The sequence below is a fragment of the Brucella pseudogrignonensis genome (assembly GCF_031454375.1).
GTDB lineage: Bacteria > Pseudomonadota > Alphaproteobacteria > Rhizobiales > Rhizobiaceae > Brucella > Brucella pseudogrignonensis_A.
On the sequence record NZ_JAVDQT010000003.1, the window covers coordinates 346,029 to 402,604 of the forward strand.

A 56,576-nucleotide genomic window follows, 5' to 3' on the forward strand; every position below is an offset into this window, starting at 1 on the left:
CGCTGGCTATCAGCTTATCGCCGTCCACATGCAGCAAAGTGCGGTCGTCAGAAACGAGTGAAGCCTGCTCCCCGCGAGCCGCCGCACGCTCAATCAGCATCAGTGCTGTCTCTGTTTTTCCTGCGCCCGATTTTCCCATCAGCATCACGCCACGACCGCGTATTTGCACCGTCGTTGCGTGAAGACCACTTTTCTGTTCTTCCGGCGTCATGTCACGTCACGCGATAGCTGGCAGATCAACGATAAAGCGTGCACCCTTCATCTGATCCGGTTCATCATCATTGACGATATTTTCAGCACTCAATGTACCACCATGCGCTTCGATGATCTGGCGGCTGATCGAAAGACCAAGGCCGGAATTCTGGCCAAAAGCCTCAGAAGCCGGGCGATCCGTGTAGAACCGCTCGAAAATCCGTTCGATATTCTCGATCGGAATGCCCGGGCCATTATCTTCAACAAGAACGCGCACCCGACTGCCTTCGCCGCTCAGCGTCACCACGATACGACCCGTATCTTCCGGCACAAAAGACCGCGCATTTTCGATCAGATTGCTGATCACCTGTCCAAGACGAAGATCATGTCCTGCAACGAAGAAGCCCTTCTTGCCGGAAGGTAGCTTGCCAGTATTAAAGACAATCTCGGTGCCGATCTTATTGCGTCGCACTTCGCGCGCTGCAAGAACCAGATTATTGAGCAGCGTCTTCATATCGACGCGGTCAGAATGTTCGCGTGCAAGTTCTGCATCAAGACGCGATGCATCCGAAATATCGGTGATCAGACGATCAAGGCGCCGCACATCATGCTGAATGACATCAAGCAGGCGATTGCGGGAATTATCGTTTTTTGCAAGCGGCAGCGTTTCGACAGCACTGCGCAACGAGGTGAGGGGATTTTTCAGCTCGTGGCTCACATCGGCTGCGAAGCTCTCAATCGCCTCAATACGCGTATAAAGCGCGTCAGTCATCGCGCGAATGGAAGTCGATAGATGTCCCACTTCATCCTGACGCTCAGAGAAATCTGGAATTTCCTCGCGGCTTTTTACGCCAAGGCGCACACGGTCGGCAGCAGCAGCAAGTTTGCGCAATGGACTTGCAATAGTCGAAGCCAAGAACAGCGACAAGATCACCATAACTGCCGCAACAACGCCAAACACACGGAAAACCGCCATGCGTTCGCCCTGAACGATTTTGTCGATGTCATCGCCTTCAGTTGAAAGCAGCAGCACACCCAAAATCGCACGCGATTGCTGAATAGGGACGGCAACCGAAACCACCAGTTCGCCCTGCTGGTTGCGGCGCTGCGCTGTCTGCGGCGAGCCGCTCAATGCGCGAACGATTTCCTGATAGGCAAGTCCATTGCCCCCCGGCTGCTCCTGATAAAGCGGTAAGCCACCACCGTAAAACAGACGCGAGAACCACATGGTAAAGCGCTCCCATGTGCTCGGTGCATCTTCTTCAATAGCGGGCAGATCATAACGGAATACAGGACCGCCAGAAGCAAATGCCGGTGCATAAAGCGAGCGGGAATCCAGCAGCAGATTAGCGTAATGATCGTAAATGCGGGCGCGTGTGCTGGTTGGCGAAATCAACTGACGCAGCAAGGGTGAAACTTTTTCCGGATTGATCGGAAATTCCCAATTGTCCGGAGAATCTGGCGAGGGGGTAATGCTTTGCCCGGCCTGAAGCTCCAGCAGCTTTTCAGGATCGATCATCAGTGAATTGGTATCGACCGTCGCCGATGCCGAAATCGCAGCGGCAATGATTTTGCCCTGCGTCAACAAACTTTCAATCTTGGCATCGATCAGCCCCTCGCGGAACTGGTTCATATAAAGAATGCCGGAAACCAGAACGCCAAGCGCCGCGATATTCAGAAACAGAATGCGGCGTGTCAGGCTAGAAAACAGGAACTGACCGAGAAACCGGCTGAAAGGCGCAAAAAGACGACGCAGAAACAGCGAGCGTTGCCGCCGTGCCCTGCGTTCTCTCATCGTCATCGCGCTGTCTTTACGGGTTTCGGCGACCATGTCGCTGCAATCTTGCCTTCTGAAACAATCGCCAGACTGAAAATGTCTGGCGATTTAATCTCTATATCATGCTTCGCGGAAACGATAACCGACGCCGTAAAGCGTTTCGATCATTTCAAAGTCATCATCCGTCGACTTGAACTTCTTGCGTAGGCGCTTGATGTGGCTGTCGATGGTACGATCATCAACATAGACCTGTTCATCATAAGCGGCATCCATCAGCGCATCACGGCTTTTCACAACGCCGGGACGTTGGGCAAGCGAATGCAGGATGAGGAATTCAGTCACAGTCAGCGTTACCGGCTCACCCTTCCATGTGCAGGTGTGGCGTTCCTGATCCATGACAAGCTGACCGCGCTCGAGCGACTTTGCCTGCTGTCCGGTTGGCTTTGCGGTGCCATCACGCGCTGCAACACGGCGCAGAACAGCTTTTACACGCTCGACCAGAAGACGCTGTGAGAACGGCTTGGTTATGAAATCGTCCGCGCCCATCTTAAGACCGAACAATTCATCAATCTCGTCATCCTTGGACGTCAGGAAGATGACCGGAAGGTCAGACTTCTGGCGCAGACGGCGCAGCAGTTCCATGCCATCCATACGCGGCATCTTGATATCGAAGATTGCGAGGTTCGGCGGGCGGGTCATCAGACCGTCCAAAGCAGAAGCCCCATCGGTATAGGTCTCGACGCGATAGCCTTCCGACTCCAGAGCAATGGAAACGGAGGTCAGAATATTGCGGTCATCGTCGACCAGCGCAATTGTCTGCGTTGCCGAAGCTTCCTTCATGCGAACCTTCTCCTTTGTTAACCGCCCCGTTACAGCAGCGGTTCAAATCACCAAACGCCGGTAAGCGCGTTGATCTTATTACAGTCCTGCCGCTTGTGCAGTACAAATTAGGTACAAAATGTGGCAACGGCTCAACTTACCGGCAAGACCACCGTTTGGTTTTTTTCGCGATGGTTAGCGGTGTGGTTAACACAGTCGAGAACAGTTCCAGACTGTGGATAGCCATCATAACGTATCAATTAAACGATTTAAAAAAATTTCAAGATTTTTAAATCGATTAAATATTTGATTTAATTTAATTAATCTGTTTCTGACTGCCATCCCGTTTAAAAAGACCGGGGCCAACCAAATTTTGAACCATATGGCGGAGAGACCATGAAAGAGATCGGCATCCATAATACTGCCGCTTCCATTTCCACTTCAGGATTGAAGGAACTGTCCGCAGTCTTTTATAATTTTGGACCGGCCCGGCTCTATGAAGAGACCATCCGTCGTGGTGAAGCGGAGCTTTCGGCACAGGGTGCGCTTGTTGCACGCACGGGCCAGCACACCGGTCGTTCGCCGAAAGACAAGTTCGTTGTACGCGATGCAAACACCGAAGATCAGGTCTGGTGGGACAACAACAAACCAATGACGCCGGAGGCTTTCGAGCTTCTCTATGCCGATTTCATTGACCATGCGAAGGGCAAGGAGCTTTTCGTACAGGATCTGATCGGCGGTGCTGACGAAGACAACAAGATCAATGCGCGTGTTGTGACTGAATATGCATGGCATTCGCTGTTCATCCGCAATCTGCTGATCCGCCCGGAAGAAGCAGCGCTTGCTTCTTACGTGCCTGAAATGACCATTATCGATCTGCCCTCTTTCAAGGCCGATCCTGCACGCTATGGCGTGCGCACCGAAACGGTGATCGCAGTCGATCTCACCCGCAAGATCGTGTTGATCGGCGGAACGTCCTATGCAGGTGAAATGAAGAAGTCTGTCTTCACCGCGCTCAACTATCTTCTGCCTGCCAAGGGCGTCATGCCAATGCATTGCTCGGCCAATGAAGGCCCGAACGGCGATACGGCTGTCTTCTTCGGTCTGTCCGGCACAGGCAAGACCACGCTTTCGGCTGACCCAACCCGCACGCTGATTGGCGATGATGAGCATGGCTGGGGCGAACATGGCGTCTTCAATTTCGAAGGCGGCTGCTATGCCAAGACCATCCGCCTTTCGGCAGAAGCCGAGCCGGAAATCTACGCAACCACGCAGCGCTTCGGCACTGTGCTGGAAAATGTCGTGCTGGATGCAAACCGCCAGCCGGATTTCGATGACGTCTCGCTGACTGAAAACACACGCTGCGCCTATCCGCTCGACTTCATCCCGAATGCATCTGCATCGGGCAAAGGCAGCCAGCCAAAGAACATCATCATGCTGACCGCTGATGCTTTCGGCGTCATGCCTCCGATTGCCAAGCTTACCCCTGCGCAGGCCATGTATCACTTCCTGTCCGGCTATACCGCAAAGGTTGCCGGCACTGAAAAGGGCGTGACCGAGCCGGAAGCAACGTTCTCAACCTGCTTTGGTGCGCCATTCATGCCGCGCCATCCATCGGAATACGGCAATCTGCTGCGTAAGCTGATCGCCGAACACAAGGTCGATTGCTGGCTGGTCAATACCGGCTGGACCGGCGGCGCTTATGGCACCGGCAAGCGTATGCCGATCAAGGCAACCCGCGCACTTCTTGCGGCAGCACTTGATGGTTCGCTTAACGATGCCGAATTCCGCACTGATCCGAATTTCGGCTTTGCTGTTCCGGTTGCAGTGCCAGGTGTGGATACCGCCATTCTCGATCCACGTTCGACATGGGCTGACAAGGCAGCTTACGACGCACAAGCACAAAAGCTGGTTGATATGTTCGTGACAAATTTCGAGAAATTCGAAAGTCATGTCGATCATGATGTACGCGATGCAGCGCCAGCGACGCAGATTGCGGCCGAGTAAACGAAAATGAAATCCTGAGGAGGAGGGGAAGCCCGGCCGAAAGGCCGGGTTTTTCTTTTTTGCAATGGATAGAGCGTGTCGCGCTTGATCGCATCCACCGCGCTCGCTCTATCCATTTGTTTTTGCGCATGTCTTTATCCCAAAACCGGTTCCCACTTTTGGGAGACATGCGTTAGAAAGCGGTGTATCACTCGTCCTTATGGAAGAAAGCCGCACCATCATCCGCATCACAAACCGCCTGACGATCCACGAGGATCATCTTGAGGAGAGCTTTATCCGCTCGTCCGGTCCCGGTGGTCAGAACGTCAACAAGGTTTCGACCGCCGTGCAGCTGCGTTTTCATGCAAGCCAGTCCGGTCTGCCGGAAGATGTGCTTTCCCGTCTTTTCAAACTTGCAGGTCAGCGCGGCACCAAGGATGGCGATGTACTGATTGAAGCCAACCGCTTTCGCACGCAGGAGCGCAATCGCGAAGATGCGCGCGAGCGAATGATTGCGCTGATCCAGGAGGCAGCAGTTCCACCGCCGCCGCCACGCAGAAAGACCAAGCCGACAAAAGGCTCGGTTGAACGCCGCCTCAAGGCCAAGTCAGGCCGCTCGGACATCAAGAAGGGCCGCGGCAAGGTTTCTTACGATTAGACCATTCGCATTTTGGGAACAGACAACATGACAATCAATTATCACGAGCTTGAAACCAGCCATGGCCGCATTGCAGTGCGTGAAAGTTCAGGCGAGGGCGCTCCTCTTCTAATGATCCATGGCAATTCAAGTTCGGGCGCAATTTTCGCACCACAACTCGAAGGTGCAATCGGCAAGAAATGGCGCGTGATAGCGCCTGATCTTCCGGGCCATGGCAAATCTTCCGATGCGATTGATCCCGATCGCAGCTATTCGATGGAAGGCTATGCGGATGCAATGACGGAAGTCATGCAGAAGCTCGGCATTGCCGATGCTGTCGTTTTCGGTTGGTCCCTTGGTGGCCATATCGGTATCGAGATGATTGAGCGCTATCCAGAAATGCGTGGTCTGATGATAACCGGAACGCCGCCTGTGGCGCGTGAGGAAGTGGGGCAGGGGTTCAAGAGCGGGCCAGACATGGCGCTTGCCGGACAGGAAGTCTTCTCTGAACGCGATGTGGATTCTTGCGCACGCAGCACCTGTGGCGAACCATTCGAGGCGTCACTTCTCGATATTGTTGCACGTACCGACGGCCGCGCCCGCCGCATCATGTTTGAAAAATTTGCCGCTGGCACCGGCGGCAACCAGCGCGACATCGTCGCTCAAGCAAAGCTTCCCATTGCAGTCGTCAATGGGCGCGATGAACCTTTCGTCGAACTCGACTTCGTCTCAAAGGTAAAATTCGGTAATCTTTGGGAAGGTAAAACCCACGTTATCGATAATGCGGGACATGCGCCATTCCGCGAAACACCAGCGGAATTTGATGCCTATCTTGCGCGTTTCATCGAGAGTTGCACAAAATAACTTTTCCAATTCAAACGGCATCGATTGATGCCGTTTGACGGCTTCCCACATCAGCCCCGCGCCCTAACTTGATCTTCAAGATTGTGAAAGGGCAAAATCATGGGCATGACTGTTGCGGATCTTCTGGCTCGAACTTTAGCCGAAGCAGGTGTTAAGCGTATCTGGGGTGTTACGGGCGATAGCCTCAACGGACTGAATGACAGCCTCAGACGGCTTGGCAAGATCGACTGGATGCATGTTCGCCATGAGGAAACCGCAGCCTTCGCTGCGGGTGCCGAAGCCGCCATTACCGGCGAACTGGCCGTATGTGCTGGCAGCTGTGGGCCCGGCAATCTGCACCTCATCAACGGGCTTTTTGATTGTCATCGCAACCGCGAACCTGTGCTGGCGATTGCTGCCCATATTCCTTCATCCGAAATCGGTCTCGACTATTTTCAGGAAACCCATCCGCAGGAACTGTTCCGCGAGTGCAGCCATTTTGTTGAGCTGGTTTCCAACCCTGCACAAATGCCCGAAGTGCTGAACCGCGCCATGCGTGCGGCCATCGGCAAGCGCGGCGTGGCCGTGATCGTCATTCCGGGTGACGTTGCGCTCAAGCAGGCACCTGAAGGTGCAAAGCAGACCTGGACGCAGATCTCGCTTCCACGCATGGTTCCGTCAGATCGGGATGTCGCAAAGCTCGCAGATATTCTCAACGGTTCTGAGAAGATCACCATTCTTGCAGGCAATGGCTGCGCGGGTGCGCATGATGCAGTCGTGTCTCTGGCCGAACAGCTTGAAGCACCTGTGGTTCATGCGCTGCGCGGCAAGGAACATGTCGAATGGGACAATCCCTTTGATGTCGGTATGACCGGCCTGATCGGCTTTTCATCCGGCTATCACGCCATGCTCAACTGCGACACGTTGCTGATGCTCGGCACCAGTTTCCCTTATCGCAACTTCTATCCCGACAAGGCAAAGATCATTCAGATCGACAATGATCCGTCTCAGATCGGTCGCCGTGCGCCGCTTACATTGGGTGTGACGGGCGATGTGTCGGAAACAATCGCAGCCCTTTTGCCGAAGCTCAAATCCGGTCGCAATACGAAATTCCTCGATGCTGCAAAGACGCATTACACGAAAGCGCGCGAGGCACTGGATGATCTAGCAGCGCCTTCAAAACCAGGCCAGCCGATCCACCCGCAATATCTCACGCGTCTCATCGATGAGATTGCGGATGAGAATGCAATCTTTACCGCCGATGTCGGAACCCCAACCGTCTGGGCTGCACGCTACCTCACTATGAATGGCAAGCGTCGCCTGCTCGGTTCTTTCAATCATGGCTCTATGGCCAATGCCATGCTTCAAGCGATCGGCGCAAAAGCTGCGGCACCGGAACGACAAGTCGTTTCGCTGTCCGGCGACGGCGGTTTCACCATGATGATGGGCGATTTCCTGTCGTTGAAGCAGCTCAATCTGCCCGCCAAGATCATTGTTTATAACAATGGCTCACTTGGCTTCGTGGCCATGGAAATGAAAGCTGGCGGCTATCTGACCTCCGGGACCGACCTCGAAAACCCGAACTTTGCAGCCATGGCGGAAGCCATCGGGATCAAAGGTTTTCGCGTAGAGGAATCCGCAGATCTGCCGGAAGCCTTAAAGCAGGCTTTTGCTCACGATGGTCCGGTTCTGGTCGATGTGGTGACAGCCAAGCAAGAACTGGTGATGCCGCCCAAAATCAAAGCCGAGCAGGCAAAGGGCTTCAGCCTTTATATGCTCAAAGCCATCATCAGCGGTCGCGGTGATGAAATCGTCGAACTGGCAAAGACCAATCTGGGCCGCTAGAGCTTATTAAGGTGCTAATTAAGTGCCCGTACTCATTGGATAATTCGGGATGAATTGGCACTTGACCAATTTGACGAGCGCTGTACCTTACAGGCTATTGACCGACCGGAAGCCCCGCTGGTTTCGATAACGGGTTTGATGCAACGACTGAGTAGCAACAACAGGGAGATTTGCCCATGGGAATTTTCGATTTCGTGAAGTCAGTTGGAACCAAGCTTGGTTTCGGCGAAAATGAACCCAAAGCCGATGATCTGAAGAAGGAACTCGACTCGCATAATCTCGGCACCGATGGCGTGCAGGTGAGCGTGCAGGGCGACAAGGCCGTCCTGACCGGCAATGTGAAGGATCAGTCTGCTTTTGAAAAAGCCATTATCGCTGTCGGCAACTCGCTCGGTGTTTCCAAGGTGGAAGCCTCGGAACTGAAAGTTGATGGTGCCGGGACAACGGGTGCCGAACCTGTCTTCTACACGGTCAAGAAGGGCGACAATCTCTGGAAAATTGCCGAGGCCCAATATGGCAAAGGCAAGGGCGCAAAGAACGACATCATCTTTGAAGCCAATAAGCCGATGCTGACGCATCCAGACAAAATCTATCCGGGTCAGGTGCTGCGTATTCCGCCACTTGCTTGATTGCAAAAACGATCCAAAGCGATCAGGGCGCCGAACTATTCGGCGCCCTTATTCTTTACGGGATATAAATCTCGGCTTTCATGAATGTTACGGCGTTGCCGGTGAGCAAGACACGGTCGCCTTTCAGCTCACATCCCAAATGTCCACCACGGGCCGAAGCCTGATAGGCGGACAGTTTGTTTTTCCCGATATTTTGAGCCCAATAAGGAACAAGCGTCGCATGGATAGATCCTGTAACCGGATCTTCCGGGATACCCGATCCCGCCGCAAAATAACGCGAAACGAAGTCGTGCGACGATCCTCGCGCGGTAATCACCAGGCCGACTGATCCCAGTTTTTCAATCTGGATATGATCAGGCACGAAAGCCCTGACCGCAGCCTCATCCTCAAGCTGCACATAGATATTCTCGAAATTTCTGAAGAACGTGGCTCCGCTCTCATTCTCAAACAGTGGTGCGATGAACGCAGGCAGCTCGGAAAGCTGGTCCGGGGCAATGGACGGAACATCCAGCACATAATCGTCGCCCGCGCGCGAAACACTGATCTTGCCTATGCGGGTGTAAAAATTCAGCTCACCATCAATCTTGTGGTGTGCAGCCAGAACATGCGCCGTTGCCAGAGTGGCATGGCCGCAGAAATCGACCTCTAGCGTTGGTGTAAACCATCTGAGTTTCCAGCCATCCTCTGCAGGGCATGCAAAAGCTGTTTCAGCGAGATTGTTTTCCGCAGCGATTGCCTGCATGGTCGCATCGCTCAGCCAGTCTTTCAGGATCAGAACTGCCGCAGGATTTCCGGCGAAGACACGTTTGGTGAACGCGTCCACCTGATACATTTCCAGCACTTGCGGCATTCTGGTTTCCTGAGATTTAAATCTTTCTGAGCGCCACTTCTTCGATCAGATGATCGCCACCTTTGCGCAGGATGATATCGGCGCGTGGGCGTGTGGGCAAAATATTCTCACGCAGGTTCTTCATGTTGATATTGTTCCAAAGGCCTTCGCCGATCGAACGGGCCGCATCTTCTGAAAGCTGCGAATAGCGATGGAAGAACGACTGCGGATTGACGAAGGCCGTCTCACGCAGCCGCATAAACCGATCAATATACCATTTGTGGATAAGCTCCGGCTCTGCATCGATATAGATCGAGAAGTCGAAGAAGTCGGACACGAAAGGCACCATCTTGCCGTCTTCCGGAAGATCACGCACCTGCAACACATTAATGCCTTCAAAGATCAGAATGTCGGGCTTATCGACAATCTGATATTCGCCAGGCAGCACGTCATAGCTTAAATGCGAATAGAGCGGTGCACGCACATGGCTCATGCCTGCTTTAATCGCTGACAGGAAACGCAAGACCGCGCCCACATCATAGCTTTCGGGAAAGCCCTTGCGCTCCATCAAGTTCTGCTCACGCAGAACTGCGTTGGGATAGAGGAAGCCGTCAGTCGTCACCAGATCAACCTTCGGGCTGGAAGGCCAGCGGGCGAGTAGCTCTTTTAGAATACGCGCAGTCGTGGATTTGCCCACCGCAACCGAGCCTGCAATGCCAATGATGAAAGGTGTCTTGAAACGCTCTTCCATATTGATGAATTGCTGGCGCTGGCGGAACAAAAGCTGGCTTGCTTCCACATGCGCATAGAGCAAACGCGAAAGCGACAGATAAATGCGCCGCACCTCATCCAGATCAATCGGATCGCCCAGCGAGCGCAGCCGTTTGACTTCTTCGTAAGTCAGGGTGAGGGGAGTGTCGGCGCGAAAGCCTGCCCATTCCTCGGCCGAAAAGAAACGGTAAGGCGAGTAACGCGACGGCGTTAGCTGGTCCACTTTTTCCCACATATTGTCGCTGCTCTCCCTCAACGCCAATTCTAAACTCACAACTTTTGGATTAGTTTGCATTTATGCTTTCGGACGACCGGCCTTTTCCTCAAGGCCAGTCTGCGCCGTGCGGCGCTGCAATTCTGCAAGAACTTCATTGAGTGGCACGTCTGCAATCTTGAGAACCACCAGTAGGTGATAAAGCAGATCGGCGCTTTCCGTGACCACTTCCGCACGATCGCCACTGACTGCCGCAATCACCGTTTCGACGGCTTCTTCACCAAGCTTTTTGGCGGCGCGTGTCTGACCCTTGGCAAAGAGACTAGCCGTATAGGACGATCCATCCGTCGAAGTGGCACGTTCCGCAACAATGCGTTCAAGATCGGAAAGTGAGAACTCAGCCATCGAACTTCCTTCGGATTTTATAATTAGCGGACCGGGTCGAGCCGCATCGGAATTCCAGCTTCGGCCATATAGCGCTTGGCTTCGCCAATCGTATAGGTGCCAAAGTGGAAGATCGACGCTGCGAGAACTGCCGTCGCATGACCTTCGCGGATACCGTCGACCATGTGATCAAGATTGCCAACGCCACCCGATGCGATCACGGGAACGCGCACGCTGTCCGCAACAGCGCGGGTCAGCGCCACATCGTAACCAGCCTTGGTTCCATCACGATCCATCGAGGTCAGCAGGATTTCACCCGCACCAAGGCTCACCACCTTCTGCGCAAATTCCACCGCATCAATGCCAGTCGTCTGGCGTCCACCATGGGTAAAAATTTCCCAGCGATCGCTCTCATCAGCTCCCGAAACCTTCTTGGCGTCGATGGCCACAACGATGCACTGATCGCCAAACTTATCGGCAGCTTCTGCAACAAATTCCGGGTTCTTGACCGCAGCCGTGTTGATCGAAACCTTGTCGGCCCCAGCCAGAAGTAGCTTGCGAATATCAGCGACCTGACGCACGCCGCCGCCAACAGTCAGCGGCATGAAGCACTGTTCTGCTGTTCGCGCAATCACGTCGAAAATTGTCTCGCGATTGTCCGAAGACGCCGTGATGTCGAGGAAGCACAATTCGTCTGCGCCTGCCGCATCATAGGCGCGCGCTGCTTCCACCGGATCACCGGCATCGATCAGATCAACGAAGTTTACGCCTTTAACGACGCGACCATCTTTAACATCCAAACAGGGAATGACGCGTGCTTTAAGTGTCATGCTGAAGTCCTCAGAAGAGCCAGCGCCTCTGCCGGATCAATGCGGCCATCATAAAGCGCGCGACCGGAAATCGCACCTTCAAGCTTACGCGCATCGGGTGCGGCAAGACGCTTAATATCATCCATCGAGGCGAGGCCGCCCGATGCGATCACCGGAATGGAAACGCTGTCTGCAAGACCGAGCGTTGAATCCCAGTTGATACCAGCCAGCACGCCGTCACGGTCAATGTCTGTGTAGATGATGGCGGCAACACCGGCACCTTCAAACTTCTTCGCGAGTTCCACCACACCAAGCTCAGACGCTTCGGCCCAGCCTTCAACAGCAACATAGCCGCCCTTGGCATCAATGCCGACTGCAACCTGTCCCGGAAACTCCTTGCAGGCTTCAATCACCAGCGCCGGATCGCGCACGGCAACGGTGCCTAAGATTACGCGGCGCAGTCCCTTTGAAAGCCAGCTTTCGATATGGGCAAGCGTGCGGATACCGCCGCCAAGCTGAACCGGATTTTTGGTCGCTTTCAAAATGGCTTCAACAGCTTTGCCGTTGACGCTTTCGCCAGCAAAAGCACCGTTGAGATCGACCACATGCAGCCATTCAAAGCCCTGATCCTCAAAAGCTTTGGCCTGTGCTGCAGGGTCTTCATTGTAAACGGTCGCCTGATCCATGTCGCCAAGCTTCAGGCGCACGCATTGACCGTCTTTCAAATCGATAGCGGGAAAAAGGATCATATCTTCAAGGCTTCCATTTCAGGAAATTGGCAATAAGCGAAAGGCCAAGCAGTTGGCTCTTTTCAGGATGAAACTGCGTGCCGATCATGTTGTCGCGACCAACCGTTGCGGTGACATCGCCACCATATTCGGTGACGGCCAAAACGTCGCCTTTGTTCTTCGCGTCGAACATATAGGAATGCACGAAATAGGCGTGCAAGCCGTTGTCGCCTGTAGCGATACCGTCAAAGACAGGATGCGAATGTTTCACGTGAATCCTGTTCCAGCCAATCTGCGGAATTTTGAGCGTCGGGTCGGACGGCGTCATTTCACGCACGTCGCCTGCGATCCAGCCGAGACCTTCGGTCACTTCTTTTTCAAGGCCGCGTTCCGACATCAACTGCATACCCACGCAGATGCCGAGGAAAGGATGGGCTTTTTTCAGAACCACATCTTCCAGTGCTTCCACCATGCCGGAAACCGCATGGAGGCCGCGACGGCAATCGGCATAAGCACCAACGCCCGGCAGAACGATGCGATCAGCGCTCGCCACGCGATCGGCATCCGCAGTCAGTTCGATTTCCGCTTTCACACCGCTCTCATGGGCGGCGCGCTCAAAGGCCTTGGTGGCCGAGCGAAGATTGCCGGAACCATAGTCGATAATTGCAACACGCATTTTCAGTTTTCTCCGCGATGACCGACAAATCCGATCGTCGAGCCAAATGAGGAATAAGTGGGGCGAGGGGCCTGCTCAGCCCATTCGGGTGCTGGCGCTTCAACAAGAGCGGCTGTTTCCTCAAAGCTGTAGAAATAGCGAACCTCTGCTTCTTCCAGATCGGAAGCATCGATGACAGCCTTTTCAACAAAACCATGACGTTTCAGCTTTGCGATTTTCCAATTGGCGCCTTCCAGCGCCACAAACAGCGAAAACAACAAAGTGATCAGCGGAACCGCATTGGAAATTTCCAATGCGCTACCAGCCACACCCAGCAGGATTGTCACGCCAAGAGCGGCAATCGCTTCAAACCACAGCCGCTGCGTCAACAGCCAGACAACCGGCAGGATCAGCGCCAATGTGTAGAATCCGTCGCGCACGAAGACAGAGTTTTCAGCACTGTTCGCGCCTTCTTTCTCCAACACGACGAATTGCGCCATTAGCTTATCCCTTCAGCGACCCCTTGGTCGATGGAATTGCATCCTTCTGGCGCGGATCGGTTTCGAGCGCTGTGCGCAGAACTCGGGCCACGGCTTTGAAGATCGACTCTGCAATATGGTGATTGTTGGCACCATAATGATTGTTGATATGCAGCGTGATGCCTGCATTCATTGCAAAAGCCTGGAAGAACTCGCGCACCAGTTCGGTATCGAATGTGCCAATCTTGGCGGTCGTGAAATTCACGTTCCAGACCAGAAATGCGCGGCCCGAAACATCGACCGCAGCACCTGTTAGCGTGTCATCCATGGCAAGATCCATCGATGCATAACGCACGATGCCGCGACGCTCGCCAAGCGCTTTCGCCACAGCCTGACCAAGCGCAATGCCGGTATCTTCTACTGTGTGGTGATCATCAATATGCAGATCGCCCTTGGCCATCACACGCATGTCGATGAGCGAATGTCGGGAAAGCTGCTCCAGCATATGATCGAAGAAGCCGACACCGGTTGTAATGTCGAACTTGCCGTTGCCGTCCAGATCGACAGAAACAGCAATGCTTGTTTCTTTTGTTGAACGTTCGATACTTGCTTTGCGGGCGCTTTCAGCCGTCATTGCATTTCCTCAGTTGAAATCTTTTCGCGTTCTAGAACAGCTGGCCGGTTTTGCCAATGCTTTTAGAACAGCTCCCAATAATCTGACTTTTATAACGCGCATTTTATCCAAAAACCGGCTCCCACTTTTTGGAATGCGTGTGAACCCATTTGCATTTTGCCAGACGGTTCTTAAATATTCACAACGAAACCCGATTCAGTTAGCTCTCGGAAGAGCAGAGTAAGGGCTTCGCCCATATCAGGGGCTTATGCGTTTGCCAGATGGAAACGTATTGGCCGCCAAAGGAGTGATCCATGATCGAACACAATCCCACAACAATTTACGGCACGACCATTGTCACCGTTCGCAAGGGTAACAAGGTCGTTATCGCCGGTGACGGGCAGGTCTCGCTCGGCAATACCGTCATGAAGGGCAATGCGCGCAAGGTGCGCCGCATCGGCAAGGGCAATGTGATTGCCGGATTTGCCGGTGCCACAGCCGATGCCTTCACGCTGCTTGAGCGCCTTGAAGCCAAGCTCGAACAATATCCTGACCAGCTGATGCGCGCTTCCGTCGAACTCGCCAAGGACTGGCGCACCGACCGCTATCTGCGCAAGCTCGAAGCCATGATGCTGGTTGCTGACAGCAAGGTTACGCTGGCGCTGACCGGCACAGGCGACGTGCTTGAACCTGAACATGGCGTTATGGCCATCGGATCGGGCGGTAATTATGCTCTCGCCGCAGCGCGTGCTCTCGTCGATACAGATTTAGATGCTGAGGAAATCGCCCGCAAAGCGATGGGCATTGCAGCAGACATCTGCATCTACACCAATCACAGCATTCTGGTGGAAAGCCTCAACGCAGAATGACGCAAAGCATGCAAGCCTCTAAAACACAGCGTTGGGGCTTAGGTGCTCTGATTGTTGTTGCCATTCTCGCGATACAGGCCTTCTGGCTTTATCTCGATGGGCGGATTCCCATGTGCGAATGTGGCACCATAAAATTATGGTCCGGTTCGCTGATGTCCGAAAACTCGCAGCATATATCCGACTGGTATACGCTCTCGCACATCATTCATGGCTTTCTGTTCTACTGGCTTCTGACAATCATTGCTCCAAAAGCGCCGCTGGGTCTGCGGCTTGCCATGGCAGTTGGCGTTGAAGCCGTCTGGGAACTGGTCGAAAACTCGAATTTCATTATCGAACGCTATCGCGCCAATACGTCCTCCGTGGACTATTTTGGCGACAGCATCGTCAATTCGGTTTCCGATACCATCGCTGCCCTGATCGGCTTTCTGCTGGCTGCAAAGCTACCGACAAAAATCACCGTCGCCATAGCGCTGTTCTTTGAAATTCTGGCGCTTATCATCATTCGCGACAATCTTACGCTCAACGTGATCATGCTGCTGCATCCGTTCGAGTTCATCAAGCAGTGGCAAACCGGGTTATAATCATGAGCAATTTTTCTCCCCGCGAGATCGTCTCCGAGCTTGACCGCTTCATCATCGGCCAGAACGACGCCAAGCGCGCCGTGGCTATCGCTTTGCGCAATCGCTGGCGCCGCCAGCAGCTGGAAGGCCAGATGCGCGAAGAGGTCATGCCAAAGAACATTCTGATGATCGGACCGACCGGCGTTGGTAAGACGGAAATCTCCCGTCGTCTCGCCAAGCTTGCCGTTGCGCCTTTCATCAAGGTTGAAGCCACCAAATTTACCGAAGTGGGCTATGTTGGGCGCGACGTTGAGCAGATCATCCGCGATCTGGTCGAAGCTGCAATCGGCCTTGTGCGGGAAAAAAAGCGCGAGGAAGTGAAGGCCAAAGCCCATATCAATGCCGAAGAGCGCGTGCTTGACGGTCTGGTTGGCAAGACTGCAAGCCCTGCCACACGCGATAGCTTCCGCAAGAAGCTGCGTGAAGGCGAGCTTGACGACAAGGAAATCGAAATCGAAGTTGCCGATACAGGCAATGGTCAGAATTTCGAAATTCCGGGCATGCCGGGTGCCAATATCGGCATGATCAATATCGGCGATATTTTCGGCAAGGCTATGGGCGGGCGTACCAAGACGCGCAAAACCACGGTCAAGGAATCCTATGCAATCCTGATCAATGATGAGTCCGACAAGCTGCTCGATCAGGATCAGCTCATTCAGGAAGCGCTGCGTTCGACCGAAAATGACGGTATCGTCTTCCTCGACGAAATCGACAAGATCGCTGCGCGTGAAGGTGGAATGGGAGCAGGCGTCTCGCGCGAAGGCGTGCAGCGTGATCTGCTGCCGCTCGTTGAAGGCACCACCGTTGCAACGAAATATGGCCCGGTGAAAACCGATCATATCCTATTCATCGCATCCGGCGCTTTTCACGTTTCAAAGCCGTCTGACCTTCTGCCGGAACTTCAGGGCCGTCTGCCGATCCGCGTGGAATTGAACGCTCTGACGCGTGAAGATTTCCGCCGGATTCTGACGGAAACCGAAGTGAGCCTCATCAAGCAATATATTGCCTTGATGGCGACGGAAGAAGTGAAGCTCGATATTACCGACGACGCGATTGACGCTTTGGCTGATATTGCGGTTGACCTCAATTCGACAGTCGAGAATATCGGCGCACGCCGCTTGCAGACGGTTATGGAGCGGGTTCTGGACGATATTTCCTACACCGCGCCTGACAAGGCTGGCTCGGAATTCAAGGTTGACGGCGATTATGTCCGCAAGACTGTCGGCGATCTTGCCCGAAACACGGATTTGTCGCGTTTCATTCTGTAAAATTAACGTGGCCAGAAAGTCACGCTTCAGTCCCATAATCCTGAAAAACAAAAATCCCCTCGACTTCATCGAGGGGGTTTTTTATTTTGCGCCAACTTTTACGTATGATTTACCATATTTGGGGCTTTTTCCGCGCAATGACCAGCCGACTGAACCGTATCGCAGGCATCTGCCTTGCCATCGCTTTCTCCTGCCAGAGCGCATTTGCAGCCGTTTCGGTGCCACCCGGTAACCGTAATGCAGAACAGCCGCCCATTCCCGGCGCTTCTGCCAAGCGTACCAAAGAACTAAGCACCACCTATGAAAAGAAATACCAGAAGATTTATAACCTTCTGAAAAAAGATGCATCGTTACGCTCGAAGATCAAATCGACAGCTTCGGCTTATGGCATTGATCCGATCCATATCGTCGGGGCGATTGTTGGCGAGCACACTTACAATGTCGATGTCTATGATCGTTTGCAGACCTATTACGTCAAGGCCATGTCCTATGTGAACCAGGGTGTGAGCTTCGGCTATAATGGCGAGAGCATTGGCCAGTTCGTGAAGCGTCCGGAATTTTCCGAATGCCTCAAGTTTAAGGACAGCTATTCGCTATGGGCTTGCCGCGAGAATATCTGGAACAAGCAGTTCCGCGGCAAATCAGTGAGCGGAAAATCCTATCCGAACAACCGTTTCAGCGCGGTTTTTTTCCAGCCGTTTTATGCTGGTCAGACCTTCGGTCTCGGTCAGATGAACCCGCTCACTGCATTGCAGATGTCGGATATGGTCAACCGCGTTTCCGGCCTGCCGAAGCTTGACGCCGAAAATGGCAATACGGTCTATAAGACAATCATGGACCCCGATCTAACGCTGCCATATATTGCAGCCACGCTAAAGCAGTCGATCACAGCGTATCGCCAGATTGCCGATTTCGATATTTCCAAAAACCCCGGCCTGACCGCAACGCTCTATAATACCGGTGGGGCAGATTCCCGTGCCCGTGCACTGGCTAACGAAAATGCTAAGCGCAAAGCATCTGGTCAGGCACCTTTGATGCCGCAGGAAAACTATTACGGCTGGTTGGTCAATTCCAAGCTCGATGAATTGAAGGCGTTATTTTAGGACAAGGGTTTCAGGCTAAAGGCTTCAAGCCACGGCGGCGCTTGCGCGCCGCTTCTATTTCATCGCTCAGATGCTTGATCGTCTCACGATCAATGATGCGGATGTTGCGCGCCAGCAGATTGGCAAGTTCTGTCGCCTGAGGGGACAGACCGGATGTATCGATCACCACACGCGGATGCGAGACCGAAGCGAGGTTTTGCAACTCTTCCGCCTCATCCCAGATGATGTTGAAATAAGTAATAATGCGTTGCAGCAGATCCCATGTCGGCTGGCCACGCCTTCCGTGTTCCAGTGCCGAGAGATAGGCTGGCGACACGCGCAAAGCCGCTGCCATTTCTTTCTGGGTAACATTACGTTCGTCACGCAATTCCCGCAAACGTTTGCCAAATGGGGTCATCGGAGAAGACCTCCGTTTTGCGTTTGCTTGCGCAGACGCACATAAAGCGCACCATGCCCGCCATGATGATGCGCTGCATCTTCATAGGCACTGACCAGAAGCCGGAAGAGCGGCGTCGAGAACCAGTGCGGAACTGCCTGTTTGAGCACGCCTTCGCTGCCAAATGAGCGGCCTTTGCCGGTAATCACCATGACATGCTTCAAGCCGCGTGCATGAGCGCCCAGCAGAAAACCGTAGAGCAGTTCATAAGCGTCGTTCTGCGTCAGGCCATGCAAATCAATCCGCGCTTCAATATCCACACGCCCCTTGGAAATCTTGCGGTGCGTTGGCTTGTCAAATGCGTGAATCGGCATTTCTTTAAGAGCGGTGATTTTCTTTTTAGGCTCAACGGTTTCGGCGACAGGCGAGGGTACCTGTTTCGCTGGCTTCTTCTCTGCCTTCTCCGCCATCAACTCGCTGAAAACTGAAAGCTCTTCAGACTGAAGCTTTTTGCCTGCCAAAGGCTTTGCAGTTTTGGCCACCGTTTCCCAGAGAATGCGGTCTTCAGGACGGAGATAATCTTTTTCGGAGTTTTCGTTCTTTGGTGTCATGGTTCAGACCACCAAAGAGCGCGGAACAAGCGCATAAAAATCGGCCTGGCTTTTAATACCGCCAGCAATTTCACCTGCTGCATCACCCGAACCTGCAAAAAGATCGCCGCGCGCCGGGCCGACAATCGCCGTGCCGGTATCCTGTGCGATCATAAGTCGGGAGAAGGGCGCATTGTCGAACTCGGTCACGCTTGGCGCATCCACATAAAAAGGTGTTCCGAATGTATGCAAAAGCCGGTCGACAGCAATGGAACGTCCCGCCGTCAGCGGAACCTTGGCAGCTGCGATCTGCCCAACATTCGGGTCATCAACCGGTGCTTCTCGGAAAAAAATGTAAGAACGGTTTTGCCAGATCAGATCATCGGCTTTTTCCGGATGATCCTTCAGCCATTGCCGAATGGTCTGCATGGAAATGCGGTCTGCCGGAATCTCACCTTCTGCCACCAGAATACGCCCAATGCCCGTAAAAGGATGACCGGCTTTAGCAGCGTAGGTGATCCGCATAAAACTACCATCGGTGAGCTTGAGCTTAGCTGCACCCTGCACATGCGCGAAAAATGCATCAACCCGGTCGGCGACATAAGCCAGCTCCAGCCTAAGTCCGTTCAGGCTGCCTTGCTCAATAGCCCGCCGATCATCATATTCTTCGACACCATTCGCTGTTTGCCGTGCGAAAGCATAAGACGCGTCCATGCCCGCAGGGCGGTTTTCATCGGTGACTTTTACAAGATCGTCCGGCTTTTTTAAAAAGGGCACGGTGAAATGCGCATCAGGCGTTCGTGATGCAGCAATTTCTGGCTCGTAAAAAGCTGTCACAAAGCCTTCCGCATCAATGCGGCAGGGAACGAAATGCTCTTCAAAAAACGCGCGCGCCTTTACAGTATCTGGATTTGTAAGCACGCGTGCTGCAGCAAAGGCCGGTTGTAGTGCTTCAAAGCTGATGCCGAGGCTACCGCTGTTGTAACTATTATGCTCCGCGTAATCGGCCGAACGACGAAAGGCCGAAAAGGCTAAAGCCTGATCGTCCTGATACCAGCCCGGACAGTCTGAATAGCTGACCGATCGTATGATGTTCGCCAGATTATGCACAAGCCGCATCCGTCAATATTAAAAGGGCCGCTAATTTAGCGGCCCTGATTCATAAATGCTCTTTTAGTCTTCCGCTTCTGTCGCGACAAGCTTCCAGTTTGGATCACGCGAGCGCGTGTCGCGGGCAAAGGTCCAGAGATCGCGGATTTCGACGACATTTTCCTGATCGCCTTCAACCACTTTGCCGTCCTTATCAAAGGTTGCAGAAATCATCTGGCTAACGATATTGAGCGTCACATGCGCTTCCGAGCCCTTCATTTCAGCATTGGCGATTTCTGCCTTATCAATGCCCACGAAGGTCGAACGCACGCTTTCGCCACGCGCTTCGCGCTCATCAATTGCTGATACAAAGCCCTCATAGACTTCCTTGGAAAGAAGATTTTTGAGAACCTTGCGATCACCATCGGCAAAAGACATGACGATCATTTCGTAAGCGATCTTCACACCATCGACAAAAGTGGCAGGATTGAAAGACGGGTCTGCTGCCTGAATAGCGCGAAGCCCATCATTGACCGGAGTCCCCGCAGGCGCAACTTTATCGACCGCTGTAAAGTCTTTTTCGCCAGTGCGCTGTGGTAGCGACACAACATTATCGGCGTCCGCGCCATTGGTCTGCGTGTCAGCATTGCGGTTAGAGGTATAAGGATCAAATGGCGGTTTTTCGTTCCCTGTGCGACGGCCAAGAACATTCCTCAGCTGAAGAAATATTACCACCGCTGCTATGAAGAAAAATATCGTGCCAAAATCAAAAAATTCCATACCGCCTGCCACCAGTTAACGGATAACGACCGCAAATTTTGCTCCCGCCACCAATTTCGTTACATATACATATAGATCGGCTTGATAGATCATTCAAATCCCGATCACGAATACCTATGTGATAATCTATGATAGACTGCTTCAATTCCGTTTCTTTTTTACAAACACCCATCAACATAAGGTCTTAATTGCCGTGTCACCTTCTTTCGCCCCTCTTCTCATGCTGGCCATGCCGTTCATCGAAATTGCTGGTTTTGTGATCGTCGGCAGTGAAATCGGTGTTCTGGCAACGCTGGGTCTTGTCGTTTTGAGTGCCGTGCTCGGCTTTTTCCTGCTGCGCGTGCAGGGCTTTGGACTGTTGCAGCGCATTCGCACTGAAAGTGCTGCAGGACGCGTGCCAGATCGCGAAATGATGCATGGAGCGATGATCGTCGTCGCAGCCATCATGCTCATTGTTCCGGGCTTCGTGACAAGCGCGATTGGCCTGCTGCTGTTTGTTCCGTTTATTCGCGATCTCGTCTGGAACCGATTTGTCCGTAATCGGCTGGTGGTCGCTACCGCATCCACACGCTACTCAGAGGCCTATAGCCCCTATCAGCGTCAAGATAACAACGTGATCGATCTCGATCCGGAAGATTATACAGCAAAGCCGGATGAAAACTCACCATGGAATCCGGACCGCAAAGATCGTTAATCGAGCAAATACTAACGTAAAAAGCGTTCCTTGCTTGATGTTCCGACACATGCTAGCCAAGCAGCACTGCTTTTTGGCAACAAGATAAATCATTAAAGAGAAGGCATACCGATAATGAGCGATAAGGCCGCTGCGGGCGAAGTAAAGAACGGCAATGGCGCGACCGCCCAGCCGTCCCTCAACATTTTGGCCCAGTACATCAAGGATCTTTCCTTTGAAAGCCCAGGCGCGCCTCTGTCGCTGCGCCCACGCGACAAGGCTCCTTCGATCAACATCAATGTGAATGTAAACGCCAATCCGCTTTCCGAAACGGATTTCGACGTTGTTCTGACGCTGGAAGCCAAGGCTGTCGACGGCAAGGACGTTCTGTTCAACACAGAACTGACTTATGGCGGCGTATTCCGCATTCAGGGTATCCCGCAGGAACATATGCTTCCGCTGTTGTTCATCGAATGCCCACGTCTGCTGTTCCCGTTTGCACGTCAGATCGTAGCCGATGCAACCCGCAATGGTGGCTACCCACCACTGATGATCGATCCAATCGATTTCGCGCAGATGTTCCAGAGCCGTATGGCCGAAGAAGAAGCCAAGAACGCTGTAAAGAGCTGATCTTAGGTTCTGATCAAAAGAAAACCCCGCTGAAGCGGGGTTTTTTTATGTTTGAATTAGTTCACGTATTTTTTCCAGATCGCCTTGTCGCCCATTTTTGCCACAAGCGCATCATGTGCCGCACGTTCCTTTTCGGAAATGCGTGAGGCAAGCGGAACCGGTCGTTGGCGCAAAACAATACCGCTATTGTTATCCGCACCATTATTACCACCTGAATTTCCAGACATGCTGAGGCCAAGGGCTGTCTGCTTGCCACCAATCAGCTCAATATAGACTTCCGCAAGAATTTCAGAATCGAGCAATGCGCCGTGCAATGTGCGGTGCGAATTGTCGATGCCATAGCGTTTGCAAAGCGCATCGAGTGAGTTCGGACCCATCGGATTTCTGCGACGTGCAAGCGCCAGCGTATCAACGATACGATCAACCGCAATGCCCGGCTTGCCCAGACGATCCAGTTCCGCATTAATGAAGCCAAGATCAAACATGGCATTATGCGCAACGAGTTGTGCACCATCGAAAAAATCCAGAAATTCGTCAACAATTTCCGCAAAGCTCGGCTCTTTAAGCAATTGCTCATCGGTAATGCCATGAACGGCGAGCGCATCGGGATGCACTTTGCGTCCCTGCGGGTTGATGAATTTGTGAAAAGTTTTGCCGGTAGGAAAGCGGTTGATCATTTCCACGCCACCGATTTCAATCACGCGATCCTCCAGCCGTTCAAGGCCGGTGGTTTCCGTATCGAAAACGATCTCACGCATGGAAAAACCTCTCAAATCATTTAATGTTTTATAGCACGGCCAAGCCGAAGCTCAGGATGGATTGGCAAGCTTTCCACGCAATTCAGCGATGATGGCTGTGATCTGCGTGCGCGTTTCCTCAAGTTCTCCCGAAGAATCGATGATAAAATCCGCACGCGCACGCTTTTCTGCGTCCGGCATTTGTCGAGCGAGGATTGACGCAAACTTCTCATCCGTCATACCGGGGCGCGCAAGAACGCGCTCCCGTTGAATATCGGCAGGGGCTGAAACAACAGCCACCTTGTCTACACGACTTTCACCGCCTGTTTCAAAAAGCAGCGGAATATCAATCAGCGCAATATCGGCGCCATCGGCACATGCTTGTGCAAGAAAGCTGGCTTCCTCTTCATGCACGAGCGGATGAATGATCAATTCAAGCTTTTTAAGCGCTTCCGGCTTGCCAAGAACCGCTGCGGATAATTTTGCCCGATCAACAGTGCCGTCCACAACCGTTCCGGGGAAGGCGGCTTCAATCAGAGGGGCCGCGCGGCCTGAATAAAGCTGATGCACGGCATCGTCGGCGCTATAGACCGGCACGCCAGCGTCTGCAAACATGCTGGATGCAGTGGTTTTTCCCATGCCTATGGAGCCGGTCAATCCGAGGATGATCATAAAGCGCCAGCCTTTTTCATATCATCCAGAATATGCTCACGCAGGGCATCTGTCACTTGCGGTCTTTTGCCAAACCAGCGTTCAAAACCCGGAACCGCCTGATGCAGCAACATTCCAAGACCATCGACAGTTTTGAGACCCGCTGCTTCAGCGCTGGCCAAAAACGGTGTCTTGAGCGGAATATAGACAATATCTGTCGCCACGGCTGACTTTTGCGCTGCACTCAGATCAAGCGGAAATTCTTCCACCTCACCATGTCCGCTCATGCCGAGCGATGTCGTGTTGACGATCAGCCCCGCGTCTTTGACGAGACCGTGCGCTGCATCCCATCCGTATGCGGAAACACCCGCGCCGAAATGGCTTGCCAGTTCTTCAGCGCGGCTCAGCGTGCGATTTACGATGGCAATGCGCGAGAAGCCGCGTGTCTGCAAAGCATGCACAATCGCACGCCCTGCGCCACCAGCACCCAGAACAAGCGCCGTATCCGCATCATCCCAACCCGGAGCCAGTGCATCAAGATTAGCGGCAAAGCCATAAGCGTCGGTATTGCCGCCGCAGAGCTTTCCATTCTCAAGCCAGAGCGTATTCACCGCGCCAATAGCAACTGCCGCCGCATCGCGACGTTCAACGGCTGCAAAGGCCACTTCCTTATGTGGAATCGTGACATTACCGCCAGCAAAGCCATTTTCTTGAAGCGAGGAAGCAAATTCCGCGAAATTTTCCGGCGCCACTTCAATGGCTTCATAAGAACCTTCGATGCCATGCTCTCTCAGCCAGAAGCCATGAATAAGCGGCGAACGCGAATGCTTTATCGGAAAGCCCGTGACGAATGCCTTGTTAGCCATCGATCAGATTTTCCTTCCTCAACTCATCAAGCAGCGGCAACAGCGGCAAGCCCACAATGGTGAAATAATCGCCGTCGATTTTTGAGAACAATTGAATGCCCGGACCTTCGACCTGATAGGCGCCAACACTGGAAAGGGCAATATCGCCGACCTGTCCGAGATAGCGTCCGATAAAGCCCGGATCGAGATCGCGCATCGTCATGCGCGCGACGCTCACATGACGCCACAGCGTCTCGCCATTTTTAACCAGCACCACGCCGCTGTTAAGCTGGTGCATTTTGCCCGAAAATTGCAAAAGCTGGCGCCGTGCCGCCTCCATATCCACAGGCTTGTGGAAAATCTCGTCACCAAGTGAAAGTGTCTGATCACAGCCGATCACCACCGCATCGGGATGGTTTTCGCTGACCGACAAGGCTTTTGCCTCGGCCAGAACCTGCGCTACGTCTTCCGGCGTGGCACCTGATTTATAAAGCGGCGCTTCCACCGAGCGCTCATCAATATCAGCACTTTCAGCCGAAAAGGAGATGCCGGCATTTTTTAGCAGTGCCGAACGAAACGGACTTTTGGAGGCCAGAATAAGCTTTGTCGTCATGTCAGATCTTCCTTCTTGCCGTCACGCAACAGCGATTGGATTGCCGCTGCCGTTTCTTCAATCGACCGGCGCGATACATCAATGATCGGCCAGCCATGCCGGTTGCAGAGATTGCGGGCATAAGCCAGTTCTTCGGAAATTGAAACGCGGTCTGTGTAAAGTCCGGTATCAAGCGAAGGAACACTACCGAGCGGGCGGTTCTGCCGGATCTGTGAAATACGTTCTGCCGTTGCCACCAGTCCCACGATCATCGGACGCTTTGCGGTAAAAAGCTGCTCGGGGAGGGGGATACCCAGCACGATGGGTACATTGGTCGCCTTAATACCGCGATTGGCCAGATAAATGCTTGTGGGCGTTTTGGAGGTTCGTGAAATCCCGACAAGAATAACGTCCGCCTCTTCAATATCGGGCGGCAATTGCCCATCATCGTGCTCCATTGTGAAATTAAGTGCATCAATCCGGCGAAAATAATCGGCATTGAGCACATGCTGCGCGCTGGCGCGGCGATGCGCGGGCGCGCCCAGATAAGATTGAAACGTATTGAGCACAGGTTCCAGCACGGAAACACTAGGCACACCCATTTCCGCGCAGGCTTCATCGATGATCGCAGCCAATTTCTGATCGACAATTGTATAAAGAACAATGCCGGGCTCAGCGTCGATATTTTCCAGAACTTTGCGCAGCTGCTTCTCGGTTCGGATGAGCGGATAGATGTGCTCAATCGCGCGCGCACTGGCATATTGAGCCGCCGCAGCACGTCCTGCAGCGAGGAGAGTCTCTCCCGTCGCATCAGAAATCAGATGAAGATGAAAGTAAGAAAGCGGTCTGGTCACAGTTTTCTCCCCTCCCTGTTGACGACTGTGCGTAAATTGAGAGCTTCATCCACAAGCCATGGCAGGCAGTGGGAAACTTGGCAAGTCATCCACAGCGAGTACACATGTGGGAAGCTTTAGAAAGCGCTTGTGTACAAGACTCGTAACATTTGGAAAACGCCTGCGATATACCCAGCTTGTCCACAAAGAGCACCAAAGTGCGGCAATTGGTAACTCCTTAGATTCAATGAATGATTTGAGTTTTCATTGCTTTTATCAAGATGATCGGTGAATGATCGCACAGGCAAAGCTGTGCCTAAGCAGAGCTGTGGGAAAAAGGCGGGCAAAGCGTAATCCCCGATTCCAACAGACTCTAAGAATAAGAAGACTCAAGATTCCTCCTTTCTTTATGAAGAAAGCACGGGAAAACTTGCACACGAGATAACGAAAATCAGACAAGGTGGAATGCAATGAAGCGCAAAGTCTTGAAAGTCATAGACGGTGAAGCGGTATTTCCACCACCAATCTGGATGATGCGTCAGGCCGGACGTTACCTTCCTGAATATCGCGAAGTACGCAAACAAGCGGGAAGCTTTCTCGACCTGTGCTATTCACCTGATCTGGCAGTCGAAGTGACGCTTCAGCCAATCCGCCGTTATGGCTTTGATGCAGCCATTTTGTTTTCAGATATTCTTGTGATCCCTCACGCCCTTGGACGAGACCTTCGCTTTGAAGAAGGAAGAGGGCCTTTGATGACACCAATTGATGCAGACGAGATTTTCTGGCTTGAGACAGAAGGTGTCGCTAAACGGCTGGAGCCGGTCTATGAGACGGTTCGGCTGCTGCGAGCGCAATTGCCTGACGAAACAACCCTGTTGGGCTTCTGTGGCGCTCCCTGGACTGTTGCGACCTATATGATCGCGGGTCATGGCACGCCGGATCAAGCTCCTGCTCGTCTGTTTGCCTATCGCTTTCCAGAAGCCTTTGAGAAGCTTTTGAATGATCTGGCAGATGTTTCAGCCGAATATCTCATCGAACAGCTCGATGCAGGTGCTGATGCTGTGCAGATTTTCGATTCATGGTCCGGCGTGCTGGACGAAGATTGCTTTGAGCGCTTCTGTGTTCGCCCGGTTGCTCGCATCGTGCAAAAGGTGAGGGCGGTTTATCCTGAAGCCCGCATTATCGGCTTCCCGAAAGGTGCCGGGATGCTTTACGCGGGCTATCGCGAAAAAACCGGCGTTGATGTTCTCGGCCTCGACTGGTCTGTGCCGGTTTCCTTTGCGCAGGAATTGCAAAAGGAAGGCGCTGTTCAGGGTAATCTCGATCCGTTGCGCGTTGTCGCTGGCGGTGCAGCTCTGGATGAAGGCGTTGATGCGATCCTTAAAAATCTGGGTCAAGGTCCACTGATCTTCAATCTCGGCCATGGAATTACCCCGCAGGCACCGATTGAGAACGTGCAGCGGATGATTGACCGGGTTCGCGGAGGTAATTGATGAGCGCTTCCGATAAGACAAACAGCGGCAAGGCCGCACTGATGCGTACCATTGTGGCTTTAGTCGTTGTGGTGCTCGGACTATGGGGATTGTTTCACGTGAATCCAGCCGATGCATATCTTTGGGTCAAGTCCATTCACGTCATTGCGGTGATCGCATGGATGGCCGGGATGCTCTATCTGCCGCGGCTTTTCGTTTATCATTGTTCAGCTAAACCCGGTTCCGAAACCTCTGAAACGTTCAAAATCATGGAGCGCAGGTTGCTGCGTTTCATCATTAATCCCGCTATGATTGTAACATGGGTAGCTGGTCTCTGGCTCGCATGGGAAATATTTGAGTTCAAAGGCGGATGGCTGCACGCAAAAATTCTGCTGGTTGTGCTGATGTCCGGTGTTCATGGCTACTTGTCAAAGGCAACACGTCTTTTCGCGCAGGATAAGAACACCAAATCAGCCAAACATTGGCGAATCGTTAACGAAGTCCCAACCGTGTTGATGATCCTGATTGTTATTCTGGTGATCGTGAAACCGTTCTGATTTAATGATTTTTTCTAAAAAGCCCGGAATTTCGGCAGTTAGAACCGGGCTTCGATCTTTTTCCTATTGAATAAAATCTCGCCAATTCTTATCTGAGACTTGCTCTTCATGCTGCAAAACGGTATGAGTGAGTCCTCTTCCCACCATGACAGCAGGCCTTCGATGCCGGTCACGATCCAAGTGACCCACCTTTCCGAACAACTGCATTTTCCTATTATATTTCATAAAGAGTTCCTCACCCATGCAGGAAATGAAACTACAAGAACTTAAAAACAAAACACCGGTCGAGCTGCTGGCATTTGCCGATACGCTTGAGGTCGAAAATGCAAGCGCAATGCGCAAGCAGGAACTGATGTTCGCGATCCTCAAAAGCCTTGCTGCTCAGGAAGTCGAAATTATCGGCGAAGGTGTCGTTGAAGTGCTGCAGGACGGATTTGGCTTCCTGCGCTCAGCCGATGCCAATTATCTCCCAGGCCCGGATGATATTTATATTTCGCCTTCCCAGCTGCGTCGTTTTTCACTGAAGACAGGCGATACGGTTGAAGGCCCGATCCGTGGTCCAAAGGAAGGCGAACGTTATTTCGCACTTCTCAAGGTCAACACGATCAATTTTGATGACCCTGAAAAAATCAAACACAAGGTCCATTTCGACAATCTGACACCGCTCTATCCAAATGAGCGTTTCAAGATGGAACTCGAAGTTCCGACCAATAAGGATCTGTCTTCGCGCGTTATTGATCTGGTTGCGCCACTCGGTAAGGGCCAGCGCGGTTTGATCGTCGCTCCGCCGCGTACCGGTAAGACGGTTCTGTTGCAGAACATCGCGCATTCGATCACAGCAAATCATCCTGAATGCTATCTGATTGTTTTGTTGATCGATGAACGTCCAGAAGAAGTGACCGATATGCAGCGCTCTGTGAAGGGTGAAGTTGTTTCTTCTACCTTCGATGAGCCAGCAACACGCCACGTTCAGGTTGCTGAAATGGTCATCGAAAAGGCGAAGCGCCTCGTTGAACATGGCCGTGACGTTGTGATCCTTCTCGATTCCATCACCCGTCTTGGCCGCGCTTACAACACCGTTGTTCCATCATCAGGTAAGGTTCTGACCGGTGGTGTGGATGCAAACGCCCTGCAGCGTCCAAAGCGCTTCTTTGGTGCAGCCCGTAACATCGAAGAAGGTGGCTCGCTCACCATTATCGCAACCGCGCTGATCGATACTGGTTCGCGTATGGATGAAGTGATCTTTGAAGAATTTAAGGGCACGGGTAACTCGGAAATCGTTCTTGACCGTAAGGTTGCTGACAAGCGTATCTTCCCAGCTATGGATATTCTCAAGTCTGGTACGCGTAAGGAAGACCTGCTTGTTCCACGCGCCGATCTTCAGAAGATTTTCGTTCTGCGTCGTATTCTCGCGCCAATGGGCACGACAGATGCGATCGAGTTCCTGATTGACAAGCTCAAACAGACCAAGAGCAATGGCGATTTCTTCGATTCAATGAACACGTAAGTTCTGCTAGATTATCATTACAAAAATGCCGCGTTGAGAAATCAGCGCGGCGTTTTTTATGATCCATAAAAGCTCAGGAATGGCCTCTGAGCAGGATTTCGAGCGCTGCGGCAGTCTCAACTGGTGCCAAGCAAACCTGTCCCTTACAGAGCCACGCTGACGGTTTATCGGCATGTGCTGTGCCAGCTGTCGGAAGCTCAATCAATTTCCCCGCTTCAAAGGCAACAAACTTATCCAATCGACGTGGATCAGGATTGCGTGCTGCCATTGCAACGAGTTCGCCATATTCACCAATGTCAGCGATCACCAGAGACAGCGGTTCAGCAGCAATGCGGCTCGCATTCAGAATGCCAATTTGCCCATACTGCTGAACAAGTGCACGGCCCATTGTCTGCTCCACCAGACGCTCGTTCTGATGGTAAAGATGCATATCGCCGGTGGCTAAAAATAGCCGCGTGAATGCTTCGATAATCTGACTGGTGGCAGATGGAATGGCTTCGTCATAATCTCCATAGCTGTGAAGAATGACGTCTTCCGCCTCAATCGCCGATAGCCGGTAATTGCCGGATGCATCGCGATTGTTTTGGTTGAGCGCATCTTTGAGTGCGAGCGCATCGCGGATAAATGCTCTGTCGCCCGTTGCTTCAAAAAGCGAAAGCGCTGCGTTGATCATGGCTGCGTAATCGGATGACAGGGCAGGATAGACCAGTTCGTCATCCATCCGACAATGCGCCATACGTCCGGCCACAAACGACGACCCAATTGAACGATAGGCCGCAATGGCATAATCGATCCATTCCAGCTTCTGAAAACTGCGACCAGCTTCTGCCAGCGCCCGGATTGCGAGCGCATTCCAGTCTGTTAGCGCTTTTTCATCGCGGCCTGGACGAATGCGCGTGCTGCGATAATTAAACAGCTTTTCTCGTGATGCCTCAATGTCAGCGGGAAGCTCGACCTCCTCATTCACTGCATGAAGCCTGTTGAGAATATTGCTGCATTCAAAATTACCCTCGGCCTTCACACCAAACCAGTCTTTGAAAGCAGCGGCCTGATTACCCAATATTCTATTAATCTCAGCCTCGGTGAAGATATAGAATTTTCCTTCCTCACCCTCACTGTCGGCATCGAGACTGGACGCAAAACTTCCGTCTGGAAGCTGCATTTCCCGGATCAACCAGTTTACCGTCTCTTCGATTCGGATACGGAACAATTCTTCCTGCGTTTCAGCATAAGCATAAGTTGCGTGTCTGATCAGTTGCGCGTTGTCGTAAAGCATCTTTTCAAAATGGGGAACGAGCCAGTCAGCATCGACACTATAGCGACAAAGCCCACCACCGAGATGATCGTAAATACCGCCTTGCAGCATCGTTCTCAGCGATAGCAGAAACGTATCGCGGTGGTTGCTACGTCCGCCATAGAGCCAGGATAACCACAAAGCATCCATGAAGGGAGCATTGGGGAATTTTGGCGCGTTATCAATACCGCCGCGAACAGGATCAAACATCGCATTGATGCGATCTGCTACGGCGTCGAAATGCGCAATGTCATTTGGACCGGCTTCGCTTTGAGCAGAAAGACGTGTCTCCAGATGGCTGAAGACTGCCTCCGCATTATGGTTAATTTTTTCTTTATTTCCCTGCCATAGATTATTCACCGCCTTCAGCACGTCGGTAAATCCCGGCAGATTATGTCGCGCTTTTGGTGGAAAGTACGTCCCGCCCCAGAACGGCTTTCCATCAGGACGCAGAAACATTGTCAGCGGCCAGCCACCTTGCTGCCCCATAGCACCAAGTGCTGCCATATAAATCTGATCAATGTCTGGGCGTTCTTCGCGATCGACCTTCACATTGACGAAAAGATCATTCATGACTGCGGCCACGGCGGGATCTTCGAAAGACTCATGCGCCATGACATGACACCAGTGGCAGGCGGCATAGCCTATCGACAACAGAATAGGGCGATTGAGTTCCTGCGCGGTATCAAGCGCTTCTTTCCCCCAAACTTGCCAGTGAACCGGATTATCGGCGTGCTGACGCAGATAGGCGCTTGGAGCGGTTCTGAGCCTGTTGCTGCTGATATCGGTCATAAGGCTTTTCTTTCCTGACATGAATGAATATGCGTGTGACTATCAATATAGAACGGGAAATCAAATGAGCGAGCGGCAACATCTTATCGATACGATTTTCGCATTATCGAGCGGACGTCTTCCTTCCGGCGTTGCTGTGGTGCGTATATCCGGCCCGCAAGTTCGATTCGTAATCGAAACGATTATTGGCGCGACGATCGAGCCAAGATATGCAGCTTATAAAACCGTTCGCGCGCGTAATGGCGATGCCATCGATAAGGGACTTGCGCTATTCTTTCCGGGACCAAACAGCTTTACCGGCGAAGATTGCGCGGAATTTCATCTCCATGGTGGTATTGCTGTCGTTGAAAAACTGCTCGAAGAACTGAGCACCTTTCCTAATTGTCGTATTGCCGAAGCAGGTGAATTTACCCGTCGGGCTTTCACCAATGGTAAAATGGATCTGACGATTGCCGAAGGCCTGGCCGATCTGATCGCGGCGGAAACCGAAGGTCAGCGCCGTCTCGCTTTGCAGGTCGCATCCGGCGCACAGCGTCAGCTTTACACCGACTGGCGGCAAAGGCTTATCCGCGCGCGTGCGCTCATTGAGGCAGAACTCGACTTTGCCGACGAGAGTGATGTGCCGGGTTCCGTTTCGGTACAGGTGTGGGAGCAGCTCAAAACCCTGCGTAGCGAAATTATCCGCCATATTGAAGGCGGGAAGCGAGCAGCCATGCTGCGAGATGGTTTGCATGTTGTGATCGCTGGCGCTCCAAATGCCGGAAAGTCCAGTCTGCTCAATTTTCTTGCTGGTCGTGAGATTGCGATTATTTCGGAAGAAGCCGGAACGACACGCGATCTGCTGGAAGTCAAACTGAACCTTGGCGGCATTCCAGTTTATGTGACGGACACTGCCGGATTACGCGAGACGACAAGCCAGGTTGAGCGCATTGGTATTGAGCGCGCGCGCGAACGCGTAGCTGAAGCCGATTTGGTTCTGCTGCTTGAGGATATGCAAAATCCAATCCCAGTGTCGCTTGAGAACGGCGATGCTGACATCTGGAGAGTAGGCACCAAGGCAGACCTAGTTACAAGTGATAGCTCAAACTGGCAGTACTTTATTTCAACGCTCACGACAGATGGTCTTGACCGTCTATTAGATGCATTACAGCAATTTGCAGAAGCGCGCATTGGCCTGATCAATGATGCGGTACCGACGCGACAGAGACACATTAATCTTTTACAATCCACAATCTCGGAAATTGATATAGCGGCTGAGCGAGAAGATTTACCATTGGAACTTCGCGCTGAGAATATGCGCAGGGCATCGCAATATCTCGGACGCATTACTGGGGACGTTGATGTTGAAGAGATTCTGGACGTTATTTTCTCGCAGTTCTGTATCGGAAAGTGAGTGATTCACGTGAAACAGTGGCGACTATCAAGATTGCTACGAGAAATGTTTCACGTGAAACATCTGTGGAATCTGCCCAGACTTATTGACTCCCATATTAATCCGTGAGTCGATTTCTGTATCAAGTTTATCAAAGAGTTGATCGAAGCTCGGTCGGGTTACCCCTTCCGTTAAAGTCGCAAACGTGTCAAAGAGACTTCTTTCTAAACTGGATTCGGATGCATCAGGATGAACATCAAAAGTTCGGCCGAAGCGACAGCTTTCGACGTGATTGTAATTGGTGGGGGACATGCGGGCTGTGAAGCTGCGGCAGCTTCTGCACGCGCTGGCGCTCGTACTGCTCTGGTTACGCATCGTTTCGATACAATAGGCGTCATGTCTTGTAATCCAGCGATTGGTGGTCTTGGAAAAGGCCATCTCGTTCGTGAGATTGATGCGCTGGACGGATTGATGGGTCGCGTCGCTGATAAGGCCGGTATCCAGTTCAGACTGCTCAATCGTCGCAAAGGCCCGGCCGTGCGTGGCCCGCGCACCCAGGCCGACCGAAAGCTTTATCGACTTGCAATGCAGGAATTAATCTCTGAGCAAGATAATCTGACCGTCGTTGAAGGCGGTGCATCGGATATCTGCGTGATCGACGGCTCCATTACAGGCGTAGTCCTCACTGATGGTCGCGAACTTGCCTGTGCTGCTGTCGTACTGACAACCGGCACATTCTTGAATGGCCTCATTCATATTGGTGAGAAAAAAATCCCGGCCGGCCGAATGGGTGAGAATCCAGCGCTTGGTCTGTCAGATACGTTGCGCGGTTTGGGTTTTACCGTCGGGCGGCTTAAGACCGGCACGCCGCCGCGCATGGATGGAAGAACGATTGACTGGCAGAGTTTGGATATGCAGTCGGCAGATGAGGATCCTGTTCCTTTCTCGTTGATGACAGATAAGATCACCACGCCCCAGATTGATTGTGGCATCACACGCACAACGCCAGAAACCCATGCGATCATCCGGGCTAATCTTCACCGCTCCGCAATGTATTCCGGTTCCATTGAGGGGATCGGTCCGCGTTATTGTCCGTCTGTAGAAGACAAAATCGTCAAGTTTGGTGATCGCGATGGGCACCAGATATTCCTTGAACCAGAAGGACTGGACGATCATACCGTTTATCCAAATGGTATATCTACGTCCTTGCCGGAAGAGGTGCAGCTCGAATATCTCAAAACCATTCCCGGTCTTGAAAAAGCAATTATGCTACAGCCGGGCTATGCCATTGAATATGACTTCATCGATCCGCGAGAGCTGAAACGCAGTCTGGAAACGCGGCGCGTGATGGGTCTGTTCCTTGCAGGTCAGATCAATGGCACGACGGGTTATGAAGAAGCTGGTGCGCAGGGCTTGCTCGCCGGACTGAATGCTGCCAAGCGGGCAGGGGGCAGTGAGCCGGTCATTATCCAGCGCACGGAAGCATATATTGGTGTTATGGTCGATGATCTGACATCGCGCGGCGTCAGTGAACCTTATCGTATGTTCACATCCCGCGCTGAGTTCCGTCTCTCGCTGCGCGCAGATAATGCCGATCAACGTCTGACACCACTTGCAGATCAATTAGGTATTCTCGGTTCCGAGCGTCGCGATAAATTTGCGGCTCGCCAGGATGCATTGTCAGCCGCGCGTGATTTGACAAAAGAACTGACGATCACGCCCAATCAGGCCAGTCGGTATGACCTTCACCTTAATCAGGATGGCGTACGTCGCTCTGCATATGATCTCCTGTCTTATCCCGATATTGATCTGCCAAAGCTCCAAGCTATCTGGCCCGAGTTGAATAGTATTGATTCCGTAACACGAGAGGCGCTCCAGATCGAAGCGCAGTATGCGGTCTATATGGACCGCCAGCAAAGCGATATTGCGGTGATGGAGCGCGAAGAACGCCTTTTCATTCCTGCAACGTTGGACTTCGACTCAATTTCTGGGCTTTCTAATGAGCTTAAATTCAAGCTCAAACAGCGGAAGCCAGAAACCATTGCCGAGGCTCAACGCGTTGAGGGTATTACGCCAGCAGCACTTGCTTTGCTGATTACACATATCAAGAAGCATGGAGCGCGCGAGCGTGCCGCATCCGAACTGAACGCCGAGAAGGGCGTAGCATGACTGTGGATAGCCGATATTCGAGCTTGAAAAAGATTGTTCCCGTTGTTTCACGTGAAACAACTGAACGTCTAATTGCCTTTGAAGAACTGTTTCGCAAGTGGTCTACGGCGATCAATTTGGCATCTCCATCCACACTTGCTGACCTCTGGAACAGGCATATCCTTGATAGTGCGCAGATATTTCCACTGGCTCCGGACGCAAAGCGTTGGCTTGATTTGGGATCTGGCGGCGGATTCCCCGGTATTGTGACCGCTTGTTTTCTCAAAGAAAAGCCGGGCGCTTCGATTGATCTGGTCGAGAGTGCTGGAAAAAAGGCTGCTTTCTTGCGCACGGCTGCTGGGAATATCGGCGTGCCAGCGCGTGTTCATTCCGAGCGTATTGAGGCGATGTGGGATAAGATTGATACGCCTGAGGTGGTGACGGCTCGTGCGCTTGCATCGCTCAACATGCTTTTTGATCTCGCCGAACCTTGGTTGACGAACGGTTCCAGGGCATTTTTCCAAAAAGGTCGGGATTACCAGAGGGAAATCGATGAAAGCCGTGTCGGCTGGAGTTTTGATCTGGTACAACATGAGAGTGCTATCGATACCAGTTCGGTGATACTCGAGATTAGTAATCTGCGACGCATCTCCGGCTAAACCAGCATCGATACGACAGAAAGTGGCAGGGCGACGGTAATGAGCAAAAGATCTCGGATCATAACCATTGCAAATCAGAAGGGCGGTGTAGGCAAAACCACGACCGCCATCAATCTTGCGACAGCGCTGGCCGCCATTGGTGAGACGGTGTTGATTGTTGACCTTGACCCACAGGGTAATGCTAGCACGGGCCTTGGTATTGATCGACTGAACCGCCCTTTGTCATCCTATGATGTGCTGACACAGGCCGCATCCGCAAATGATGCAGCGATGCAGAGCGATGTGCCGAACCTTTATATTGTGCCATCGACGCTTGATCTTCTTGGCATAGAAATGGAAATTGCTCAGGCACCGGACCGCACGCGTCGCTTGCGCGATGCATTGCGTTTTGATTCTACTGTTGCCGAAAAGTTTTCTTATATCCTTGTCGATTGCCCGCCATCATTGAACTTGCTGACGCTGAATGCAATGGCTGCAGCGGATTCTGTGATGGTGCCTTTGCAATGCGAATTCTTCGCACTTGAAGGTCTCAGCCAGCTCTTGCAGACGGTCGATCAGGTTCGTGCGAGCCTTAATTCTGAGCTGACAATTCAGGGAATTGTCCTGACAATGTTCGATAGCCGTAACAATCTTGCGACGCAGGTTGTGGATGATGTACGCGCATTTATGGGTGAAAAGGTCTATCGCACCGTTATTCCGCGCAATGTGCGAATATCGGAAGCACCTTCACACGGAAAGCCGGCCATTCTCTATGATCTGAAATGCGCAGGCAGTCAGGCTTATTTGCAACTGGCATCCGAAGTTATTCAGCGTGAGCGGCAGCTTAAAGCCGCATAATGAGCCAGCATCGCGCTGCGGTGCTTTTATCGATTCGACTACGTAACAATTGCAGGAACTGCCGACGATGAACGACGATCCTTCAAAAAAGCGCCTTGGCCGCGGCTTGGCCGCACTGATTGGTGAAATCGACCGCCCGGCGGAAGAGCGCAAAGTGCCTATTTCCAGTGAACGTAGCGTTCCGATCGAGTTCGTAACGCGCAATCCACGCAACCCGCGCCGTATGTTCTCGGAGGTCGAGCTGGAAGATCTGGCGCAATCGATCAAGGAACATGGTGTTGTTCAGCCTATCGTGGTTCGTCCGGCACCGGGTGAACCGGATCGCTTTGAGCTGATTGCGGGTGAACGCCGCTGGCGCGCATCGCAGCGCGCAGGCGTTGATACGATACCGGTCATCATCCGCGATGTTGATGATCGTGTGGCGCTTGAAATTGCAATCGTTGAAAACGTTCAGCGCGCAGACCTGAATGCAGTTGAAGAAGCGCTGGGATATCAACAGCTTATCGATAATCACGATTACACGCAGAACGATCTGGCGCAGGTCATCGGCAAGAGCCGAAGCCATGTTGCCAATACGCTGCGTCTCCTGAAACTGCCACAGCGCGTGCAGGACTTTATCTCGGATGGTGCTCTTTCAGCTGGTCATGCACGTAGCCTGATAACCATGGAAGATCCGACCGCATTGGCGGAGCGCGTGGTCAAGGAAGGCTTGTCCGTGCGTCAGGTTGAAGCCCTATCGCAGGCACGCAATGGTGCAGAGCCGAAGCCAAACAAGAGCGCGCCGATTGAGAAAGACGCTGACACGAAGGCGCTTGAAAAGTTGCTTTCGGATGTCACCGGAATGAAGGTAGAGATCAATCACCGCGAACGCGGTGGCGAAGTGAAAGTGCGCTACAGCTCGCTTGAACAGCTTGATGAGATTTGCCGTCGCTTGCAGAGCTGATTGTTTCAATTGAGCTTTCGAAATCTGAAGCCGTGGAACAGTTGTTTGTTTCACGGCTTTTTCTTATCGTGCGCGTGCCTTGATGAGCGAAAAGACGATAATTATCATGATGATAGCACCAATGATAATACCCACTGAACCTCCCCAGAAAGCTCCGTAGTCGCCGCCAATCAGCCAGCCTATAAATGCGCCGATCATGATCAGGAGAATGGGAGGAAGGCAGCCAATCATGCATTTATTCCAATGACTGTATAAAAATGGCCGCCAGACATGAGATGTGGAATAGGGGACCAGAATAAGGGAATTGTCGATTATTACGTTGGCTCTAATATTGACGAACAGAAGTGTAATCTCAAGATCGCCATGATGGTCTCACAGCCTGTTGAACAAGCTCTGGACCTTTGTACGGTGCCTGCTTTTAACGACTTTTCATCGAAGCGCTAAAATCTTATATGATTGAGAGATAGAGCGCCCAGATCAGAGGGGCGGGGAGAGAGCGCAATTCATGGAACTGCTGACGCAAATCATCATTCACACGCCAGTCTATGTCTGGGGATTGCTCGTCTATCTGATCATAACGGGGATCAAGGGGCGTGAAACACAAACGGTTTCGCTCTGGAGAATGCTTTTTGTGCCGGTGATTTTCATCGGTGTAGGCTTCTTGCACTTTGATGATACGTCGGACCAGTTCAGTTCGTTTCTAATCGCCTGGTTTTTAGGGTTGGCACTGTTTGCGCCGCTGGGCTTTTTGACCGGGCCACGCATTCTGGCGGTTGATCGTGAAACGAAGCGCATAGAACGCGCAGGCACAACGCTGCCGCTCATACGCAATGTGATATTCTTCTGTGCGCAATATGTGTTGGCAGTTCTGAATGTGATCTACCCAGAAGATCATAGCTCATTGATGTATGTAACTGCCTTGGTTTCAGGCGCTTCAGCGGGCTATTTTGGCGGCTGGCTTATTTCGTTGTGGCGGAAATATCAGGAAAGTCCGAAGCTTAAACTGGGCTAGATGTGAAACAATCAATCTACCTGCGCGATAGCTTCACAGCTTCCACCGAGATTGCGAGCAGGCACTGGCGGATAATAGGAACCGCCAGTGCCGCATTCTGGCGGCTTTCAAGGACTGCGCGTTGTAGGCGTTCCATCACGCGGGAAAGGCTTTCAGCATTCCAGCGGCTAACCGCATTCTCAATTAGCTTCTTGCGATTAAAGAACACTGGCGGACGCGCAGAGGCGACCACGATAGAAGCGCTTTTGCGCTCAGTGTCTGCAATATGACGCAGCGTCTGAATCTGCTGGAACTGACGGGATGCAGTATTGAGCACCAAGAACGGTGCAGTTCCCGATTTCACGACGCGGTCGAATGTCGTCTCAAAACGGCGTAAATCGCCCGTCAGAACTGCATCAATGACTTCATCGGTAGAAAGTCCTGCAACGTCACCCACAGCTTCTCGCACATCGTCTATGTCGACGCGTTCTTTGCCCCGCGCATAGAGGCAAAGCTTTTCCAGCTCGCCACGCGTGGCCAGCCGGTCACCGCCAAGGCTGGCGCGCAGCAGTTGGCGGCCATCCACAGTGATCTGCATTTTCCATTCGGACAGAACATCGTCGATCACGCCATCAATGCCGCGTGCATCATCTGAGTAGCATGGCAGGGCCATGCCAGCTGGCGCGTTTTCAACCGCGCCGCGCAGGCCAACGCCTTTTTTGAGATCGCCTGCTTCAACCAGAATATAGGTTTCACGCGGCGGCTCGGTCGCCAGAAGTTTCACGGCTTCGGCAAGCTTTTTCTGTCCGGCAGCATTCTTGATCCAAATCAGCCGCTCGCCGCCAAACATCGAGATTGTGCGCGCTTCATCGGCCAGCTTTGCCGGATCAGCATCAATCTCGTCGGCTTCCATGCGAATGACCGCGAAGGGATCATCGAGCGGTAGTTTGGTGGCCTTTGCATAACGGCGCGCACGTTCGTTCACCAGCCCCTTATCAGGCCCATAGAGCAGCACAACCGGAAACGAGCTGCTCGGTTTGCTGAGAAATTGATCTACTTCGTGTGCTTTCTTCTGCGCCATTAGGATATATCCATATTCAGGTTCTGTCTGCCTGCAAATGGCGCTTTTCTGCGCTTCCAGTGCTCATGTACTATCAGTACACTGCGCGCTGGGTCTCGAAAAGACACCATTTTCGGCTATCCATAACCAGAATCTAAATAATCCTAGCTTTTAACAAAACAGCCGCCGGTCAAACTGAGCGGCGGCTGTGAAACAAAGCTGTTTGCAACGCTATTCGATCAGCAAAGCATCGTCATCAAGCGTCTGTCCACGCACTTTGCGGAACATTTCGATCAGATCTTCAACGCTGAGCGTCTTGCGTTTGTCACCGGTTACGTCGAGCAGGATCTTGCCGCCATGCAGCATGATCGTGCGGTCGCCATAATCAAGCGCCTGACGCATCGAATGCGTAACCATCAGCGCTGTGAGCTTGTTCTCAGTAATCAGCGTGCGGGTCAGTTCCATGACGAATTCAGCCATGCCGGGATCAAGCGCTGCCGTATGCTCATCAAGCAGCAACACTTCTGAACCCGCCAATGTTGCCATGATTAACGAGAGCGCCTGACGCTGACCACCGGAGAGAAGCTCCATGCGATCCTGCATACGGTTTTCGAGGCCAAGATTGAGACTTGCCACGCGTTCGCGGAACCATTCACGGCGCTTAGAATTGAGCGCGTGGGTCAAACCACGACGTGTTCCACGCGATGCAGCCAGTGCCAGATTTTCCTCAATCGTCAGTGTTCCACAGCTGCCAGCCAACGGATCCTGAAACACGCGTGCTACCAGACCAGCCCGCTCTGCGGTTGATTTTCGGGTCACGTCCTGCCCGCTGATCACCACCTTGCCAGCGGTCGGGATAACATCGCCTGCCAGAACGCCGAGCATAGTCGATTTACCAGCGCCATTGGAACCAATCACAGTGACGAACGAACCCTGTTCCATCGTCAGGTTGATCTTGTTCAGAACCTGCTTTTCGAGTGGTGTTCCACGACCGAAGATAACTTCAAGATTGGAGACTTCAATCATGATGATGCTCCTCCACGGCGCAGGCGCGGCAATATCAGCGCGAAGGTGACGAGAAGTGCTGTTGCGATGTTGAGATCGGAAGCCTGAAGGCCAACAATACTGCCATTGGAAAGCGCGAGCTGAATAGCGATGCGGTAGATGATCGAACCAAGCACACAGCCAATCAGGATCACGAGGATCAGACGCGAGCGCAGCAATGTTTCACCGATGATTACGGCGGCAAGGCCAACCACGATTGTACCCACGCCGGAAGTTACGTCGGCAAAGCCGTTTGTCTGGGCGAAAAGCGAACCACCAAGCGCCACGAGCGCGTTGGAGAGTGCCATACCGAGATAAATCTGGCGATCGGTGCGCACGCCCTGCGCACGCGCCATTTTCGGGTTGGCACCAGTTGCCCGCATGGCAAGGCCCATGTCGCTTTCAAGGAAGCGCCAGACGAGGAAAACCGTGATTGCGACGAGTACGAAAAGGAATGCCGGACGCACGTAATATTCAGGAATGCCATGACCGAAGAACGGCGACAGCATCGTGTCCTGATTGATCAGCGCGATATTCGGGCGGCCCATAATACGCAGATTGACCGAGAACAGCGCAATCATCGTCAGAATGGATGCCAGAAGATTAAGAATCTTAAAGCGCACATTCAACGTTGCGGTGACGAGACCGGCAATTGATCCGGCAATCATCGCGACACCGGCAGACAGCCATGGATTCCAGCCTGCAAGGATCAGAACGCCTGTTACGGCTGCACCCAGCGGAAACGAGCCATCCACGGTCAGATCGGGGAAATCGAGCACGCGGAAAGCCAGATAGACGCCGATAGCGACAAAAGAGAAGACGAGGCCCAATTCGACCGCACCCCAGAAGGCGATCTGACTCACATTGAGATTCCTTGTTCTTTGCCGTGGCTGAACATGAATACGGCCTTGCGGCAAACACTATTCATTGGCCTTCAAACATGGCGGCTTCTGCCACTCATGCTCGAAAGGCCTGTCTCAATCACGACCGGTTTTGATTTGAGTTTGTTCCAAACACATTTGTATCTGGAACCATTCCCCGGTTTTTCATGCGCAATTTTATTGCTTGCGATTGTTCTGGCTCTGTCTTTTCCCGATACAACCCAAAAGCTCCAATAAGCAAGCATTATCGCTGCGAATGCGCCAAAAAGCACCAGTCTGTGCGCCTGTTACAACATTCAGCTCACTGGATTTCGCTCACACTTCTCCGCGCGCACGCCACAATTCCCAAGCAAAACGCGCACGCACGCCAATATCAAGGAAAGGCCGTGGCGGAAGTTCGGTTGGAGAACCAAGTTTTAGCATGTCGTCGATCAGTGGATTGTCGATGTCACAGGCCATGTCGGCTGCGAGAATGCCACCGATGGTCCCCTTCGTGATACCGACACCATTCTGGCAAAGCGATGTGTAGATGTTCTTTGCGATCTGCCCAAAACCCGGTGCGCCGTTGCGTGACAGGCAGATAAAGCCCGTCCATGTATGTTCCATATCCACATGAGGCAGCATCGGGAAACGCTCATCAAACAGGCGTTTGTGTTCGCGTTTGATTGTTTCACGGCGCACATCTGACTGACGCAGCGAGGGGCAGAAATGCACATTCTGCCGGACGAGAATGCGCCGGTCCGATGTCAGGCGCATGGTGATGCCCGCAAAGGAATTGGCAGGTGTCAGACCCCAAGGAGCGACTTCGCCGATTGCTTTGTATTCAGCATCGTTAAGCTTACGGCTAAGGCTGGCATGGGCTGCAAAATTCAACAGCTTTCGTCTGAAAAAGCCGAACTGCTCGCCAAAACCATTGACCGTCAGGATCATCGCTGGTGCCTGAATGCTGCCTTTTGCCGTTGTGATGAGAATGCGCTCGCCATAATCGATTTTGGTGACAGCCGAATTCTCATAAAGCGTCACATTGTTGGGCAGGCTATCGGCAAGACCGCGCACCAGAGCAGCCGGGTTCAATAGCGATGTGCCATAGGTGAAGATCGCCGCTTTGAAATGATTTGTACCGAGCCGTTTGGCGAGAGCATCGCCTTCCATCCAGTCGAAAGGCTCCTTGAGGCGTTCGAGTTCTTTAACCGTCGGCTCCAGAACCTCGCGCACACCCTGATCGGAAACAGCAGCGTGAAACTTGCCATCCTGTCGCCAGTCGCAGTCGATTCCATGCTGATCGATTTGCTGTTTTAGATGATCAATGGCGGCGCGCGCCAATGCGCGGTAGCTGTGTGACTTGGCTAGCTCTTCCATGGATGAGCTGACATTATGCGGCAGATCAATCGCAAATCCTGCTGCTCGCCCTGATGTTCCTTTACCAACCTCTTGCGCATCAATCAGCGCGATCTGGTCATTGGGGCGGTTTTCACCCAGCCTCCGCGCCGCAGCCACTCCTGCATAACCCGCTCCAAGTACAATCCAGTCAGCCTTGATATCGCTTTTCAGCGATGCGTTCGGGGTGCGGGGGGAAAGGATTTTGCTCCAGCCATTGGTGTTGTCATCGGCTGGAAGGATGCGGATTGCGGGCATTTCAGAAACTCGACAGGTTTAAAACAAAAGGGCGGGATTTGATCCCGCCCTTTACACTTACAATATGTATCGTAATCAGTCGATCTTGCTGGTCGCGCGGTCGATCACAGCCTGCGGGAGCTCAACACCCATCTTCTTGGCTGCACCAAGATTGATGACGAGATCAGTGCCCTTGGCGATTTCAACTGGAATATCGCCCGGCTTTTCGCCCTTGAGAATGGCCACAACCTTTTCGCCGGTCTGCTTGCCAACATCGTAATAGTTGAAGCCGAGAGCAGCCAACGCACCGCGCTTCACAGAGTCCGTGTCAGCGGTGAAGAGTGGCAGCTTGCTTTCTTCAGCAACACCGACAGCGCTTTCAAGAGCCGAGACGATGGTGTTGTCGGTTGGGACATACATCGCATCTGCACGACCAACGAGCGCACGCGCAGCGCCTTGAACTTCAGCCGACTTGGTGGCAGCCGATTCAACGATCTCGATGTTTTCAGCCGCAGCCGCAGCCTTCAGTGCTTCCAGCAGCGAAACAGAATTGGTTTCACCGGAATTGTACAGATAGCCGAGCTTCTTGATGTTCGGCATCACTTCCTTGATGAGCTTGATATGCTCAACAACCGGCGACATGTCGGACAGGCCCGTGACGTTGCCGCCTGGCTTGGCCATGTCCTTGACGAGCTGCGCGCCAACCGGATCGGAAACTGCGGTGAAGACAATCGGAATATCACGCGTTGCGGAAACAACAGCCTGCGCCGAAGGTGTCGAAATTGGAACGATTACGTCCGGGCCATCGCCAACAAACTGACGTGCGATCTGTGCGGCAGTTGCCGGATTGCCCTGTGCTGACTGATAGACGAAGGTAAGATTTTCACCTTCTTTGAAGCCAGCCGCAGCCAGCGCATCCTTAACGCCATCACGCGCAGCATCAAGTGCTGGATGTTCCACGATAGCGGTGACAGCAACGGTCACATCTTTGGCCTGCGCCGATGTGGCAAGTGCTGTTGCGGCCAGCAAGGCCAGAAGCATAGAACGCATGAAAATCTCCCCTGTTTTGGTGCGTCGCCTTGTGAAGGCATTTTGTTGGCTTACACCCGAATGTTCAACAACGGCTATGTGCCGGAATTGAAGGTTTATCCGCCTGATAACAAGGCTTAATCGGGTCCGTATAGACTGTCAACGTGTCGGCATTCGCTGTTTTATTACGCCGCTATATTCTGTTTCATGAACACAGTGTTCAGCCCACTTTCAATGGCTATCGCGCAAAGCCATATTCTGCGAGAACACTTGAAAAGTGCAGCCGCACGCACAGGACGGGCACTTGAGGAAAATGAATATGAAAAAGATAGGTTTTCTTTCATTCGGACATTGGTCGCCTTCACCACAGTCGGGCACCCGCTCGGCAGGTGACGCGCTTTTGCAGTCGATTGATCTGGCCGTTGCAGCTGAAGAACTTGGCGCAGACGGTGCTTATTTCCGCGTGCACCATTTTGCACGCCAGCTTGCGTCGCCCTTTCCGCTGCTTGCAGCCGTGGGTGCAAAAACCAGTAAGATCGAGATCGGCACTGCCGTCATCGACATGCGCTATGAAAACCCGCTTTACATGGCGGAAGATGCCGGTGCTGCTGATCTTATCTCGCAAGGCCGCCTGCAGCTTGGTCTGAGCCGTGGCTCGCCAGAGCAGGTGATCGATGGCTGGCGCTATTTCGGTTATGCACCGGAAGAAGGCGCAAGCGATGCCGATATGGGCCGCAAACATGGCGAGGTTTTCTTTGAGGCACTCAAAGGGCAGGGCTTTGGCCAGCCAAACCCGCGTCCGATGTTCCCAAACCCTCCCGGTCTGTTGCGTCTTGAACCGTATTCGGAAGGTCTGCGCGATCGCATCTGGTGGGGTGCAGGCTCCAATGCAACGGCACGCTGGGCCGCAAAGCTTGGCATGAATTTGCAAAGCTCGACGCTTAAAGATGATGAAACGGGCGAGCCGTTCCATGTTCAGCAGGCTGCGCAAATTCGTGCTTATCGTGAAGCCTGGAAAGAAGCCGGACATACCAGAACGCCACGCGTTTCAGTAAGCCGCAGCATCTTTGCACTGGTTGATGATCGCGACCGCGCTTATTTTGGTGGTGGCAGCAAGGAGCAGGATTCCATCGGCTATATCGATGAGAACACCCGCGCTATTTTTGGTCGCTCCTATGCGGCTGAGCCGGACGCGCTGATCAAAGAGCTGGCTCAGGATGAAGCGGTTGCTGAAGCCGATACGCTATTGCTGACCGTGCCAAATCAGCTCGGCGTCGAATATAATGCGCATGTGATTGAAGCGATCCTCAAGCATGTGGCACCGGCTCTCGGCTGGCGCTGAGGTGCTAATTAAAGCTAGTTTTGAAAACTGCGAAACGGTTTTCGAGACATATGACAGCCTCGCAGAATAATATTCTGCGAGGCTTTTTATTGGGTTTAAACCTATCTTCTGACAAGTTTAAGATGATCGTTTAAAATCTGCCGGATACTCTGGCCGTTGCTCCGAGGGCATTTTCCCGGGTTGCCGTACGAATGAGATAGGGCGTGAATGACAGATCGACTGAGTCATTGATTGCATAAATCAGACTTGTGGATGCCGAACCTCGAGTGTGGGCAAAGTCAGAGCTGAATACCAGCCCGCCAATATAATCTGCTTTTGCGTTAAACTCCGGATCGTCGTGCACAAGATCCTGTTCGATTTCGATATTGGCGGACCAACGAAGCCGATCATTGAGTGCTGCACTATAATTGGCTCCTGCATATGCAGTCGTGAGCCTATAGGTCATATCGCTATATGTGAATGGAAACTCCGCATTGGTTTCGGTGTAACCGTCCATGGTGACCTCGCTATAACGAAGTCCGCCATAATAGCCGAAACGCGCATTGTTAAAGCTTAGATTTTCAGTGCGTCCGGCTTCCAGCGCCGAGCTCCAGCCTTGCACGCGGCTTTCGCCGGTTCCAGCTTCGGTATAATCCAGGCGGGGTCGCATAATATCGGCATCGTAGCGATTGGCTGCGAGGGTAAAACGCATATACCATTCGCCGGATGCGGTCTTGTCTTGCCACTGCGCATAAGCACCGCCGCCGAAATTGTCGCTGCCGGAGTTATATCCATCTGGTTGTTGACGCCAGAATGAATGCGCCAGCGTTAAACCGGCTGAGAAGTTTTCTGTAAAGCCATGGCCCAGAGTTAAACCAGATAAGAGGTCTCGCTGATCGCCAAATCCGCTAAAATCCGTGAATTGCGTGAAACAGGTCTTACCTGCTGCATCTACATTGCAGACCCCTTGCAATTTATTGACTGTGAGGCGCTGCGCTTCCATTGCGGAGAAACCAATGTTTGCCAGCTTAAGAACCGTGGCAACCGTGTGATCGACGTCGATGATCACAGGCGCCTCAATTGATGGTTCGGTTGGTGATGGAGTGATTACGGGACCAGAGCCGGGATTTTCGCCTGGGTTTGGCCCAGTCTCTGGATCTGTTGTCGGGGTTTCAGGAGTGACCACTGGATCGATGACCGGTTCAGGCTTTGGAATCTTCCATAATGTCGCATGAATATTGCCTTCGGCTGTTTCCGACATTCCGGCGACGACACTGCCGTCTTCAGAAATGTCCCATGCCACTGCGCTGGTGCCGCCTATCGTGCCAAGGTCGATCATGCCGTCACGGGTAGTCCAGTGAAAGGCGTGCATTGCCATCGTGTCTGTGTAGCTGTAACCGACAACTGCACTGCCATCCGCGGACATGCTCAGAGCCTGAGAAAGCCCACCGCCGAGCGAGCCGAGGCTGATCATTCCTGTTTGTGCAGTCCAGCGAAATGCCTCATTAAAGCCGGTATCGAAAATGGCCGCTCCAGCGACAACATTTCCATCGGCAGAAACCAAATCTGCTATGCTTTGTTGAGAGCCCAGAAGCGAATGTATATTGACCATCCCTGTTTGCGCCGTCCAACGGAATGCATGCTGCTGGCCGTCGCTGGTATCACTGGTTCCGACGATAACTGATCCATCGGATGAAACACCCCGGGCAGTTGAGTTATTGCCGCCAAGACTACCCAGGTTGTACATTCCGGAGGATTGTGTCCAGCGGAATGCTCTTGTTTCGAAGCTGTCCATTGTTGAGTATCCAACAATGGTACTGCCATCCGCGGACACAGCATTTGCGAAAGATACGTCTCCACCGAGGGTACCAAGGCTTAGAATACCGTCCTGAGGCGTCCATCGAAAAGCAATTGTCGCGTTATTGTTGGTCTGGCTATCACCCGCAACGACATTTCCGTCTGATGAAATACTGTTGGCATAAGAAGCCGCCCCTCCGAGCGTGCCTATGTCGATCATGCCGGTATCGAATGACCACCAGAAAGCGTGGCTTTCTGTTGCGTTGACGGTGCTGATACCCGTTGCTGCAACCCCGTTTGCCGAGACTGCCATAAGCGCTGTCCCACCCGAGTCGATGAGTGATCCGATATCCGTTATTCCGTCTGGAGTGACGATAAATGATTTGTCGTAAGCGCCACTGGAAGACATACGGCGCACGCCAAATACTTTTCCGTTTGCAGACACACTGACCGCATCAGCACGAGCCCCTCCAAATGAGCCATGAACCTCATAAACAGGAGCTTCCGCAAACGCATAGGAACTCAGTGATACAAGTATTGATGAGTTTATAATAGTCTTATTTACTGACATGAATTTAACTCATCTCTACACAAGAATGATGTAATTTAAATGAAATAAATTGATAACTGTTAGTTTTTGTATTTTTGTCCGAATGAAATATAAAAATCAATACAATTTTTATTTTTCGAAATATATCTTTTTATTATAAATTATCGATATAGAATACTTAATAATATTACTATTTATTTTAAATTTCACGTATTTATAGTTGAAATATTATTATTGAAATAGATGAGTTTATTTCACACCGTAAATATCCAGCAGGCTTTTCATGCGGATAATTGCAAGTTCCGGCTTATCCAGCACATTTGCCTGATCTGCGAGGCGAAAAATATCCGCGTAATGCAGGATACTGCGTGCCGATTGCATTCCGGCGGGCATGGTGAAATGGCTTTGGTGTCCATTAAGCCAGGCGAGAAACACAACGCCTGCCTTGTAATACTGCGTCGGCGCTTCAAAGATTTTGCGCGATAGTGGCACAGTTGGCTCGATGATAGCACGGAAGCGGGCATTGTCACCGTCGGCGAGGGCGGCAAGCGCGCTTGAAGCCTGTGGTGCTACGGCGTCAAAAATGCCAAGCAGTGCATGGCTGTGTTTGTCGCCGTCGCCTTCGATCAATGGCGCATAGTTGAAATCATCGCCCGTGAAACAGAGGACGCCATCGGGGAGCCGGTTGCGCAGTGCGATCTCGTAGCGCTCTTCGAGCAGTGAAATCTTGATGCCTTCAACCTTGTCGCGATTGGCCTCTATAATGCCAATGACCGTATCAAGCGCATCTTCAAACTTGTCGGAACCCCAGTAACCTGTGAGTTGTGGGTCGAACATATCGCCCAGCCAATGTAGTACGACCTTGTCGCGGGCATGGGTGAGAATATGGCTATAGACCTTGGCATAATCCTCTGGCGAACGGGCGATGCGGGCGAGTGCGCGGCTGGCCATCAGAATGAAACGACCGCCGTGTTTTTCGATGAATTCAGCTTGGGTTTCATAAGCCTTAATCACGTCATCAAGGCTTTTTGTCTCTGACGGATCGAGATGGTCAGTGCCAGCGCCAGAGGCCAGATCTGCGCCTGCTACGGTTTTGCTTTCTTCCAGTGAGCGGCGGATCAGCTCCTGCGCCCCGGCCCAATTGAGACCCATGCCGCGTTGTGAAGTGTCCATCGCTTCTGCGATCTGAAAGCCGAGGCTCCAGAGGTGATGGCGGAAAGCCATAGTCGCATCCCAGTCAATTGCCGGATTGTTCCATGGATTGCTGTCTCTCAGCGGGTCTGAAACCACATGCGCTGCGGCATAGGCAATGCGGTTGAATTTCGGAGGAGAGGCGGGGCGCGGTGTCGGGGTGCCGATCAGGTGATATGGTTTTACACTGCCGTCAGCGATTGGCAGGGTCAGCATTTTTTCTGATGATGCGCTCATGTCAGTCCTCTAACTCCACGACCACATGAATAATTTAGATCGTTCCAAATTTCAATATGGTGCATAAAAAATGCGATTTCAGGCTCTGATTTTGCATTTATCGTCGTGAAACTCTTCAAAAAATAAGCAATACCGATGTCAAAGAATACAGCAGTTCCGTGTTTATTAAAAAAGTTGACAAATTTAGATCGTTCCAATTAACTTGGCGGAACAGGAGACAGATATGAGCAAGAGCAGCGTCACAGTCATCGATATCGCACGCGAAGCAGGTGTGTCGAAGTCGACTGTATCGCTTGTTCTGCGCGATAGTCCTCTGGTCCATGCCGAGACCCGGGCTAAGGTTCAGGAAGCGATTGAGAAGCTCGGCTATGTCTATAATCGCTCGGCCGCCAATCTCCGGCAGTCGAAATCGAAGATTATTGGGCTTGTGGTCAATGATCTGACCAACAGCTTCTTTGCTGAGCTTGCCGTTGGTGTTGATCGCGTCATGCAATCGGCAGGCTATGTGCAGTTTCTCGCCAATACAGCGGAAAGCATTGATCGCCAGCGTGAGGTGATTGCTTCGATGCGTGAGCATGGCATTGCCGGGCTGATCGTTTCGCCGGCGCGTGGCACCGAGGCTAGTGATCTGAAACCTTTAGCAAAAAGCGGCCTGCCGGTTGTGCAGATGGTGCGCGATGTGCCGGGATCGGGTGTGTCGTCGATTGTTTCGGACAATCGTGGCGGTGTGGCAAAGGCGGTTGAGCATCTCTTCTCGCTGGGGCATCGCGTAATCGCTTTCATGGGCGGCTATGCGGATACCGCTGTTTTTGCTGAAAGAGTTGCGGGCTATCGTGCGGGGCTTGAGCAGGCGGACATCGTGTTTGATGATGCGCTGGTCTTCACCTCTGCGCCTTCACGTGCTGGCGGTGTTGAAGCAGTTGAGCGCATGTTGCGGCACGGCATGAAGCCGACGGCGGCAGTGTGCTTCAATGATGCTGTGGCCTTTGGGGTCTGCGATGGTTTGCGCGCTGCAAATTTGGAACCGGGTCGGGATTTCGCTGTGGTTGGTTTTGACGATGTGATCGAAGCAAAGACCGCTGTTCCGGCACTGACAACTGTAGCTGTTGATCCGCAAGGTTTGGGAGAACGTGCGGCGCAGCTTTTGCTGAAACAGATCAATTCGGAACGGGTGGAGGCGGAGGCGCAGCGTTTGGCGGTGCGTCTTGCGGTGCGTGCAAGTTGCGGTACGCAATCTAAAAAGGAGGAGAAATTCGCATGGCAAAGTGGGGCCTTATAGGCGCAAGCACCATTGCAAAAGAATGGGTCATTGGTGCCATTCGCGCGACCCGTGGCGAAGTTGCGTCCGTTTACAGCACCAATGCTGCGCGTGGCGAAACTTATGCCCGCGAGAATGGTATTTCCCGCTCGGTGACAAGCCTTGATGCGCTGTTGAATGATCCGGAAATCGACGCTGTGTATATCTCCACAACCAATGAACTGCATCGCGATCAGGCGATTGCCGCCGCCAAAGCAGGCAAGCATATTCTGTGCGAAAAGCCGCTGGCGCTGACGATTGGCGATGCCCACGAAATGCTGAAAGCCGTGCGTGAAGCGGGCGTTGTGGCGGGCACAAATCATCATTTGCGCAATGCTGCAAGCCACCGCGCCATGCGTGATGCGATAGCCCAAGGCAAGATCGGCAAGGCGCTTGCCGCGCGGGTTTTCCACGCGGTTTATCTGCCGCCGCATTTGCAAGGCTGGCGCATTGAGCGCCCTGATGCGGGCGGTGGTGTGATCCTCGATATTACCGTGCATGATGCCGATACATTACGCTTTGTGCTGGGTGAAGACCCGGTCGAAGCTGTGGCTTTCAGCCAGCAGGGTGGCTTAAGCGGCGCAGGGCTGGAAGACGGTGTGATGGGTGTGCTGCGCTTCTCCTCCGGCGCGATTGCTCAGTTCCACGATGCATTCACCACCAAATATGCGGAAACCGGCTTTGAAGTGCATGGCAGCGAAGGCTCACTCATTGCACGCAATGTCATGACGCAAAAGCCGGTGGGAACCGTCATTCTGCGTGACAAGGATGGCGAGCACGAATTGCCGCTCGACCAGAAGAATCTCTACGAAACCGCCTTGCAGGCTTTCCATAATGCCATCGCAGGTAAAGGTCAGCCTTCCGCAACTCTGGAGGATGGCATCTGGTCGCTTGCGACCGGGCTTGCCGTGCTTGAGGCTGCAAAGACCGGTAAGGCAACTGCTGTTCATTCAGGACTTTAAAAATTATGAGCAAACATATTTCATTTGCGGAAGCAGCATCACTTATTCCCGACAACGCTGTCGTTTCGGTTTCTTCATCGAGCGGCCTCGGCTGCCCGGATATGATGCTGAAAGCCATTGGCGAGCGTTTTGATGAAACCGGTCATCCCCAGAATATCACCACGCTGCACCCAATTGCCGCTGGCGATATGAGTGGCATCAAGGGTGTCGATTACATCGCCAAAAAGGGGCTTCTTAAAAAGATCATCGGTGGTTCTTATCCGTCAGGGCCATCAAGTTCTGAGCCGCCGCTGATCTGGCAGATGATAACCAATAACGAGATTCCGGCCTACAATATTCCGTCTGGTATTCTGTTTGATATGCATCGCGAGGCGGCTGCCAAGCGTCCCGGTGTACTGACCAAAGTGGGGCTTGATACCTTCGTTGATCCCAAGCGTCAGGGATCGGCAATGAACGACAAGGCGCGTGAGGAGCCGGTCGTCAAGCAGGTCAGTTTTGAAGGTGAGGACTGGCTCTATTTCCCCAATATCGTGCCGCATGTGACGATCATCCGCGCTACCACTGCTGATGAACGCGGCAATCTCACCTATGAACATGAGGGCGCATATCTTGGTGGGCTGGATCAGGCGCTGGCTGCGCGCAACAATGGCGGCATCGTCATTGCGCAGGTAAAGCGCATCGCCAAGGAAGGCACGCTGAAACCGCATGATGTGCGCGTTCCGGGCGTTCTGGTTGACTATATCGTCGTTGATCCCGACCAGAAGCAGACAACACAGACACTTTACGATCCGGCAATTTCCGGCGAGATTTTCCGTCCGCTCGATACATTCCGCTTGCCTGAATTCAATATTCAGAAGGCGATTGCGCGGCGTGTCGCACAGGAGTTGCAGGCAGGAAGTGTGGTTAATCTTGGCTTCGGCATTTCCGCCAATGTGCCGCGCATTCTGTTGGAAGAGGGTCTGCATGGTGCGGTGACCTGGGTGATTGAGCAGGGGGCAGTTGGCGGCGTGCCACTTCTCGACTTTGCCTTTGGCTGCGCGTCCAATGCTGATGCTTATATGCCGTCACCCTATCAGTTCACCTATTTTCAGGGGGCGGGTTTCGACGCTTCACTTCTGTCCTTCCTTGAGATCGGACGCGACGGCTCGGTCAATGTATCGAAGCTGTCATTCCGTCCGCATGTGACTGCTGGTGCTGGCGGTTTTGTCGATATTACTGCAAGGGCCAAGAAGATCGTCTTCTCCGGCATGTTCAATGCAGGGGCCAAGCTCTCGGTTGCAGACGGCAAGCTGGTGATCGAGAAGGAAGGCAAGCTCAAAAAGCTCGTTAATGAGGTTGAGCATGTTACATTCTCCGGTCCGCGCAGTGTCGCGCAGGGACAGGACATCACCTATGTTACGGAACGCGCGGTTTTGAAGCTGACGCGGCAAGGCATCGTGCTCACCGAGATTGCGCCGGGTGTGGATTTGCAGACGCATATTCTGGACCAAGCTGAGTTTCCGCTGATTGTTTCGGATCAGCTTAAACTCATGGATGAGGCACTGTTCCGTGACGAGCCGATTGGTCTGACACTGCCGCAAAAGCCTGCGCGAAAGCTGGAGGCTTAAATGGCTCAACGGATAGACATCTCGATTGAGAACCACATCGCCGTCATGACCATCAAGCGGCCCGAAAAGCTCAATGCGTTTGATATTGAGCTTTTGCAGGAATTATCTTCCGCCTGTGATCGGGTGGAAGCGGAGTGCTCCGTGCGCGTTGCGATCCTGACCGGCGAAGGCAAGGCTTTTTCCGCAGGCGGCGACATCAAGGCCTGGGGCGGCATGGAACCGGCAGAATTCGGCCATGCCTGGGTACGCTACGGTCATCGTGTGTTTGAGCGGCTTGCGACTTTGCGTGTACCACTGATCGCAGCGATGAACGGTCATGCTCTGGGCGGCGGTCTGGAACTGGCGGGTGCCGCCGATATCCGCATTGTTGAGCGACAGGCAAAAATCGGCCTGCCGGAAACCTCGCTCGGCATGATCCCCGGCTGGTCGGGCACACAGCGTCTTGTGCGCCGCTTCGGTGCGCAGATCGTGCGCCGCATGGTGCTGGGTGGCGAAATGTTTACCGCAGACGAAGCGCTATCGCATGGGCTGGTCGATCATGTGGTGGAGACGGGTGCGGCTTTAAAAGCAGCCCAAGATTATGCGGCGCGGGTGGCAAAACGCGGACCCGCTGCGCTGGAAATTTCCAAACTGATGCTGTCGGTCGCCAATGGCGAGGATAATGGCACGGCAGTTGAGGCGCTAGGTTCCATTCTGGTCGCCAAGACCGGTGATCTGAAAGAAGGCGTGCGCTCGTTTACCGAAAAGCGCGAAGCAAATTTTGAAGGAAAATGGTGATGAGCGTAGTCGTAAAACCGCAGCCACTAAACGGGCTTGAAGTTCGTGAATTCTCGATGCTGATCGATGGTAAATGGGTTGGAAGCCAAAGCGGTGAGACTATTGAACGCGTAGCGCCCGGCCATGGCGTGACCGTGAGCCGGTATCCGGCGGGCAACAAGGCTGATGTGGAACGCGCGGTTGCGAGCGCGCGAAAGGCTTTTGACGACGGGCGCTGGTCGTCTAAAACCGCATCTCAACGTTCGCTGATCTTGCTGAAAGCCGCCGATCTGATTGAAGCTCGGGCCGAAGAGCTTGCTTATCTCGATGCAATTGAAGCGGGTAAGCCGATTTCTCAGGTGCGCGGCGAGATTGCAGGCTCGGTGGACATATGGCGCTATGCGGCAGCGCTTGCGCGTGATCTTCATGGCGAGAGCTATAATAATCTGGGCGATGGGACGCTCGGCGTCGTGCTGCGCGAGGCAATTGGCGTTGTTTCCATCATTACGCCTTGGAATTTCCCGTTCCTGATCGTGGGCCAGAAGCTGCCATTCGCATTGGCCGCGGGCTGCACAGCAGTCGTAAAGCCTTCGGAGCTGACTTCCGGATCGACATTGTTGCTTGGTGAAATTTTGGCTGAAGCCGGTGTGCCGGATGGTGTCGTCAACATCATCACCGGAACAGGCGCTGATGTCGGCCAGCATATGAGCACGCATCCAGATGTGGACATGGTGTCGTTCACCGGCTCGACCGGTGTGGGCAAGCTGACCATGGCCAATGCGGCGCAGACGCTGAAGAAAGTGTCTCTGGAACTTGGTGGCAAGAATCCGCAAATCCTGTTCCCGGATGCGGATATGGATGCCTTTATCGATGCGGCCGTGTTCGGCGCATGGTTCAATGCAGGCGAATGCTGCAATGCCGGTTCGCGGCTGATCGTGCATCGCTCGATTGTTGATGAGATTGTCGGGCGTGTCGCTGATCTGTCGAAGAAAGTGATCGTCGGCGATCCGCTCGATGTCAGCACGCAAGTGGGCGCGATTATCACGCCACAGCATTTGAGCAAGGTTGGCGCTTATGTCGATCAGGCCAAAAAGGCGGGCGCTGCAATTGCCCATGGCGGCGATGTGCTGGATCTCGGCCTTGGCCAATATATGGGACCGACCATTATTGCAGGTGTGAAAGCCGACATGGCTGTGGCGCGTGAAGAAGTGTTCGGACCGGTTCTGTCGGTGCTGTCTTTTGATACGGTGGATGGGGCAATTTCGATTGCCAATGCGGTTGATTACGGGCTTTCCGCAGGCGTGTGGAGCCGCGATTTCGATACCTGCATGAACATTGGCCGCAAAGTGCGGGCGGGCACGGTCTGGATGAACACATTTATGGACGGTACGCCGGAACTGCCTTTTGGCGGTTATCGCCAATCGGGTCTGGGTCGCGAGCTGGGCCGTCATGCGGTGGAGGATTATACCGAAACCAAGACGCTCAACATGCATATCGGTGCGCGTACCGGCTGGTGGATGCCGCAGGCTAAGTAGGGAGTGACGGCTTTGGGAGGACAGCCGGATATTGTCATTATCGGATCAGGTATCGGCGGCGCGAGTATAGCCGCCGGTCTGAGCGCATCAGGTGCCGACATTCTCATTCTGGAGGCGGGCGAGAGCCTGCCGGACAGACCGGAAAACCGCGATCCGCGCGCCATTTTCCAGCGTGGTTTCTTTCGCCCGAAAGAGTTCTGGTATGAGACGGATGGTACACCGTTCAATCCCGGAAATTATTACAATGTCGGCGGCAATTCCAAATTCTATGGCGCCGTGCTGGTGCGCTATCGGCGCGAGGATTTTGAGGAGCTTGCGCATCTTGAAGGTGTGTCTCCGGCGTGGCCCTTCGCCTATGATCAACTTGAGCCCTGGTATTGCAAGGCGGAAGAGCTTTTTCAGGTGCGCGGTGAATTGGGCGATGATCCGACCGAACCCTATCATTCAAAGCCCTATTCGTATCCGGCTATCCGTGATGAAAGCCCGATTGCCGATCTGCGTGCACGACTGAAGAAGGCAGGGCTGCATCCTGCTTCCTTGCCATTGGGTGTTGATATTGAGCGCTGGCTGGCGAAGGCCAAAACGCCGTGGGACGCGCATCCCAACAGCAATGACGGCAAGATGGATGCGGAGACTTGTCCGTTAGCACTTGCGCTCAAGCACCCGAATGTCCGGCTTGAAACTTCCGCGCGGGTAACGAAGCTGGAAACCGGCCCCGATGGTAAAACTATTACAGCCGTTCACTATGCGAAGAATGGCGAGGCATTGGTCCTTCGGCCCAAACTGGTCATTCTTTCAGCGGGAGCCGTGCAGTCAGCAGCGCTTTTGCTGCGTTCGGGAGTGGCGAACCGTTCCGATCAGGTCGGTCGCAATTTCATGAACCACAATGCCAGTGCGGTGATTGGGTTTGATCCGCGTTATCGCAATGACAGCGTCTACCAGAAGACCTTTGGCTTTAACGATTACTATCTCAGCGATGGGGCTGGCGGGTCGCCGCTTGGCAATGTGCAATTGCTGGGGCGCGTGTCGGGTGCGATCCTGAAAGCGAACATGCCACGTTTGCCCGAATGGATGCTGAACCGGATTGCCGGACATACGATTGATTTTTACGCGATGAGCGAAGATCTGCCATCGCCGGAAAGTCGCGTGAGCGTGGATGGTGATCGCATCATTCTGCATTGGGTGCGTTCCAACTGGAAGGCGCATCTGATGCTGGTCGACAAACTCAAATCCGCGTTGCGTGCAGCAGGGTTTCCG

The 56,576-nt window shown here is 52.9% G+C and carries 56 protein-coding genes (2 of these 56 cut by a window edge); 27 read left to right on the plus strand and 29 right to left on the minus strand.

Annotated features, from left to right (window positions below; all coding sequences use genetic code 11):
* The 3 genes from J2782_RS12455 to J2782_RS12465 all read right to left on the minus strand — a co-directional run.
* On the minus strand, positions 1-211 hold the 5' end (the start) of the coding sequence (locus tag J2782_RS12455) for an HPr kinase/phosphorylase (protein WP_310012985.1). It extends 260 nt beyond the left edge of the window; only the first 211 of its 471 coding nucleotides appear in the window; the start codon lies at positions 209-211; its stop codon lies off the left edge, out of view.
* A 6-nt stretch (positions 212-217) separates the two neighbouring features.
* Positions 218-2,023 (minus strand): stimulus-sensing domain-containing protein, encoded by a 1,806-nt coding sequence (locus J2782_RS12460; RefSeq protein WP_310012991.1) that lies wholly within the window; start codon positions 2,021-2,023, stop codon positions 218-220.
* 66 nt (positions 2,024-2,089) lie between these two features.
* Positions 2,090-2,809: a response regulator transcription factor gene (locus tag J2782_RS12465; RefSeq protein WP_250039417.1), complete on the minus strand. Its 720-nt coding sequence runs from the start codon at positions 2,807-2,809 to the stop codon at positions 2,090-2,092.
* A 375-nt stretch (positions 2,810-3,184) separates the two neighbouring features.
* On the opposite strand from J2782_RS12465, the gene J2782_RS12470 reads away from it, so the two are divergent.
* The 5 genes from J2782_RS12470 (at position 3,185) to lysM (ending at position 8,728) form a co-directional block, all read left to right on the plus strand.
* Positions 3,185-4,795 carry a phosphoenolpyruvate carboxykinase gene (locus tag J2782_RS12470; protein ID WP_310012992.1) on the plus strand — a complete coding sequence of 537 codons (1,611 nt, stop codon included), beginning with the start codon at positions 3,185-3,187 and terminating at the stop codon, positions 4,793-4,795.
* Between the two features lie 199 nt (positions 4,796-4,994).
* Positions 4,995-5,432: an alternative ribosome rescue aminoacyl-tRNA hydrolase ArfB gene (gene arfB / locus J2782_RS12475; protein WP_310012994.1), complete on the plus strand. Its 438-nt coding sequence runs from the start codon at positions 4,995-4,997 to the stop codon at positions 5,430-5,432.
* Positions 5,433-5,459: 27 nt separating this feature from the next.
* Entirely contained in the window at positions 5,460-6,275 is an 816-nt protein-coding gene (locus tag J2782_RS12480; RefSeq protein WP_310012997.1) for an alpha/beta fold hydrolase, read from the plus strand.
* A 99-nt stretch (positions 6,276-6,374) separates the two neighbouring features.
* A complete protein-coding gene (gene poxB, locus J2782_RS12485) occupies positions 6,375-8,099 on the plus strand; it encodes a ubiquinone-dependent pyruvate dehydrogenase (RefSeq protein ID WP_310012999.1) in 1,725 nt (574 codons plus the stop codon).
* Between the two features lie 176 nt (positions 8,100-8,275).
* Complete coding sequence (gene lysM, locus J2782_RS12490) at positions 8,276-8,728, plus strand: peptidoglycan-binding protein LysM (RefSeq protein ID WP_007872476.1); 453 nt, start codon at positions 8,276-8,278, stop codon at positions 8,726-8,728.
* A 55-nt stretch (positions 8,729-8,783) separates the two neighbouring features.
* On the opposite strand, the gene J2782_RS12495 is transcribed toward lysM, so the two are convergent.
* From J2782_RS12495 to hisB, 8 genes are read right to left on the minus strand one after another with little or no spacing between them, the layout of a single operon-like run.
* Positions 8,784-9,578, minus strand: coding sequence for a PhzF family phenazine biosynthesis protein (locus J2782_RS12495; protein ID WP_310013000.1), 795 nt, complete (start codon positions 9,576-9,578; stop codon positions 8,784-8,786).
* 16 nt (positions 9,579-9,594) lie between these two features.
* Entirely contained in the window at positions 9,595-10,563 is a 969-nt protein-coding gene (gene coaA / locus J2782_RS12500; RefSeq protein WP_310013003.1) for a type I pantothenate kinase, read from the minus strand.
* A gap of 60 nt (positions 10,564-10,623) precedes the next feature.
* On the minus strand, positions 10,624-10,947 hold the full coding sequence (locus tag J2782_RS12505) for a phosphoribosyl-ATP diphosphatase (protein ID WP_310013004.1): 324 nt from the start codon (positions 10,945-10,947) through the stop codon (positions 10,624-10,626).
* Between the two features lie 23 nt (positions 10,948-10,970).
* Positions 10,971-11,756 carry an imidazole glycerol phosphate synthase subunit HisF gene (hisF, locus tag J2782_RS12510; RefSeq protein WP_310013005.1) on the minus strand — a complete coding sequence of 262 codons (786 nt, stop codon included), beginning with the start codon at positions 11,754-11,756 and terminating at the stop codon, positions 10,971-10,973.
* Complete coding sequence (gene hisA, locus J2782_RS12515; RefSeq protein ID WP_194779009.1) at positions 11,753-12,484, minus strand: 1-(5-phosphoribosyl)-5-[(5-phosphoribosylamino)methylideneamino]imidazole-4-carboxamide isomerase; 732 nt, start codon at positions 12,482-12,484, stop codon at positions 11,753-11,755. Before hisA ends, hisF begins: the two co-directional genes overlap by 4 nt.
* Before the next feature lie 4 nt (positions 12,485-12,488).
* The gene (hisH, locus tag J2782_RS12520; protein WP_310013009.1) at positions 12,489-13,139 is read right to left on the minus strand and encodes an imidazole glycerol phosphate synthase subunit HisH; all 651 of its coding nucleotides are present in this window, start codon (positions 13,137-13,139) and stop codon (positions 12,489-12,491) included.
* Between the two features lie 2 nt (positions 13,140-13,141).
* Entirely contained in the window at positions 13,142-13,618 is a 477-nt protein-coding gene (locus J2782_RS12525; protein WP_310013011.1) for a DUF2628 domain-containing protein, read from the minus strand.
* A gap of 4 nt (positions 13,619-13,622) precedes the next feature.
* Positions 13,623-14,231, minus strand: coding sequence for an imidazoleglycerol-phosphate dehydratase HisB (hisB, locus tag J2782_RS12530; RefSeq protein WP_007872453.1), 609 nt, complete (start codon positions 14,229-14,231; stop codon positions 13,623-13,625).
* Positions 14,232-14,524: 293 nt separating this feature from the next.
* Here hisB and hslV point away from each other — a divergent pair, with 293 nt between their 5' ends.
* From hslV to J2782_RS12550, 4 genes are all read left to right on the plus strand, one after another.
* The gene (gene hslV / locus J2782_RS12535; protein WP_310013014.1) at positions 14,525-15,079 is read left to right on the plus strand and encodes an ATP-dependent protease subunit HslV; all 555 of its coding nucleotides are present in this window, start codon (positions 14,525-14,527) and stop codon (positions 15,077-15,079) included.
* Positions 15,076-15,660 carry a DUF2585 domain-containing protein gene (locus J2782_RS12540; RefSeq protein ID WP_310013016.1) on the plus strand — a complete coding sequence of 195 codons (585 nt, stop codon included), beginning with the start codon at positions 15,076-15,078 and terminating at the stop codon, positions 15,658-15,660. The genes hslV and J2782_RS12540 overlap by 4 nt, the downstream gene beginning before the upstream one ends.
* 2 nt (positions 15,661-15,662) lie before the next feature.
* On the plus strand, positions 15,663-16,967 hold the full coding sequence (gene hslU / locus J2782_RS12545; RefSeq protein WP_310013018.1) for an ATP-dependent protease ATPase subunit HslU: 1,305 nt from the start codon (positions 15,663-15,665) through the stop codon (positions 16,965-16,967).
* Between the two features lie 137 nt (positions 16,968-17,104).
* Entirely contained in the window at positions 17,105-18,070 is a 966-nt protein-coding gene (locus tag J2782_RS12550; protein ID WP_310013021.1) for a DUF1402 family protein, read from the plus strand.
* A gap of 10 nt (positions 18,071-18,080) precedes the next feature.
* Here J2782_RS12550 and J2782_RS12555 read toward each other — a convergent pair whose 3' ends face one another.
* Genes J2782_RS12555 through J2782_RS12570 form a run of 4 tightly spaced genes read right to left on the minus strand, consistent with a single transcriptional unit; the run spans position 18,081 to position 20,905 of the window.
* A complete protein-coding gene (locus tag J2782_RS12555) occupies positions 18,081-18,467 on the minus strand; it encodes a helix-turn-helix domain-containing protein (RefSeq protein WP_310013022.1) in 387 nt (128 codons plus the stop codon).
* A complete protein-coding gene (locus tag J2782_RS12560; protein WP_310013023.1) occupies positions 18,464-19,057 on the minus strand; it encodes a Smr/MutS family protein in 594 nt (197 codons plus the stop codon). The genes J2782_RS12555 and J2782_RS12560 overlap by 4 nt, the downstream gene beginning before the upstream one ends.
* Positions 19,058-19,060: 3 nt before the next feature.
* Positions 19,061-20,155: a murein transglycosylase A gene (mltA, locus tag J2782_RS12565; RefSeq protein WP_310013024.1), complete on the minus strand. Its 1,095-nt coding sequence runs from the start codon at positions 20,153-20,155 to the stop codon at positions 19,061-19,063.
* A gap of 54 nt (positions 20,156-20,209) precedes the next feature.
* Entirely contained in the window at positions 20,210-20,905 is a 696-nt protein-coding gene (locus J2782_RS12570) for a Tim44/TimA family putative adaptor protein (protein WP_310013026.1), read from the minus strand.
* 193 nt (positions 20,906-21,098) lie between these two features.
* Between J2782_RS12570 and J2782_RS12575 the strand changes: the two genes are divergently transcribed.
* Both J2782_RS12575 and secB read left to right on the plus strand, forming a co-directional pair.
* Complete coding sequence (locus tag J2782_RS12575) at positions 21,099-21,599, plus strand: FxsA family protein (RefSeq protein WP_310013030.1); 501 nt, start codon at positions 21,099-21,101, stop codon at positions 21,597-21,599.
* Positions 21,600-21,713: 114 nt separating this feature from the next.
* A complete protein-coding gene (secB, locus tag J2782_RS12580) occupies positions 21,714-22,208 on the plus strand; it encodes a protein-export chaperone SecB (protein WP_310013032.1) in 495 nt (164 codons plus the stop codon).
* 56 nt (positions 22,209-22,264) lie between these two features.
* Here secB and dnaQ read toward each other — a convergent pair whose 3' ends face one another.
* Genes dnaQ through J2782_RS12605 form a run of 5 tightly spaced genes read right to left on the minus strand, consistent with a single transcriptional unit; the run spans position 22,265 to position 25,887 of the window.
* A complete protein-coding gene (gene dnaQ, locus J2782_RS12585; RefSeq protein WP_310013034.1) occupies positions 22,265-22,966 on the minus strand; it encodes a DNA polymerase III subunit epsilon in 702 nt (233 codons plus the stop codon).
* Between the two features lie 51 nt (positions 22,967-23,017).
* Entirely contained in the window at positions 23,018-23,617 is a 600-nt protein-coding gene (coaE, locus tag J2782_RS12590) for a dephospho-CoA kinase (protein WP_310013036.1), read from the minus strand.
* On the minus strand, positions 23,614-24,462 hold the full coding sequence (locus J2782_RS12595; RefSeq protein ID WP_310013038.1) for a shikimate dehydrogenase: 849 nt from the start codon (positions 24,460-24,462) through the stop codon (positions 23,614-23,616). Before J2782_RS12595 ends, coaE begins: the two co-directional genes overlap by 4 nt.
* Positions 24,455-25,054 (minus strand): Maf-like protein, encoded by a 600-nt coding sequence (locus J2782_RS12600; protein WP_310013040.1) that lies wholly within the window; start codon positions 25,052-25,054, stop codon positions 24,455-24,457. The genes J2782_RS12595 and J2782_RS12600 overlap by 8 nt, the downstream gene beginning before the upstream one ends.
* Complete coding sequence (locus J2782_RS12605; RefSeq protein ID WP_250041380.1) at positions 25,051-25,887, minus strand: pyruvate, water dikinase regulatory protein; 837 nt, start codon at positions 25,885-25,887, stop codon at positions 25,051-25,053. Before J2782_RS12605 ends, J2782_RS12600 begins: the two co-directional genes overlap by 4 nt.
* A gap of 449 nt (positions 25,888-26,336) precedes the next feature.
* Here J2782_RS12605 and hemE point away from each other — a divergent pair, with 449 nt between their 5' ends.
* From hemE to rho, 3 genes are all read left to right on the plus strand, one after another.
* Positions 26,337-27,359, plus strand: a complete 1,023-nt coding sequence (gene hemE / locus J2782_RS12610; protein ID WP_310013042.1) for a uroporphyrinogen decarboxylase — start codon at positions 26,337-26,339, stop codon at positions 27,357-27,359.
* Entirely contained in the window at positions 27,359-27,895 is a 537-nt protein-coding gene (gene hemJ, locus J2782_RS12615) for a protoporphyrinogen oxidase HemJ (protein ID WP_310013045.1), read from the plus strand. The genes hemE and hemJ overlap by 1 nt, the downstream gene beginning before the upstream one ends.
* Before the next feature lie 241 nt (positions 27,896-28,136).
* On the plus strand, positions 28,137-29,402 hold the full coding sequence (gene rho / locus J2782_RS12620; RefSeq protein ID WP_310013047.1) for a transcription termination factor Rho: 1,266 nt from the start codon (positions 28,137-28,139) through the stop codon (positions 29,400-29,402).
* A gap of 73 nt (positions 29,403-29,475) precedes the next feature.
* Here the strand turns inward: rho and J2782_RS12625 are convergent, their stop codons facing one another.
* Complete coding sequence (locus J2782_RS12625; protein ID WP_310013048.1) at positions 29,476-31,488, minus strand: thioredoxin domain-containing protein; 2,013 nt, start codon at positions 31,486-31,488, stop codon at positions 29,476-29,478.
* 64 nt (positions 31,489-31,552) lie between these two features.
* On the opposite strand from J2782_RS12625, the gene mnmE reads away from it, so the two are divergent.
* The 5 genes from mnmE (at position 31,553) to J2782_RS12650 (ending at position 37,447) form a co-directional block, all read left to right on the plus strand.
* The gene (mnmE, locus tag J2782_RS12630) at positions 31,553-32,881 is read left to right on the plus strand and encodes a tRNA uridine-5-carboxymethylaminomethyl(34) synthesis GTPase MnmE (protein WP_310013049.1); all 1,329 of its coding nucleotides are present in this window, start codon (positions 31,553-31,555) and stop codon (positions 32,879-32,881) included.
* A gap of 228 nt (positions 32,882-33,109) precedes the next feature.
* Positions 33,110-35,029: a tRNA uridine-5-carboxymethylaminomethyl(34) synthesis enzyme MnmG gene (gene mnmG / locus J2782_RS12635; protein ID WP_310013051.1), complete on the plus strand. Its 1,920-nt coding sequence runs from the start codon at positions 33,110-33,112 to the stop codon at positions 35,027-35,029.
* Complete coding sequence (gene rsmG / locus J2782_RS12640) at positions 35,026-35,667, plus strand: 16S rRNA (guanine(527)-N(7))-methyltransferase RsmG (protein ID WP_310013052.1); 642 nt, start codon at positions 35,026-35,028, stop codon at positions 35,665-35,667. Before mnmG ends, rsmG begins: the two co-directional genes overlap by 4 nt.
* Before the next feature lie 39 nt (positions 35,668-35,706).
* Positions 35,707-36,504 (plus strand): ParA family protein, encoded by a 798-nt coding sequence (locus J2782_RS12645; RefSeq protein ID WP_310013053.1) that lies wholly within the window; start codon positions 35,707-35,709, stop codon positions 36,502-36,504.
* Between the two features lie 67 nt (positions 36,505-36,571).
* Positions 36,572-37,447, plus strand: coding sequence for a ParB/RepB/Spo0J family partition protein (locus J2782_RS12650; protein ID WP_310013054.1), 876 nt, complete (start codon positions 36,572-36,574; stop codon positions 37,445-37,447).
* Positions 37,448-37,510: 63 nt separating this feature from the next.
* Here the strand turns inward: J2782_RS12650 and J2782_RS12655 are convergent, their stop codons facing one another.
* Entirely contained in the window at positions 37,511-37,678 is a 168-nt protein-coding gene (locus tag J2782_RS12655) for a hypothetical protein (protein ID WP_310013057.1), read from the minus strand.
* Positions 37,679-37,952: 274 nt separating this feature from the next.
* Between J2782_RS12655 and J2782_RS12660 the strand changes: the two genes are divergently transcribed.
* The gene (locus J2782_RS12660; protein ID WP_310013058.1) at positions 37,953-38,459 is read left to right on the plus strand and encodes a DUF6622 family protein; all 507 of its coding nucleotides are present in this window, start codon (positions 37,953-37,955) and stop codon (positions 38,457-38,459) included.
* 16 nt (positions 38,460-38,475) lie between these two features.
* On the opposite strand, the gene holA is transcribed toward J2782_RS12660, so the two are convergent.
* The 5 genes from holA to J2782_RS12685 all read right to left on the minus strand — a co-directional run bounded on the left by holA (position 38,476) and on the right by J2782_RS12685 (position 44,087).
* Positions 38,476-39,519: a DNA polymerase III subunit delta gene (gene holA, locus J2782_RS12665; RefSeq protein ID WP_310013060.1), complete on the minus strand. Its 1,044-nt coding sequence runs from the start codon at positions 39,517-39,519 to the stop codon at positions 38,476-38,478.
* A gap of 210 nt (positions 39,520-39,729) precedes the next feature.
* Positions 39,730-40,524, minus strand: a complete 795-nt coding sequence (locus J2782_RS12670) for an ABC transporter ATP-binding protein (protein WP_310013061.1) — start codon at positions 40,522-40,524, stop codon at positions 39,730-39,732.
* Positions 40,521-41,405, minus strand: a complete 885-nt coding sequence (locus J2782_RS12675; RefSeq protein WP_310013062.1) for an ABC transporter permease — start codon at positions 41,403-41,405, stop codon at positions 40,521-40,523. Before J2782_RS12675 ends, J2782_RS12670 begins: the two co-directional genes overlap by 4 nt.
* Positions 41,406-41,738: 333 nt before the next feature.
* Positions 41,739-43,058: an NAD(P)/FAD-dependent oxidoreductase gene (locus tag J2782_RS12680; RefSeq protein WP_310013066.1), complete on the minus strand. Its 1,320-nt coding sequence runs from the start codon at positions 43,056-43,058 to the stop codon at positions 41,739-41,741.
* Between the two features lie 75 nt (positions 43,059-43,133).
* The gene (locus J2782_RS12685) at positions 43,134-44,087 is read right to left on the minus strand and encodes an ABC transporter substrate-binding protein (RefSeq protein WP_250041408.1); all 954 of its coding nucleotides are present in this window, start codon (positions 44,085-44,087) and stop codon (positions 43,134-43,136) included.
* Between the two features lie 298 nt (positions 44,088-44,385).
* Here J2782_RS12685 and J2782_RS12690 point away from each other — a divergent pair, with 298 nt between their 5' ends.
* On the plus strand, positions 44,386-45,408 hold the full coding sequence (locus J2782_RS12690; RefSeq protein ID WP_310013067.1) for an LLM class flavin-dependent oxidoreductase: 1,023 nt from the start codon (positions 44,386-44,388) through the stop codon (positions 45,406-45,408).
* A gap of 130 nt (positions 45,409-45,538) precedes the next feature.
* Here the strand turns inward: J2782_RS12690 and J2782_RS12695 are convergent, their stop codons facing one another.
* Positions 45,539-47,755 carry an autotransporter domain-containing protein gene (locus tag J2782_RS12695; protein WP_310013068.1) on the minus strand — a complete coding sequence of 739 codons (2,217 nt, stop codon included), beginning with the start codon at positions 47,753-47,755 and terminating at the stop codon, positions 45,539-45,541.
* A 228-nt stretch (positions 47,756-47,983) separates the two neighbouring features.
* A complete protein-coding gene (locus J2782_RS12700; protein WP_404989631.1) occupies positions 47,984-49,162 on the minus strand; it encodes a dihydrodipicolinate synthase family protein in 1,179 nt (392 codons plus the stop codon).
* Positions 49,163-49,385: 223 nt separating this feature from the next.
* Here J2782_RS12700 and J2782_RS12705 point away from each other — a divergent pair, with 223 nt between their 5' ends.
* The 6 genes in view from J2782_RS12705 to J2782_RS12730 are tightly spaced (at most 12 nt apart) and all read left to right on the plus strand, a layout consistent with a single transcriptional unit that may run on beyond the window.
* Complete coding sequence (locus J2782_RS12705) at positions 49,386-50,441, plus strand: LacI family DNA-binding transcriptional regulator (RefSeq protein WP_310013069.1); 1,056 nt, start codon at positions 49,386-49,388, stop codon at positions 50,439-50,441.
* Positions 50,420-51,421: a Gfo/Idh/MocA family protein gene (locus tag J2782_RS12710; protein WP_310013070.1), complete on the plus strand. Its 1,002-nt coding sequence runs from the start codon at positions 50,420-50,422 to the stop codon at positions 51,419-51,421. The genes J2782_RS12705 and J2782_RS12710 overlap by 22 nt, the downstream gene beginning before the upstream one ends.
* A 5-nt stretch (positions 51,422-51,426) precedes the next feature.
* Positions 51,427-53,028 carry an acyl CoA:acetate/3-ketoacid CoA transferase gene (locus J2782_RS12715; RefSeq protein WP_310013076.1) on the plus strand — a complete coding sequence of 534 codons (1,602 nt, stop codon included), beginning with the start codon at positions 51,427-51,429 and terminating at the stop codon, positions 53,026-53,028.
* The gene (locus J2782_RS12720; RefSeq protein WP_310013079.1) at positions 53,029-53,805 is read left to right on the plus strand and encodes an enoyl-CoA hydratase/isomerase family protein; all 777 of its coding nucleotides are present in this window, start codon (positions 53,029-53,031) and stop codon (positions 53,803-53,805) included. It begins immediately after the preceding gene.
* A complete protein-coding gene (locus J2782_RS12725; protein ID WP_310013082.1) occupies positions 53,799-55,319 on the plus strand; it encodes an aldehyde dehydrogenase family protein in 1,521 nt (506 codons plus the stop codon). Before J2782_RS12720 ends, J2782_RS12725 begins: the two co-directional genes overlap by 7 nt.
* Positions 55,320-55,331: 12 nt before the next feature.
* Positions 55,332-56,576, plus strand: the 5' portion of a protein-coding gene (locus J2782_RS12730; RefSeq protein WP_310013349.1) for a GMC oxidoreductase. The gene runs 240 nt beyond the window's last position; the window shows 1,245 of its 1,485 coding nt (coding positions 1-1,245); its start codon is at positions 55,332-55,334; its stop codon lies beyond the right edge, outside the window.

What these genes read in the sequence shown, in the direction of transcription:
- J2782_RS12600 (WP_310013040.1), bottom strand. Translation starts at nt 25,054, where the DNA reads ATGACGACAAAGCTTATTCTGGCCTCCAAAAGTCCGTTTCGTTCGGCA.
- holA (WP_310013060.1), bottom strand. Translation starts at nt 39,519, where the DNA reads ATGGCGCAGAAGAAAGCACACGAAGTAGATCAATTTCTCAGCAAACCG.
- J2782_RS12555 (WP_310013022.1), bottom strand. Translation starts at nt 18,467, where the DNA reads ATGACCCCATTTGGCAAACGTTTGCGGGAATTGCGTGACGAACGTAAT.
- secB (WP_310013032.1), top strand. Translation starts at nt 21,714, where the DNA reads ATGAGCGATAAGGCCGCTGCGGGCGAAGTAAAGAACGGCAATGGCGCG.
- J2782_RS12705 (WP_310013069.1), top strand. Translation starts at nt 49,386, where the DNA reads ATGAGCAAGAGCAGCGTCACAGTCATCGATATCGCACGCGAAGCAGGT.
- mltA (WP_310013024.1), bottom strand. Translation starts at nt 20,155, where the DNA reads ATGCGGCTTGTGCATAATCTGGCGAACATCATACGATCGGTCAGCTAT.
- lysM (WP_007872476.1), top strand. Translation starts at nt 8,276, where the DNA reads ATGGGAATTTTCGATTTCGTGAAGTCAGTTGGAACCAAGCTTGGTTTC.
- J2782_RS12650 (WP_310013054.1), top strand. Translation starts at nt 36,572, where the DNA reads ATGAACGACGATCCTTCAAAAAAGCGCCTTGGCCGCGGCTTGGCCGCA.
- J2782_RS12595 (WP_310013038.1), bottom strand. Translation starts at nt 24,462, where the DNA reads ATGGCTAACAAGGCATTCGTCACGGGCTTTCCGATAAAGCATTCGCGT.
- J2782_RS12680 (WP_310013066.1), bottom strand. Translation starts at nt 43,058, where the DNA reads ATGCCCGCAATCCGCATCCTTCCAGCCGATGACAACACCAATGGCTGG.
- poxB (WP_310012999.1), top strand. Translation starts at nt 6,375, where the DNA reads ATGGGCATGACTGTTGCGGATCTTCTGGCTCGAACTTTAGCCGAAGCA.
- J2782_RS12700 (WP_404989631.1), bottom strand. Translation starts at nt 49,162, where the DNA reads ATGAGCGCATCATCAGAAAAAATGCTGACCCTGCCAATCGCTGACGGC.
- J2782_RS12720 (WP_310013079.1), top strand. Translation starts at nt 53,029, where the DNA reads ATGGCTCAACGGATAGACATCTCGATTGAGAACCACATCGCCGTCATG.
- J2782_RS12710 (WP_310013070.1), top strand. Translation starts at nt 50,420, where the DNA reads ATGGCAAAGTGGGGCCTTATAGGCGCAAGCACCATTGCAAAAGAATGG.
- J2782_RS12460 (WP_310012991.1), bottom strand. Translation starts at nt 2,023, where the DNA reads ATGGTCGCCGAAACCCGTAAAGACAGCGCGATGACGATGAGAGAACGC.
- J2782_RS12625 (WP_310013048.1), bottom strand. Translation starts at nt 31,488, where the DNA reads ATGACCGATATCAGCAGCAACAGGCTCAGAACCGCTCCAAGCGCCTAT.
- hslU (WP_310013018.1), top strand. Translation starts at nt 15,663, where the DNA reads ATGAGCAATTTTTCTCCCCGCGAGATCGTCTCCGAGCTTGACCGCTTC.
- mnmG (WP_310013051.1), top strand. Translation starts at nt 33,110, where the DNA reads ATGAACATCAAAAGTTCGGCCGAAGCGACAGCTTTCGACGTGATTGTA.
- J2782_RS12470 (WP_310012992.1), top strand. Translation starts at nt 3,185, where the DNA reads ATGAAAGAGATCGGCATCCATAATACTGCCGCTTCCATTTCCACTTCA.
- J2782_RS12480 (WP_310012997.1), top strand. Translation starts at nt 5,460, where the DNA reads ATGACAATCAATTATCACGAGCTTGAAACCAGCCATGGCCGCATTGCA.
- J2782_RS12690 (WP_310013067.1), top strand. Translation starts at nt 44,386, where the DNA reads ATGAAAAAGATAGGTTTTCTTTCATTCGGACATTGGTCGCCTTCACCA.
- J2782_RS12695 (WP_310013068.1), bottom strand. Translation starts at nt 47,755, where the DNA reads ATGTCAGTAAATAAGACTATTATAAACTCATCAATACTTGTATCACTG.
- J2782_RS12495 (WP_310013000.1), bottom strand. Translation starts at nt 9,578, where the DNA reads ATGCCGCAAGTGCTGGAAATGTATCAGGTGGACGCGTTCACCAAACGT.
- J2782_RS12525 (WP_310013011.1), bottom strand. Translation starts at nt 13,618, where the DNA reads ATGGCGCAATTCGTCGTGTTGGAGAAAGAAGGCGCGAACAGTGCTGAA.
- coaA (WP_310013003.1), bottom strand. Translation starts at nt 10,563, where the DNA reads ATGTGGGAAAAAGTGGACCAGCTAACGCCGTCGCGTTACTCGCCTTAC.
- rho (WP_310013047.1), top strand. Translation starts at nt 28,137, where the DNA reads ATGCAGGAAATGAAACTACAAGAACTTAAAAACAAAACACCGGTCGAG.
- J2782_RS12670 (WP_310013061.1), bottom strand. Translation starts at nt 40,524, where the DNA reads ATGATTGAAGTCTCCAATCTTGAAGTTATCTTCGGTCGTGGAACACCA.
- J2782_RS12540 (WP_310013016.1), top strand. Translation starts at nt 15,076, where the DNA reads ATGACGCAAAGCATGCAAGCCTCTAAAACACAGCGTTGGGGCTTAGGT.
- J2782_RS12570 (WP_310013026.1), bottom strand. Translation starts at nt 20,905, where the DNA reads ATGGAATTTTTTGATTTTGGCACGATATTTTTCTTCATAGCAGCGGTG.
- J2782_RS12465 (WP_250039417.1), bottom strand. Translation starts at nt 2,809, where the DNA reads ATGAAGGAAGCTTCGGCAACGCAGACAATTGCGCTGGTCGACGATGAC.
- hisB (WP_007872453.1), bottom strand. Translation starts at nt 14,231, where the DNA reads ATGACGGCTGAAAGCGCCCGCAAAGCAAGTATCGAACGTTCAACAAAA.
- J2782_RS12560 (WP_310013023.1), bottom strand. Translation starts at nt 19,057, where the DNA reads ATGACACCAAAGAACGAAAACTCCGAAAAAGATTATCTCCGTCCTGAA.
- J2782_RS12715 (WP_310013076.1), top strand. Translation starts at nt 51,427, where the DNA reads ATGAGCAAACATATTTCATTTGCGGAAGCAGCATCACTTATTCCCGAC.
- dnaQ (WP_310013034.1), bottom strand. Translation starts at nt 22,966, where the DNA reads ATGCGTGAGATCGTTTTCGATACGGAAACCACCGGCCTTGAACGGCTG.
- arfB (WP_310012994.1), top strand. Translation starts at nt 4,995, where the DNA reads ATGGAAGAAAGCCGCACCATCATCCGCATCACAAACCGCCTGACGATC.
- hisF (WP_310013005.1), bottom strand. Translation starts at nt 11,756, where the DNA reads ATGACACTTAAAGCACGCGTCATTCCCTGTTTGGATGTTAAAGATGGT.
- J2782_RS12655 (WP_310013057.1), bottom strand. Translation starts at nt 37,678, where the DNA reads ATGATTGGCTGCCTTCCTCCCATTCTCCTGATCATGATCGGCGCATTT.
- J2782_RS12660 (WP_310013058.1), top strand. Translation starts at nt 37,953, where the DNA reads ATGGAACTGCTGACGCAAATCATCATTCACACGCCAGTCTATGTCTGG.
- J2782_RS12725 (WP_310013082.1), top strand. Translation starts at nt 53,799, where the DNA reads ATGGTGATGAGCGTAGTCGTAAAACCGCAGCCACTAAACGGGCTTGAA.
- J2782_RS12505 (WP_310013004.1), bottom strand. Translation starts at nt 10,947, where the DNA reads ATGGCTGAGTTCTCACTTTCCGATCTTGAACGCATTGTTGCGGAACGT.
- rsmG (WP_310013052.1), top strand. Translation starts at nt 35,026, where the DNA reads ATGACTGTGGATAGCCGATATTCGAGCTTGAAAAAGATTGTTCCCGTT.
- coaE (WP_310013036.1), bottom strand. Translation starts at nt 23,617, where the DNA reads ATGATCATCCTCGGATTGACCGGCTCCATAGGCATGGGAAAAACCACT.
- hemE (WP_310013042.1), top strand. Translation starts at nt 26,337, where the DNA reads ATGAAGCGCAAAGTCTTGAAAGTCATAGACGGTGAAGCGGTATTTCCA.
- J2782_RS12550 (WP_310013021.1), top strand. Translation starts at nt 17,105, where the DNA reads ATGACCAGCCGACTGAACCGTATCGCAGGCATCTGCCTTGCCATCGCT.
- hisH (WP_310013009.1), bottom strand. Translation starts at nt 13,139, where the DNA reads ATGCGTGTTGCAATTATCGACTATGGTTCCGGCAATCTTCGCTCGGCC.
- hemJ (WP_310013045.1), top strand. Translation starts at nt 27,359, where the DNA reads ATGAGCGCTTCCGATAAGACAAACAGCGGCAAGGCCGCACTGATGCGT.
- hslV (WP_310013014.1), top strand. Translation starts at nt 14,525, where the DNA reads ATGATCGAACACAATCCCACAACAATTTACGGCACGACCATTGTCACC.
- J2782_RS12685 (WP_250041408.1), bottom strand. Translation starts at nt 44,087, where the DNA reads ATGCGTTCTATGCTTCTGGCCTTGCTGGCCGCAACAGCACTTGCCACA.
- hisA (WP_194779009.1), bottom strand. Translation starts at nt 12,484, where the DNA reads ATGATCCTTTTTCCCGCTATCGATTTGAAAGACGGTCAATGCGTGCGC.
- mnmE (WP_310013049.1), top strand. Translation starts at nt 31,553, where the DNA reads ATGAGCGAGCGGCAACATCTTATCGATACGATTTTCGCATTATCGAGC.
- J2782_RS12645 (WP_310013053.1), top strand. Translation starts at nt 35,707, where the DNA reads ATGAGCAAAAGATCTCGGATCATAACCATTGCAAATCAGAAGGGCGGT.